The 55,940-nt window shown below is 70.7% G+C and carries 57 protein-coding genes and 1 tRNA gene (2 of these 58 only partly in view); 26 read left to right on the forward strand and 32 right to left on the reverse strand.

Annotation, left to right across the window (positions count from 1 at the left end; translation table 11 throughout):
• The 4 genes from PT931_RS00390 to PT931_RS00405 all read right to left on the reverse strand — a co-directional run.
• Window positions 1-1,557, reverse strand: partial view of an ABC transporter permease gene (locus PT931_RS00390; protein ID WP_456243709.1) — the 5' portion only. Its footprint begins 69 nt before the window's first position; the window shows 1,557 of its 1,626 coding nt (coding positions 1-1,557); it begins with the start codon at window positions 1,555-1,557; its stop codon lies off the left edge, out of view.
• Window positions 1,545-2,300, reverse strand: a complete 756-nt coding sequence (locus PT931_RS00395; protein WP_363729012.1) for an ABC transporter ATP-binding protein — start codon at window positions 2,298-2,300, stop codon at window positions 1,545-1,547. The genes PT931_RS00390 and PT931_RS00395 overlap by 13 nt, the downstream gene beginning before the upstream one ends.
• 110 nt (window positions 2,301-2,410) lie before the next feature.
• Window positions 2,411-3,418, reverse strand: coding sequence for an FHA domain-containing protein (locus PT931_RS00400; protein ID WP_456243710.1), 1,008 nt, complete (start codon window positions 3,416-3,418; stop codon window positions 2,411-2,413).
• 75 nt (window positions 3,419-3,493) lie between these two features.
• Window positions 3,494-4,417, reverse strand: coding sequence for a serine protein kinase RIO (locus tag PT931_RS00405; RefSeq protein ID WP_456243711.1), 924 nt, complete (start codon window positions 4,415-4,417; stop codon window positions 3,494-3,496).
• Between the two features lie 245 nt (window positions 4,418-4,662).
• Here PT931_RS00405 and PT931_RS00410 point away from each other — a divergent pair, with 245 nt between their 5' ends.
• The 5 genes from PT931_RS00410 (at window position 4,663) to PT931_RS00430 (ending at window position 9,066) form a co-directional block, all read left to right on the forward strand.
• Complete coding sequence (locus PT931_RS00410; protein WP_456243712.1) at window positions 4,663-5,823, forward strand: sensor histidine kinase; 1,161 nt, start codon at window positions 4,663-4,665, stop codon at window positions 5,821-5,823.
• Window positions 5,820-6,557, forward strand: coding sequence for a LytR/AlgR family response regulator transcription factor (locus PT931_RS00415; protein ID WP_456243713.1), 738 nt, complete (start codon window positions 5,820-5,822; stop codon window positions 6,555-6,557). Before PT931_RS00410 ends, PT931_RS00415 begins: the two co-directional genes overlap by 4 nt.
• Window positions 6,557-6,925, forward strand: coding sequence for a hypothetical protein (locus PT931_RS00420; protein WP_456243714.1), 369 nt, complete (start codon window positions 6,557-6,559; stop codon window positions 6,923-6,925). The genes PT931_RS00415 and PT931_RS00420 overlap by 1 nt, the downstream gene beginning before the upstream one ends.
• A 10-nt stretch (window positions 6,926-6,935) precedes the next feature.
• The gene (locus PT931_RS00425) at window positions 6,936-8,423 is read left to right on the forward strand and encodes a sodium/solute symporter (protein ID WP_456243715.1); all 1,488 of its coding nucleotides are present in this window, start codon (window positions 6,936-6,938) and stop codon (window positions 8,421-8,423) included.
• Window positions 8,424-8,619: 196 nt separating this feature from the next.
• On the forward strand, window positions 8,620-9,066 hold the full coding sequence (locus PT931_RS00430; RefSeq protein WP_456243716.1) for a DUF3761 domain-containing protein: 447 nt from the start codon (window positions 8,620-8,622) through the stop codon (window positions 9,064-9,066).
• A gap of 76 nt (window positions 9,067-9,142) precedes the next feature.
• Here PT931_RS00430 and PT931_RS00435 read toward each other — a convergent pair whose 3' ends face one another.
• Both PT931_RS00435 and PT931_RS00440 read right to left on the reverse strand, forming a co-directional pair.
• Window positions 9,143-10,612 (reverse strand): sugar transferase, encoded by a 1,470-nt coding sequence (locus PT931_RS00435; protein ID WP_456243717.1) that lies wholly within the window; start codon window positions 10,610-10,612, stop codon window positions 9,143-9,145.
• A 138-nt stretch (window positions 10,613-10,750) separates the two neighbouring features.
• Window positions 10,751-12,220, reverse strand: coding sequence for a DUF2142 domain-containing protein (locus PT931_RS00440; RefSeq protein WP_456243718.1), 1,470 nt, complete (start codon window positions 12,218-12,220; stop codon window positions 10,751-10,753).
• Window positions 12,221-12,290: 70 nt separating this feature from the next.
• Here PT931_RS00440 and PT931_RS00445 point away from each other — a divergent pair, with 70 nt between their 5' ends.
• The 3 genes from PT931_RS00445 to PT931_RS00455 are packed head-to-tail and all read left to right on the forward strand — an operon-like array spanning window position 12,291 to window position 14,838.
• Entirely contained in the window at window positions 12,291-13,142 is an 852-nt protein-coding gene (locus tag PT931_RS00445; RefSeq protein ID WP_456243719.1) for a DNA-formamidopyrimidine glycosylase family protein, read from the forward strand.
• A gap of 5 nt (window positions 13,143-13,147) precedes the next feature.
• Window positions 13,148-14,320 carry a glycosyltransferase family 4 protein gene (locus PT931_RS00450; RefSeq protein ID WP_456243720.1) on the forward strand — a complete coding sequence of 391 codons (1,173 nt, stop codon included), beginning with the start codon at window positions 13,148-13,150 and terminating at the stop codon, window positions 14,318-14,320.
• A gap of 44 nt (window positions 14,321-14,364) precedes the next feature.
• Complete coding sequence (locus PT931_RS00455; protein ID WP_456243721.1) at window positions 14,365-14,838, forward strand: ricin-type beta-trefoil lectin domain protein; 474 nt, start codon at window positions 14,365-14,367, stop codon at window positions 14,836-14,838.
• 145 nt (window positions 14,839-14,983) lie between these two features.
• On the opposite strand, the gene PT931_RS00460 is transcribed toward PT931_RS00455, so the two are convergent.
• Genes PT931_RS00460 through PT931_RS00475 form a run of 4 tightly spaced genes read right to left on the reverse strand, consistent with a single transcriptional unit; the run spans window position 14,984 to window position 19,323 of the window.
• On the reverse strand, window positions 14,984-16,444 hold the full coding sequence (locus tag PT931_RS00460; RefSeq protein WP_456243722.1) for an O-antigen ligase family protein: 1,461 nt from the start codon (window positions 16,442-16,444) through the stop codon (window positions 14,984-14,986).
• A gap of 4 nt (window positions 16,445-16,448) precedes the next feature.
• Complete coding sequence (locus tag PT931_RS00465) at window positions 16,449-17,786, reverse strand: oligosaccharide flippase family protein (RefSeq protein ID WP_456243723.1); 1,338 nt, start codon at window positions 17,784-17,786, stop codon at window positions 16,449-16,451.
• The gene (locus PT931_RS00470) at window positions 17,783-18,493 is read right to left on the reverse strand and encodes a CDP-alcohol phosphatidyltransferase family protein (protein ID WP_456243724.1); all 711 of its coding nucleotides are present in this window, start codon (window positions 18,491-18,493) and stop codon (window positions 17,783-17,785) included. The genes PT931_RS00465 and PT931_RS00470 overlap by 4 nt, the downstream gene beginning before the upstream one ends.
• Window positions 18,490-19,323 (reverse strand): phosphocholine cytidylyltransferase family protein, encoded by an 834-nt coding sequence (locus tag PT931_RS00475; RefSeq protein WP_456243725.1) that lies wholly within the window; start codon window positions 19,321-19,323, stop codon window positions 18,490-18,492. The genes PT931_RS00470 and PT931_RS00475 overlap by 4 nt, the downstream gene beginning before the upstream one ends.
• Between PT931_RS00475 and PT931_RS00480 the strand changes: the two genes are divergently transcribed.
• On the forward strand, window positions 19,270-19,656 hold the full coding sequence (locus PT931_RS00480) for a CBS domain-containing protein (protein WP_363729029.1): 387 nt from the start codon (window positions 19,270-19,272) through the stop codon (window positions 19,654-19,656). The two genes, PT931_RS00475 and PT931_RS00480, sit on opposite strands and share 54 nt — an antisense overlap.
• On the opposite strand, the gene PT931_RS00485 is transcribed toward PT931_RS00480, so the two are convergent.
• On the reverse strand, window positions 19,622-20,497 hold the full coding sequence (locus PT931_RS00485) for a serine hydrolase domain-containing protein (RefSeq protein ID WP_456243726.1): 876 nt from the start codon (window positions 20,495-20,497) through the stop codon (window positions 19,622-19,624). The two genes, PT931_RS00480 and PT931_RS00485, sit on opposite strands and share 35 nt — an antisense overlap.
• Window positions 20,498-20,521: 24 nt before the next feature.
• On the opposite strand from PT931_RS00485, the gene PT931_RS00490 reads away from it, so the two are divergent.
• Together PT931_RS00490 and corA are read left to right on the forward strand one after the other, a co-directional pair.
• Entirely contained in the window at window positions 20,522-21,613 is a 1,092-nt protein-coding gene (locus PT931_RS00490) for an aminotransferase-like domain-containing protein (RefSeq protein WP_456243727.1), read from the forward strand.
• Window positions 21,614-21,847: 234 nt separating this feature from the next.
• Window positions 21,848-22,954: a magnesium/cobalt transporter CorA gene (gene corA / locus PT931_RS00495; RefSeq protein WP_456243728.1), complete on the forward strand. Its 1,107-nt coding sequence runs from the start codon at window positions 21,848-21,850 to the stop codon at window positions 22,952-22,954.
• 178 nt (window positions 22,955-23,132) lie between these two features.
• On the opposite strand, the gene PT931_RS00500 is transcribed toward corA, so the two are convergent.
• The gene (locus PT931_RS00500; protein WP_456243729.1) at window positions 23,133-23,699 is read right to left on the reverse strand and encodes a hypothetical protein; all 567 of its coding nucleotides are present in this window, start codon (window positions 23,697-23,699) and stop codon (window positions 23,133-23,135) included.
• 146 nt (window positions 23,700-23,845) lie between these two features.
• On the opposite strand from PT931_RS00500, the gene PT931_RS00505 reads away from it, so the two are divergent.
• Window positions 23,846-24,355 carry a peptidylprolyl isomerase gene (locus tag PT931_RS00505; RefSeq protein WP_456243730.1) on the forward strand — a complete coding sequence of 170 codons (510 nt, stop codon included), beginning with the start codon at window positions 23,846-23,848 and terminating at the stop codon, window positions 24,353-24,355.
• 20 nt (window positions 24,356-24,375) lie between these two features.
• Window positions 24,376-25,299: a rhomboid family intramembrane serine protease gene (locus tag PT931_RS00510; protein WP_456243731.1), complete on the forward strand. Its 924-nt coding sequence runs from the start codon at window positions 24,376-24,378 to the stop codon at window positions 25,297-25,299.
• A 120-nt stretch (window positions 25,300-25,419) separates the two neighbouring features.
• Here the strand turns inward: PT931_RS00510 and PT931_RS00515 are convergent, their stop codons facing one another.
• On the reverse strand, window positions 25,420-25,890 hold the full coding sequence (locus PT931_RS00515) for a PH domain-containing protein (protein WP_456243732.1): 471 nt from the start codon (window positions 25,888-25,890) through the stop codon (window positions 25,420-25,422).
• A gap of 106 nt (window positions 25,891-25,996) precedes the next feature.
• Window positions 25,997-26,266 (reverse strand): cell division protein CrgA, encoded by a 270-nt coding sequence (locus PT931_RS00520; protein ID WP_363729035.1) that lies wholly within the window; start codon window positions 26,264-26,266, stop codon window positions 25,997-25,999.
• Between the two features lie 67 nt (window positions 26,267-26,333).
• Here PT931_RS00520 and PT931_RS00525 point away from each other — a divergent pair, with 67 nt between their 5' ends.
• The 4 genes from PT931_RS00525 (at window position 26,334) to PT931_RS00540 (ending at window position 28,998) form a co-directional block, all read left to right on the forward strand.
• Window positions 26,334-27,170: a DUF881 domain-containing protein gene (locus PT931_RS00525; RefSeq protein ID WP_363729036.1), complete on the forward strand. Its 837-nt coding sequence runs from the start codon at window positions 26,334-26,336 to the stop codon at window positions 27,168-27,170.
• A 212-nt stretch (window positions 27,171-27,382) separates the two neighbouring features.
• The gene (locus PT931_RS00530; RefSeq protein ID WP_456243733.1) at window positions 27,383-28,195 is read left to right on the forward strand and encodes a class E sortase; all 813 of its coding nucleotides are present in this window, start codon (window positions 27,383-27,385) and stop codon (window positions 28,193-28,195) included.
• Window positions 28,196-28,198: 3 nt separating this feature from the next.
• Complete coding sequence (locus tag PT931_RS00535) at window positions 28,199-28,357, forward strand: hypothetical protein (RefSeq protein ID WP_456243915.1); 159 nt, start codon at window positions 28,199-28,201, stop codon at window positions 28,355-28,357.
• The gene (locus PT931_RS00540; protein WP_456243734.1) at window positions 28,354-28,998 is read left to right on the forward strand and encodes an aminodeoxychorismate/anthranilate synthase component II; all 645 of its coding nucleotides are present in this window, start codon (window positions 28,354-28,356) and stop codon (window positions 28,996-28,998) included. Before PT931_RS00535 ends, PT931_RS00540 begins: the two co-directional genes overlap by 4 nt.
• Window positions 28,999-29,112: 114 nt before the next feature.
• Here PT931_RS00540 and pknB read toward each other — a convergent pair whose 3' ends face one another.
• The 7 genes from pknB to PT931_RS00575 all read right to left on the reverse strand — a co-directional run bounded on the left by pknB (window position 29,113) and on the right by PT931_RS00575 (window position 37,991).
• Window positions 29,113-30,810, reverse strand: coding sequence for a Stk1 family PASTA domain-containing Ser/Thr kinase (gene pknB, locus PT931_RS00545; RefSeq protein WP_456243735.1), 1,698 nt, complete (start codon window positions 30,808-30,810; stop codon window positions 29,113-29,115).
• Complete coding sequence (locus tag PT931_RS00550; RefSeq protein ID WP_456243736.1) at window positions 30,807-32,351, reverse strand: protein kinase domain-containing protein; 1,545 nt, start codon at window positions 32,349-32,351, stop codon at window positions 30,807-30,809. The genes pknB and PT931_RS00550 overlap by 4 nt, the downstream gene beginning before the upstream one ends.
• A 15-nt stretch (window positions 32,352-32,366) precedes the next feature.
• Window positions 32,367-33,809 carry a peptidoglycan D,D-transpeptidase FtsI family protein gene (locus tag PT931_RS00555; RefSeq protein ID WP_456243737.1) on the reverse strand — a complete coding sequence of 481 codons (1,443 nt, stop codon included), beginning with the start codon at window positions 33,807-33,809 and terminating at the stop codon, window positions 32,367-32,369.
• The gene (locus PT931_RS00560) at window positions 33,806-35,173 is read right to left on the reverse strand and encodes an FtsW/RodA/SpoVE family cell cycle protein (protein ID WP_456243738.1); all 1,368 of its coding nucleotides are present in this window, start codon (window positions 35,171-35,173) and stop codon (window positions 33,806-33,808) included. The genes PT931_RS00555 and PT931_RS00560 overlap by 4 nt, the downstream gene beginning before the upstream one ends.
• Before the next feature lie 90 nt (window positions 35,174-35,263).
• Window positions 35,264-36,682, reverse strand: coding sequence for a PP2C family protein-serine/threonine phosphatase (locus PT931_RS00565; RefSeq protein WP_456243739.1), 1,419 nt, complete (start codon window positions 36,680-36,682; stop codon window positions 35,264-35,266).
• Window positions 36,679-37,164, reverse strand: a complete 486-nt coding sequence (locus PT931_RS00570) for an FHA domain-containing protein FhaB/FipA (protein WP_363729044.1) — start codon at window positions 37,162-37,164, stop codon at window positions 36,679-36,681. The genes PT931_RS00565 and PT931_RS00570 overlap by 4 nt, the downstream gene beginning before the upstream one ends.
• Before the next feature lie 5 nt (window positions 37,165-37,169).
• Complete coding sequence (locus PT931_RS00575; RefSeq protein ID WP_363729306.1) at window positions 37,170-37,991, reverse strand: DUF3662 and FHA domain-containing protein; 822 nt, start codon at window positions 37,989-37,991, stop codon at window positions 37,170-37,172.
• A 173-nt stretch (window positions 37,992-38,164) separates the two neighbouring features.
• Between PT931_RS00575 and PT931_RS00580 the strand changes: the two genes are divergently transcribed.
• A tRNA-Leu gene (locus PT931_RS00580) sits at window positions 38,165-38,250 on the forward strand.
• A 164-nt stretch (window positions 38,251-38,414) separates the two neighbouring features.
• On the opposite strand, the gene PT931_RS00585 is transcribed toward PT931_RS00580, so the two are convergent.
• The 6 genes from PT931_RS00585 to PT931_RS00610 form a co-directional block, all read right to left on the reverse strand.
• The gene (locus tag PT931_RS00585) at window positions 38,415-39,845 is read right to left on the reverse strand and encodes a CBM96 family carbohydrate-binding protein (RefSeq protein WP_456243740.1); all 1,431 of its coding nucleotides are present in this window, start codon (window positions 39,843-39,845) and stop codon (window positions 38,415-38,417) included.
• A gap of 160 nt (window positions 39,846-40,005) precedes the next feature.
• Window positions 40,006-40,767 carry a MerR family transcriptional regulator gene (locus tag PT931_RS00590; protein WP_456243741.1) on the reverse strand — a complete coding sequence of 254 codons (762 nt, stop codon included), beginning with the start codon at window positions 40,765-40,767 and terminating at the stop codon, window positions 40,006-40,008.
• A gap of 58 nt (window positions 40,768-40,825) precedes the next feature.
• On the reverse strand, window positions 40,826-41,491 hold the full coding sequence (locus tag PT931_RS00595; protein ID WP_456243742.1) for a hypothetical protein: 666 nt from the start codon (window positions 41,489-41,491) through the stop codon (window positions 40,826-40,828).
• A 48-nt stretch (window positions 41,492-41,539) separates the two neighbouring features.
• Entirely contained in the window at window positions 41,540-42,124 is a 585-nt protein-coding gene (locus PT931_RS00600; protein ID WP_456243743.1) for a GNAT family N-acetyltransferase, read from the reverse strand.
• Window positions 42,125-42,224: 100 nt separating this feature from the next.
• The gene (locus PT931_RS00605) at window positions 42,225-42,485 is read right to left on the reverse strand and encodes a Txe/YoeB family addiction module toxin (RefSeq protein WP_456243744.1); all 261 of its coding nucleotides are present in this window, start codon (window positions 42,483-42,485) and stop codon (window positions 42,225-42,227) included.
• Window positions 42,482-42,739 carry a type II toxin-antitoxin system Phd/YefM family antitoxin gene (locus PT931_RS00610; protein WP_456243745.1) on the reverse strand — a complete coding sequence of 86 codons (258 nt, stop codon included), beginning with the start codon at window positions 42,737-42,739 and terminating at the stop codon, window positions 42,482-42,484. Before PT931_RS00610 ends, PT931_RS00605 begins: the two co-directional genes overlap by 4 nt.
• Before the next feature lie 326 nt (window positions 42,740-43,065).
• On the opposite strand from PT931_RS00610, the gene PT931_RS00615 reads away from it, so the two are divergent.
• Both PT931_RS00615 and PT931_RS00620 read left to right on the forward strand, forming a co-directional pair.
• Window positions 43,066-43,614, forward strand: coding sequence for an RNA polymerase sigma factor (locus tag PT931_RS00615; RefSeq protein ID WP_456243746.1), 549 nt, complete (start codon window positions 43,066-43,068; stop codon window positions 43,612-43,614).
• Window positions 43,607-43,885 carry a hypothetical protein gene (locus PT931_RS00620; RefSeq protein WP_456243747.1) on the forward strand — a complete coding sequence of 93 codons (279 nt, stop codon included), beginning with the start codon at window positions 43,607-43,609 and terminating at the stop codon, window positions 43,883-43,885. The genes PT931_RS00615 and PT931_RS00620 overlap by 8 nt, the downstream gene beginning before the upstream one ends.
• 52 nt (window positions 43,886-43,937) lie before the next feature.
• Here the strand turns inward: PT931_RS00620 and PT931_RS00625 are convergent, their stop codons facing one another.
• Window positions 43,938-44,924 carry a LacI family DNA-binding transcriptional regulator gene (locus PT931_RS00625; RefSeq protein ID WP_456243748.1) on the reverse strand — a complete coding sequence of 329 codons (987 nt, stop codon included), beginning with the start codon at window positions 44,922-44,924 and terminating at the stop codon, window positions 43,938-43,940.
• Window positions 44,925-45,008: 84 nt separating this feature from the next.
• Here PT931_RS00625 and PT931_RS00630 point away from each other — a divergent pair, with 84 nt between their 5' ends.
• From PT931_RS00630 to PT931_RS00650, 5 genes are all read left to right on the forward strand, one after another.
• Entirely contained in the window at window positions 45,009-47,060 is a 2,052-nt protein-coding gene (locus PT931_RS00630; RefSeq protein WP_456243749.1) for a glycoside hydrolase 5 family protein, read from the forward strand.
• 418 nt (window positions 47,061-47,478) lie between these two features.
• Entirely contained in the window at window positions 47,479-48,786 is a 1,308-nt protein-coding gene (locus PT931_RS00635) for an ABC transporter substrate-binding protein (protein ID WP_456243750.1), read from the forward strand.
• Window positions 48,786-49,709 carry a carbohydrate ABC transporter permease gene (locus PT931_RS00640; RefSeq protein ID WP_456243751.1) on the forward strand — a complete coding sequence of 308 codons (924 nt, stop codon included), beginning with the start codon at window positions 48,786-48,788 and terminating at the stop codon, window positions 49,707-49,709. Before PT931_RS00635 ends, PT931_RS00640 begins: the two co-directional genes overlap by 1 nt.
• A complete protein-coding gene (locus PT931_RS00645; protein WP_456243752.1) occupies window positions 49,706-50,536 on the forward strand; it encodes a carbohydrate ABC transporter permease in 831 nt (276 codons plus the stop codon). Before PT931_RS00640 ends, PT931_RS00645 begins: the two co-directional genes overlap by 4 nt.
• 12 nt (window positions 50,537-50,548) lie before the next feature.
• A complete protein-coding gene (locus PT931_RS00650; RefSeq protein WP_456243753.1) occupies window positions 50,549-52,951 on the forward strand; it encodes an endo-beta-N-acetylglucosaminidase in 2,403 nt (800 codons plus the stop codon).
• A gap of 53 nt (window positions 52,952-53,004) precedes the next feature.
• Here the strand turns inward: PT931_RS00650 and PT931_RS00655 are convergent, their stop codons facing one another.
• The 4 genes from PT931_RS00655 to PT931_RS00670 form a co-directional block, all read right to left on the reverse strand.
• A complete protein-coding gene (locus tag PT931_RS00655; protein ID WP_456243754.1) occupies window positions 53,005-53,313 on the reverse strand; it encodes a putative quinol monooxygenase in 309 nt (102 codons plus the stop codon).
• 174 nt (window positions 53,314-53,487) lie between these two features.
• Window positions 53,488-53,733, reverse strand: coding sequence for a MoaD/ThiS family protein (locus PT931_RS00660; protein WP_456243755.1), 246 nt, complete (start codon window positions 53,731-53,733; stop codon window positions 53,488-53,490).
• A gap of 2 nt (window positions 53,734-53,735) precedes the next feature.
• Window positions 53,736-54,710, reverse strand: coding sequence for a GTP 3',8-cyclase MoaA (gene moaA / locus PT931_RS00665; protein ID WP_363729060.1), 975 nt, complete (start codon window positions 54,708-54,710; stop codon window positions 53,736-53,738).
• A 9-nt stretch (window positions 54,711-54,719) separates the two neighbouring features.
• The gene (locus PT931_RS00670) at window positions 54,720-55,478 is read right to left on the reverse strand and encodes a PaaX family transcriptional regulator (RefSeq protein WP_456243756.1); all 759 of its coding nucleotides are present in this window, start codon (window positions 55,476-55,478) and stop codon (window positions 54,720-54,722) included.
• A 61-nt stretch (window positions 55,479-55,539) separates the two neighbouring features.
• On the opposite strand from PT931_RS00670, the gene PT931_RS00675 reads away from it, so the two are divergent.
• Window positions 55,540-55,940, forward strand: the 5' end (the start) of a protein-coding gene (locus PT931_RS00675; protein ID WP_456243757.1) for an AMP-binding protein. It continues 1,144 nt past the right edge of the window; the window shows 401 of its 1,545 coding nt (coding positions 1-401); the start codon lies at window positions 55,540-55,542; its stop codon lies off the right edge, out of view.

Here is a 55,940-nt window from a genome sequence, read left to right on the forward strand (position 1 = left end):
CGCGCCGAGCACCGCAGCACCGACCCCGTAGGCCACCCCGACGGGCAGCAGCAGCACGCTCCACAGCGAGTCGCCGAGCAGCCACGAGCCGACCGCCATCGGGGACGCCAGCACCAGGGTGACGAACATGGAACCGAGGCTGATCACGCCCTTCATGCACCCGCCGCCGCTGTTCATCGCGAACGGGTTGCTGGAGTCGGGCAGCGCGTACGGGGCGCGGACCGACAGCACCGACATGATGGCGATCGCGACCCCGAACGCGGCGTACCCCGAGCCGAGCGCGCCGACGATCTGCGCGGGCTTGCCGATCAGAATGCCGAGTACGGGCACCACCACGGTCAGGGCCGGCACCGCGAGCAGGGCCAGCGCCGTACTCCGGGCCCGCAGCTCCAGCCGGCCGGGCACCCCGATCATGAGGTGGAACGCGTACGCCGACCCGCCGAAGCCGAACTGGTTGCCGGCGGCCAGCGCCAGGAACACCCCGATCCAGACCACGGTCACGCCGAGGGCGAGCGTGGTCTGCCCGGCGCTCATGCCGATCGGCATCGCGAGGCTCGCGGCGAGCATGGACAGCAGGGTCGCGCGGCGGCGCGGGTCCCGCCACCAGCCGCGCATCTCGGCGGCCACGATCGCGCCGAACACGCCCTTCGGGGCGCGGCCGAGGATCCGCAGCGGCAGGCCGGTGTCCTTGCGTGCCTGGGCACCGCCGCTGGCCGCGCCGACCATGGCCGACTCCAGGGAGTTCGACCACCAGCGGGCGAGCAGGGCGAGGACGATTGCGGTGCCGGCGAGCTTGGCGAGGCCGAGGAGGGCGCTGCCGGTGGCGAGGTCGTACCAGGCGGTGAAGGGGGCGGCCAGCGGCGAGTACCCGATGACCCGCATGCCGTTCTTGACCGACTCCGCGTCGCCCTGGGCCATCGCGCTGGTGCTGAGCGAGATCATCGGGCCGATCAGGGTCAGGCTGAGCGTGATGCCGATCAGGGCCAGGTCCCGCGACCGGCGCGACCGGAGCGCCGCCGCGAACCCGCTGGTCACGGCGCGGCTGCCCACCACGCAGGTGGCGACGCCGAGCACGACTCCCACCGCGGCGGCGATCCCGGCGACCGGGCCGCCCTTGACGAAGCCCGCGACCACGAGGCCGGCGGTGGCGATCAGGGTCGCGAGGGCCGGCACGCCGAGGAAGGCCGAGGCCAGCAGGCCCGCCATCAGCCGGCGCTTCGGGATCGGCAGCAGCGCGAACCGGGCCGGGTCCAGGGTCTCGTCGACGCCGAACATCGCGACCGGCATCACGATCCACCCGATCACCAGGAACGTGCCGACCAGCGCGACGATCCCGTACCCGTACTCCTCGGGGAGGGCACCGACGCTGGCGAACAGCGCGAAGCCGCCCGCCGCGAGCAGGACGCCGAAGAACAGCGAGAAGACCAGCGCCACGACCCGGCCCGGCTTGCCCTGGAACCCGTTGCGGAGGATCCGCAGCTTGAGGCGCACGAACACGCCGATCCCGGGACCGTCCGGGGCGACGTCGACCGGTGCGGCCGTGGTCACTTGAGCCACGCCAGCTCCTCGCCCAGGGAGGTCCGGCCGCCGGCCTGCTCGACGAAGATCTCCTCCAGCGGGCGGTCGCCCCGGACCTCGTCCAGGGTGCCGACCACCTTGATCACGCCGTCGGCGAGGATCGCGACGTGGCTGCACAGCCGCTCGACGACCTCCATCACGTGCGAGGAGAAGATCACAGTGCCGCCGGAGCCGACGAAGCGGTGCAGGATGTCGCGGATCGTGGCGGCCGACACCGGGTCGACGGCCTCGAACGGCTCGTCGAGCACCAGGAGCCGGGGGCCGTGCAGCAGCGCGCAGGCCAGCCCGATCTTCTTCTTCATACCGGCCGAGTAGTCCACCACCAGGGTGCTGCCCGAGTCGGACAGGCCCAGCACGTCCAGCAGCTCGCCCGCGCGGGTCGCGATCTGCTCGGCGGGCATGCCCCGGAGCATCCCGGTGTACGTGAGCAGCTCCAGCCCCGTCAGCCGGTCGAACATCCGCACCGCGTCGGGGAGTACGCCGAGCAGCCGCTTCGCCCCGATCGGGTCCTGCCAGACGTCGTGCCCCAGCACGTACGCCGTCCCCGCGTCCGGCCGCAACAGCCCCACGGCCATCGACAGGGAAGTCGTCTTGCCGGCCCCGTTCGGACCGAGCAGGCCGAAGAAGGACCCCGTCGGGACGGCCAGGTCGACGCCCGCGACGGCGACCTTCTCCCCGAACCTCTTGACCAGACCACGCAGCTCAAAGGCGTTTTCGCTCACGTTGCCCAGCGTAGTGGGCGTTTCGGGGCGCCCATCCTCCTCGAGGAGGATCGGGGGTTACTCCCGGATGGGGAGGCGGGTGGCCCCCGGAGACGGGCCGGCAGTCGCCGTCACTCCCGGATCGGCAACCGGAGCGCGATGGTCGGCGCCTCGGCCATGATCCCCCCGGCCGCCGACACCGCCCGGCTCGGCCGCCGCCCGGCGTACGTCAGCTCCACGCCCTGGTACAGCTCGACGGTGTCCGCCTCGCCCACCAGTTCGCTCTGGTCGCGGCCGAGCTCGACCCGGGGCCCGTTCGCCCGGACGACGACCGTGCCGTTGGTGCTCTTGTCGGTGACGGTGAGGCTGGTCCCCGCCAGGGTCAGCTCCACGTGCGCCCGGCTGATCCACTGCAGGCTCTCGTCGTCCAGCCACGGGCCGAGCATGACGCCCTGCGCGGGGGACCGGCCCACGACGACCGGCCGGAGCGCGTCGACCGCGAACCGGGTCCGGGCCGTGCCGCCGACCCACACGGTGACCGCCTGGGACACCGCCCGGGGGCCCTCGTCGCCGAGCGGGACGCCGTGCCGGGGGCAGGTGGGCCGGCCGGTGGTCAGGGTCGGGATGCCGACGGGCTCGCCGTCCGGGCAGCGCCACCGGCGGGACAGCACGGCGGCCTGCGAGGGGCCGGGGGTGCCGGGCCGGTCGATCAGGGCCACCCCGCCGAGGCCGGGTACCGGGGCCATCGTCATCGCGACGGGCAACGGGTGCCTCGTGAGCACGGGCAGGCCGGTGATCGAGGCCAGCTCGACCAGGCGTCCGGCCGGGTCGGCGGCGATCACCTCGATCAGCCCGTCGTCGGCCCAGCGCCGGAGCACCATCTTCTCGTTGGAGGTCAGCTCCAGGCTCGACAGCAGGGCCTTGTCCGCGATCGCGTACACCGGGACGGCGGCGTCGTCGAGCTTCACCGCGAGGGCGTCCACGACGGCGCCGAGCCGGGGGAGGTACGTCGGCCGGCCGCCGTCGAGGTCGACCGCCCGCAGCACCTCGCCGACGTCCACCAGGGCGCCGACGAGGGCCGGGTCGGTGCTGAGCCGGCGCTCGATGGCGTCCAGCACCTTGCTGATCTCGAACCGCATGATTGCCCCTCCCCTACCCGAAACGCCGCACATCGATGCAGGTCACCGGGCTTAACGTCGCTCGAATGCTACCTGTTAGCGCCCGGCCTCCCGACGCAGCAGCTCGGGAAGCTCATCAGGTGTCACCGATCCGCCAGTCAGCCCCCGGGCCGCGAACCAGGTACCCACGTTGCGGGCGTCGCGGGCCAGGTACTCCCCACCCTGCGGGTTCACCACCACGTCCACGATCTGCGGCAGGTCGATGATGACGAGCCGCCCCTCGTGCACGAGGAGGTTGTAGGGCGACAGGTCGCCGTGCGCGAACCCCCGCTGGGCGAGGGTCACGAGCGCCTCGACGAGCTGCTCCCACACGCTGAGGAGCTCGGCGCCCTCGGGCCGGGCGTTGGCCAGCCGGGGCGCGGCCGCGCCGTCGGCGTCCCCGATGAACTCCATCAGGATCTCGGTGTCGCTGATCTGCACCGGGTAGGGCACGGGCAGGCCCCACTGGTAGCAGGTCCGCAGCGCGTTGAACTCGGACATCGCCCACTGGCCGGCGATGACCTTGCGCCCGAACTCGGACCGGTTGGCGACGGCGCGCTGCATCCGGGACTCGGCGACCTGCCGGCCCTCGGTGTACCCGGCGTCGCGGTGGAACATCTTGTGCTCGGCGGACCGGTACCGCTTGGCGGCCAGCAGGGTCGCGGTGTCCGTCCCGGGCACGGAACGCCGGATCAGGAAGACGTCGCCCTCCTTGCCGGTCTTCAGGATGCCCAGCTCGGTGTCGACCGCGCCCAGGTCGGTCACGACCCAGGAGGGGTGCGGCAGGGGGCCGCGCTCCAACGGGGCGGCGGAGTCCCAGGTGGACCAGCGGTCGCCCTCGGGCAGGCCGTCGGAGGCGTCGGAAAGGTCCCATTCGGTGTCTGCTTTATAGTGCTTCTCGTAGACGATGTCGTCGGCGTCGAAGCGGTTCTTGCCACGGGTGCGGTTGATGAAACCGCCGCTGCTGAAGGTGTCGCGCATGGTGGTGGTGAACTCCTCGGGAGGCGCCCCACCGGCGCGGAATCGGCGCTAGACGGCGGGGCTGGGAACGGTCAGGCAGGTGAGCACGGACCGCATGACGGCAATGTCCATGGGTCTCACCTCCTTCTGTTCCAGAAACTCAGCGTTCCGGGCACTCAACGGCGCAGCCGTTCGCGTCGGGGAGAAACTATCGGGCCGCTACACCGGCGCGCAACCCTTTTAATTGGTACCCGGTACAGCGCAGTATGTGCCAGGTGAGCACAGTTCTGGCCGTCACGGCCGCGGTGGTCGCGTTCGCCGCCGGGGTGATCGCGCTGCTCCGGCTGCGCGCCCGCCGGGGCATCGCCACCAGCGTGCAGCGCGCCACCTACGAGGTGCTCCGGACCGCCGGGCTGGCCGCCGAGCCGCTCCGCGCGGGGCTCACCGAGGCGGCGGCGACCAAGTCCGTCCGGCACCTGCGCCGGCTGATCGGGGCCAGCGGGCTCGCCCTGGCCTCCCCGACCGGGGTGCTCGCGTGGGACGGCACCGGCGAGCACCACCGCGACCAGATCCTCAGCTCCGGCAAGGCCGTACTGGACGCCTCCGACCTGGGCTGCGACCGGCTGGACTGCCTGATCCGCGGCGCCGTCCTCGTACCGTTGCAGACGGACTCCGGCCGGGTCGGCACCCTGATCGCGCTGTCCGACGAGCCGCCCGCGCCCGGCCTGGTCCAGGCGGCCGTGGAGACCGGCCGGTGGGCGGCCACCCAGCTCGCGCTCGCCGAACTGGACTCCTCCCGGGACCGGCTCGCCCGGGCCGAGCTGCGCGCGCTGCGGGCCCAGATCAGCCCGCACTTCATCTACAACGCGCTGTCGGCCATCGCGTCGTTCGTGCGGACCGACCCGAAGCGCGCCCGGGAACTGATCCTGGAGTTCGCGGAGTTCACCCGGTACAGCCTGCGTGCGCACGGGGAGTACACGACGTTGGCGGAGGAGCTGCGGTCCATCGACAGGTACCTGACGATCGAGCGGGCCCGGTTCGGGGAGAGACTCCAGGTCCGGTTGCAGGTGGCCCCCGAGGTACTCCCGGTGTCGCTGCCCTTCCTGTGCCTGCAACCGCTCGTCGAGAACGCCGTCCGGCACGGGCTGTCCCGCAAGCCCGGGGTCGGCACGATCAGCATCGTCGCCATCGACTCGGGCGCCGAGTGCCACATCACGGTCGAGGACGACGGGGTGGGCATGGAACCGCAGGCGCTGCTCGACGCGGAGGAGAGCGGGGACGGCCAGCACGTCGGGCTGTCGAACGTGGACGAGCGGCTGCGGGCGGTGTTCGGAGAGGAGTACGGACTGGTGGTGGAGACGGGCCCCGGGGCCGGTACCAAGATATTGGTCAGAATTCCGAAGTTCCACCCGGCGGTGCGGTCGTGAGGGCGCTGCGCATCCTGGCCGTGGACGACGAGCCGCCGGCCCTCGACGAGCTGGCCTACCTGCTGCGCTCCGACCCGCGGGTCGCCGAGGTCGTCACCGCCTCCGACGCCACCGAGGCGCTGCGGGTGCTGCGCGGGGCCGACATCGACGCCGCGTTCCTCGACATCCGGATGCCCGGCCTCGACGGCATGGAACTCGCCCGCGTGCTGCACCGGTTCGCCGCGCCGCCCGCCGTGGTGTTCGTGACCGCCTACGACGACCGGGCCGCCGACGCCTTCGACCTGGGCGTCCTCGACTACATCCGCAAGCCGGTCGAACCGGAGCGGCTCGCGGAGTCGCTGCGCCGGATCGTGTCCGCGCTCGGCATCAAGACCGCCGCCGGCCCCGAGACGGCCGTGATCCCCGTCGAGCTGGCCGGCACGATCAAGCTGCTGCCCCGGGCCGCCGTGCACTACGTGGAGGCCCAGGGCGACTACGCGCGGCTGCACACCGCCGACGGCTCGCACCTGGTCCGGGTGGCCCTGGCGACGCTGGCGGAGCGCTGGTCGGATGCCGGCTTCGCCAGAATCCACCGCTCCTATCTGGTACGCCTGAGCCAGATCTCCGAACTGCGCCTCACCAGCTCCGGCTACGTCGTCGTCATCGACGGCCGCACGCTGCCCGTGGCCCGCCGGCACACCCGCGAGCTCAAGGACCTCCTGCTGCGCGCCGCCAAGCAGGACGGCATCCGGTGATGACCCCCGCGCGCGGCAGGCGGACCCGGATCGTGCTCGGCGAGGTGGCCCGCGCCCGGCGGGTCAACCGCACCCGGCGCGAGCTGGCCGAACAGACCGAGATCGGCGACGCGCTGATCAAGGGGCTGGTGCGGGCGCAGCTGGCGTTGGCGTTGCGGCTGGCGCTGCTGGTCGGGCTCGGGCTCGGGACGCTGCCGCTGCTGTTCACGGTCGCGCCGGCGCTGGGCGGGGTGAAGGTGGTCGGGGTGTCGCTGCCGTGGGTGCTGCTCGGGGTGCTGCCGTACCCGTTCCTGGTGGCCGTGGGGTGGATCTACGTCCGGATGAGCGAGCGCAACGAGCGCGAGTTCACCGACCTGGTCGAGAAGTGAGCACCTCCCGGTGAGCAACCCGTGGGCGTTGCCGGCGATCGTCCTCGTCACCCTGGTCACGCTCGTGATCGGCGTGTACGGCCTCCGGTTCGCCCGCACCACCAGCGACTTCCTCGTGGCCTCCCGCTCGGTCAGCCCGACCTGGAACGCGGCGGCGATCGGCGGCGAGTACCTCAGCGCGGCCTCGTTCCTGGGCGTCGCCGGCCTGGTCCTCAGCTACGGACTCGACGTCCTCTGGTACCCGATCGGGTTCGCCGCCGGCTACCTGGCCCTGCTGCTGTTCGTCGCCGGCCCGCTGCGGAGATCCGGGGCCTTCACCCTGCCCGACTTCTGCGAACTGCGGCTCGGCTCCCGGCGACTGCGCCGACTGGTGACCGCGTTCGTGGTGTTCATCGGCTGGCTGTACCTGCTCCCGCAACTCCAGGGGGCCGGCCTCACCCTGCGCACCGTCACGGGCGCGCCCTACTGGGTCGGTGTGCTGCTGGTCAGCGCCGTCGTGACCGGCGGGGTGGCGCTCGGCGGGATGCGGTCGATCACCTTCGTGCAGGCCTTCCAGTACTGGCTGAAGCTCACCGCCCTGGCGCTGCCCGTCGCGTTCCTGCTCCTGCACTGGCGGGCCGACGGCGCCCCGCCGCTGGTCGAGCCCAAGTCCCCGGTCGGCGCGGACTGGCTGCTCCCCGGCGGCGGCGACCACTCCGGCCAGGGCCTGTTCGGCACGTACTCGCTGCTGATCGCCACGTTTCTCGGCACCATGGGCCTCCCGCACGTCCTCGTCCGGTTCTACACGAACCCGGACGGCCGGGCGGCGCGCCGTACCACCCTGGGAGTCCTGGCCCTGGTCGGTTTCTTCTACCTCTTCCCCACCATCTACGGCCTCCTCGGCCGGATCTACACCCCGGGCCTCGCCAAGCCGGACAGTGTCGTGCTCGTCCTGCCCGGGGCGGTCGTCGGCAACGGCGGGCTCGGCCAGTTCCTCGGCGCGCTGGTGGCGGCGGGCGCGTTCGCCGCGTTCCTGTCCACCTCCTCGGGCCTGCTGACCTCGGTGGCCGGCGTGCTGTCCACCGACGTCCTCGGCAAGGGCTCGGTCCGCGACTTCCGACTGTCCGCGCTGGCCGGCGGCCTGATCCCGTGCGGACTGGCCCTCGCGGTGGCCGACCTCGACGTGTCCCGGGTGGTGGGGCTGGCGTTCGCGGTCGCGGCGGCGACCTTCTGTCCGTTGCTGCTGCTGGGGATCTGGTGGCGGGGGCTCACGGATATCGGGGCCGCCGCCGGGATGCTGAGCGGGGGCGGGGCGGCGGCCGGGGCGGTGATCCTGACCGTGCTGGGGTACGCCGGGCACGGGTGGTGGGCGGTGCTGATCACGCAGCCGGCGGCGTGGACGGTGCCGTTGGCGTTCTTCGTGATGATCACGGTGTCGTTGGCGACCCGGCGGCGGATCCCGACCACCGTTGGCCGCACCCTCCTGCGCCTGCACGCCCCGGACGCGCTCCGCCTCTGACCACCCTAGGGCCGGCGCCGCGCCCGACCACTGTCCATTCTGGACTCCACCACCCTTACGGCGGACCTTCCGTGCCGATCATCCTCATCGGACCGTCGAACCGGCACATTCGAGTGCGATCCGTTGACGTTCCGTAGCGACGAGCAAAGAGTGATCAGGTCGTCACCACTCGTTGACTCAAGGAGTTGCTCGACCGATGCGCGCACGAAGTATCTGGAGTCTGGCCGCCCTCCCCACCCTGCTGCTGGCCGTACTCACCGCCTGTGGGCCGGCCGCGAACGCGCCGGAGCAGTCACCCGCACCCGCCATGACAACGCAGGAAGCGGCCCCCTACGTCGCGCCGACCACGGCGGCCCCCACCGTGGCCCCCACCACCGCGGCGGCCCAGCCGACCAAGGCCCCCGAGGCAGCCGTCGCGCCGCCCGCCGCCCCACCGGCCCCGCCCAAGCCGGTCACCTGCGGGGCGGGCTACTACCTCAACTCCGACGGCAAGTGCGTCCAGCGGCCGGTACAGGCCCCGCAGCCGCCGGCTGGTGCGAGCGCGGAGTGCAATGACGGCACCTACAGCTTCAGCGCGCACCGTCGGGGCACCTGCTCGGGTCACGGTGGCGTGAAGCGCTGGCTGAAGGACCTGCCGGCCTGAGGACGGACCGCCTCGTACCCGGAAATGGAAGTTGCCGTTGTCCCTGGTCGGACAACGGCAACTTTTGCGAGAAGAGCTAGTAGGCGCCCCGGCGGGCCAGCACCACGCCGATCGTCCGCCACAACGTCCGCAGGTCGAGCAGCAACGACCAGTTGTCGACGTAGTACAGGTCGAGGCGCACCGCGTCGTCCCACGACATGTCCGACCGCCCCGACACCTGCCACAGCCCGGTGAGCCCGGGCCGGACCAGCAGCCGCCGCCGGACGTCCCCGAGGAAGTCGCCGTCCTCGGCGGGCAGCGGGCGCGGCCCCACCAGGGACATCTCGCCGACCAGGATGTTGATCAGCTGGGGCAGTTCGTCCATGGACGTCTTGCGGAGCCAGCGGCCGACCGGGGTGACCCGGGGGTCGTCCTTGATCTTGAATAGCAGGCCGTCGGTCTCGTTCTGGTCGACGAGGGTGGCGAGCCGGTTCTCGGAGTCGACGTACATCGTGCGGAACTTCCACATGCCGAACATCCGCGACTGGTGGCCGAGGCGGCGCTGCCGGAAGAAGACGGGGCCGCCGGGCTCCTTGATCTTGATGCAGAGCGCGATGACGCCGAACAGCGGGGACAGGATCAGCAGGCCGAGGAACGCGGCGATCCGGTCCATCAGGTTCTTGGCGACCCAGCCGACCCCGGACAGGGTGGGCTCCTCGACGTGCAGGAGCGGCAGGCCCTCGACCGGGCGGATGTGCACCCGGGGGCCGGCGATGTCGGTGAGCTGTGGGGCGACGACCAGGTCGATGCCGGTGCCCTCCAGCTGCCAGGCGAGCCGGCGCAGGTCGGCGGAGTCGGAGCCGGCGGAGCCGCAGACGGCGATGGTGTCGGCGCCGAGTTCGCGGACGAGTTCGACGAGGTCGCGGTTCGCGTACACCGGGACGGGGGTCTCGACGCCGCGCGCCGCGCCGTAGCCCTCGGTCAGGTACAACCCGACCGGCGACAGGCCGGCCTCCGGGTTGCGGGTGACGACGGTGTGCACCTCGAGCGTCTCGGGCAGCGCCCCGACGAGGAGCATCCGCTGGACGCACCGGCCGCGCTTGCGCAGGGTGTAGAGCACCCGGCGGACCATCGCCCGGCTGATCAGGAGCAGCACCAGCGCGAGGATCAGGACCGCGCCGACGGACATCCGGGACGCGTCGGTCTTGGTGCTCATGACCGTGAAGGACACGACGGCGACGGCGGTCCAGAAGGCGCGCAGGACCCGCTTGCTCTCGTCGGAGCCCACCCCGAGGTACCGGCGGTCGTACGCGCCGTGGCCCCAGAGGACGAGCACCCAGCCGGCGGGGAGGATCAGGTACGCGACGAGGTAGAACCAGAGCGGCACGGGCTGGTCGCTGCGCTCGACGAAGCCGGCGACGGCCTTGGGGAACCAGGAGATGACGGCCAGGCTGGCGAGCGCGACGGAGAGAAAGTCGAGGACGACAAGGCAGGCCGAGTACCACCAGGCCCAGGTTGACGTTCGGTCACTGCGGAAGAAAGCCGAGCGAGGAACACCGTTGGTCACCGGCGCCGCCTCTGGCTCATGGCCTACCGCCTGTCTGTCGCCGGCTGTGCCGGCCGGCCGGCTCTTCTTCGGGGCCGGACGCTGGAGGCTGGTCGTCACCTCAACAGGCCCTCCGGCAGTGTGCTGCTCACGGCTCCCCTAGTGTGCCACGGCCCCCGCCTCGTCCTCTGACGACCGGCCGACATTATTCGGTGTGTCCGGGTCGTGTCGAGTCGGGGTCGGTTGCGTACTTGCGAAAAACCAGCCCATTACGCCGAGTAGCGCCACTCCCGCTAGCCCGGCTGACAAAGCGTACGCCGGTGAAGGCATCGACGTAACCTGGTCCCGATAACGGAGGGTCACTTCCGCAAGAGCGTAGACGTGTAGGACCCCTGTGACAACGACCACGACCCTGACAAACTTGCGCGGAAACTCGGGCGTGAAACCCTTCGCCACGAACGCGGCGAGGAGCACGAGGCCGACCCCGGCGGGCATCGCGTACCGGCCGTGGGAGTACCAGCCCAGCTTGGGGACGAACCACAGTTCCAGGGCGACGAGGCTTCCGTAGCTGGCCAGGGCCGTGCCGAGCACCGCGATCCGGTAGCGGCGGCCGGCGGCGAGCCAGGCGGGGACGGCGAGCGCGGCGACGAGCGCGTACCAGCCGAGGATGACCCAGCCGGGCATCGTGAGTTCGCCGTAGCTGAACTGGCCGACGACCTGGTTCAGGTAGAAGGGCGTCCGGATCCGGACGATCTCCTCCAAAGTCTTAGCGAAACTGAGATGTACGGCACGGTCGGGGATCGCCGGAATGTCGTTCACGGCGGAGGTGAGCATCCAGGCGAGCCCGAGGACCCCGGCGGCGACGATCGCGCCGAGCGCCCACCGGGTGTCGGCGCGGCGGAGGAGTTCCCGGATCCGGCCGCGCCGGGCGAACACGAGGGCCGCGAGCACCACGATGGCGAGCAGGACCGGTCCCATGTGCCGCAGGGTGAGCAGCAGCGCGCCGCTCACCGCGAAGGCGACCAGGTGCCGGCGTTCGTTCCCCGTGCTCCGCACGAGGGCGAGCAGTGCCACCCAGGCGAGGATGCCGGCGCTGATCTCCATCCCGTTCGGGTTGACGGAGCCGTTGAGATTCAGGGCCATGGGGGTACTGACGAGCAGCACCGCCCCGACCAGCAGCTTGTTCCGCAGCCCGTACGCGATGGCCACGGCCGCGGCGAGCAGCAGCGCGCACAGGGCGGCGGACAGCACCCGGGCCCCGATGATCCCGCCGAGGTCGGGGCTGACGGCCAGCGGAACGCCGACGGCCGCGTAGTAGAGCGGGCTGTACCGGGCGGCGGCGCTCGGCCAGCGCACGGTGCGGTCGCCCTCGGCCGTACCCGCGGCGGGGGCCGGGGTCTGGCAGCCCGCCGCGAGCTTGTCCTTGTCGAAGCAGGTGAGCTCGCCGGGCAGCAGGCTGGCCGGGCCGTCGAAGTAGTAGCCCTGGGCGTAGACCTGGCCGGTGACGACGCCGTACGCGCGCGGGATGTGCTGCACCTCGTCGTACGTGCCGTTGACCGGGACGCCGAGCGCCCAGCCCGCGCCGAGGAGGAGGTACCCGAGGAATGCCAGCAACCAGACCCGACGCATCCCGCCAGCTTAGAGTGAAGGCTCAGGAGGCCCCGAGCCGAGCGACGCCGGGGCCGCGGAGGTGGTCGGCGTGCCGGAGTTGCCGGAGGTGGCGGCGCTCGCCGCGTACCTGCGCGGGCGCGCCGTGGGGCTGACGGTCACCGGGGTGGACGTGGTGGCGCTGAGCGCGCTGAAGACGTACGACCCGCCGCTGTCGGCGCTGGTGGGGCGGCAGTTGACCGGCGCCGGGTACATCGGAAAGTACCTGGATGTCGATTTCGGGGGCCTGCACCTGGTCACCCACCTGTCGCGGGCCGGTTGGCTGCACTACCGCGAGCACATCACGCCGGGTCCGCTGCGGCCGGGCAAGGGGCCGATCGCGGTCCGGGTGCGGTTCGACGACGGGTCGGGCTTCGACCTGACCGAGGCGGGCACCCAGAAGCGGCTCGCGGTGCACGTCGTCACCAACCCGAGGCTGATCGAGCGGGTCGCGACCCTCGGGCCCTCCGCGCTGGAGGTGTCCCTGGAGGAGTTCAGCACCCAGATCACGAGAAACGCCCAGATCAAGGGGGTACTGACGGACCAGCGCGCCCTCTCCGGCATCGGCAACGCCTACTCCGACGAGATCCTGCACCTGGCGAAGCTGTCCCCGTTCGCGATGGGGTCGAAGCTGACGGCCGGCCAGGTCAGCGCCCTGTACGACGCGGTGCGCGCCACCCTGCACGAGGCGATCGCGCGCACCGAGGGGCAGCAGGCGGCCACCCTGAAGTCGGAGAAGCGGGCCGGGTTGCGGGTGCACGGCCGGACGGGGCTGCCCTGTCCGGTGTGCGGGGACACGATCCGCGAGGTGTCGTTCGCGACGTCGAATCTGCAGTACTGCCCGACATGCCAGACGAAGGGCAAGCCGCTCGCGGACCGCCGGCTGTCCAAGCTCGTACGCTAGGGCCCGTGAAGGTCGTCATCGCGCACAACCGGTACTCCTCCGCCCAGCCGTCCGGCGAGAACACGATCGTGGACACGGAGATCCGCCAGCTCACCGAGGCCGGCGTCGAGGTGCTCCCCTTTCAGCGCAGCTCCGACGAGATCGGTGACCTACCGAAGTCCGAGAAGCTGCTGCTGCCCGTGTCCCCGGTGTACGCGCCGCGCGCCCAGCGGGAGCTCGCCGAGCTGATCACCCGGGAGCGGCCGGACGTGGTGCACCTGCACAACCCGTACCCGTTGCTGTCGCCCTGGGTGGTGAAGACCGCGCACAAGTTGGGCGTGCCGGTGGTGCAGACGGTGCACAACTACCGGCAGAGCTGCGCGAACGGCCTGTACTTCCGCGACGGGAGGATCTGCAGGGACTGCCTGGGCAAGCCCTTCCCGTACCCGGCGGTGCAGCACTCCTGCTACCGGGGCTCGAAGGCGCAGAGCCTCATCATGGCGACGACGCTGGCGGCGCACCGGGGCACGTGGCGGTCGCTGGACCAGTTCATCGCGCTCACCCCGGCGATCGCGGAGCACCTGGAGACGCTGGGGATCCGCGAGGACCAGATCACGGTCAAACCCAACTCGATCCCGGACCACGGGTACTCCGCGGAGCCGGGCGAGGGGCTGCTGTTCGTGGGCCGGCTGTCGGAGGAGAAGGGGGTGCGGCTGCTGCTGGACTCGTGGTCCCGGGCCGTGTCGGCCGGCGGGGCGGCGGTCGGCCGGTTGCGCGTCATCGGCGACGGCCCCCTGCGCGAACTCGTCGAGAAGGCCGCCGCCGACCGCGCCGACATCGACTACCTGGGCCCGCAGAACGCCGACGGGGTACGCGCCGCGATGCGCTCCGCGAACGCCCTCGTGATCGCGTCCACCTGGCTCGAACCCCTGCCCACGGTGATCATCGAGGCGCTGTCCAACGGCACCCCTGTGCTGGGCACCAACCTGGGCGGCATCCCGTACCTGGTGGGCGACGCCGGCTGGCTGGTCGAGCCGACCGTGGACGCGATGTCGGCGGCGATCCCGCGCGCCGCGGCGGGTGGCCTTCGCCAGGAGGCGCGCGCCCGCTACCTGGAGAACTTCACCCCCGCGGTGGTGCTAGACCGCCTGATCGCGGTGTACGAAAAGGTCCGCCGGAGCGCCGCGTCAGGAATGTGACACCCCCAACGCATAACCTCTGTCCCTTTTGCTATCTTCTGCGCATGATCATTCGCCGTATTTTCACCATTGCTGCCACTGGTGCCCTTTTTGTCCTCATCCCGAGCGTGAGCCAGGCGGCCACGCCGGAGCAGTCCTTCACCATGCGCAGCCTCGACCAGAGCCAGTGCCTCGAGCAGCCCAAGGGCCAGCGGACCACGACGTTCGTGCAGTGCGACACCGGCAGCCGCCGTCAGCTCTGGCAGTTCCCGGCCCGCAGCGACGACGGCAAGAAGATCGCCATCGCCCGGGGCCAGAAGTGTCTGACCACGATGAGCGATGTCAGCGATGTCGTCCTGCGCAAGTGCGACGACAGCCGGACCAGCCAGATCTGGCAGGCCGCTGACGGCGACGGCTTCAGCACCTTCACCAACACGAAGACCGGCTCCTGCCTCAGCAACAACGGCGGCTCGCTGATCGCCGCCCCGTGCGGGGACAGCGACAGCACGCACTGGGAGCTCACCTCGGCCAGCAAGTAGTCCACTCCGACCCCGGCCCGTCGCCACCTGGCGGCGGGCCGGACGCTTGCCCGGACTCTTGCCCGGGCCCATGCCCGGCCCCATGCCCGACGCATGACCAGACGCGTGCCCGGCCGTTGTGGGCGGCCCGACGCCTGCCTGGCCGCTATCCGTTGACCGGTGCGCCTGCCAGCCGGTCGCCCGCCCGGCCCTCGTCGGCGGGCCGGTAGACCTGCCAGGCCTCGGCGGCCAGCAACAGGATCCACAGCGTGCCGCCCGTCCCGCCCAGGACCCAGTCCGAGGTCGCGATCGTGGGCAGCGCCGCCACGGCGGTGATCGTGAACCACGGCGCGGCGTCCCGGGACAGCGCCCGGCGGAGCAGCAGCACCAGCCCCAGCAGGAACGCCGCCACCCCGGCCACCCCGCCCCGGCGGAGCGCGCCGAAGAACGCGTTGTCGGTGGTCAGCTTCGGCGGCTTGGTGTTGGGGTCCTCCACAGAGTCCGCCCGGGTGACCGTGCCCCGCGCGTCGTCCCCGTTGCCGAACAGCTTCTCGGCGATCGTGTCGCCCTTGAAGTCCTCGATGACCTTCTTCCAGGTCTGCGTGCGCCCGGAGGTCAGGTCGGATCCCGCGCTGGAGTTCGGATAGCGGTTGTAGACCAGCCACTGCGGGCCACCCGAGCCGATCATCAGGGCCACGAGCAGCACGAAGGGCACCAGGGTGGCGACAACCGCCTTCCGTCCGGGCGAGGAGCCTGGCGCGCCCGGGTAGTCCACCTTCTTCCGGAACACCAGCCACGCGTGCACCAGGGCGGCGGCGACCGCGAAGCCCCAGGCCGTCCGCGAGGTCACGAGCAGCAACATCAGGAACGATGTTCCGAGTACGCCGGCGCGCTGCCACACCGCGAACGCGCGGTCCGGTGCGATCCGCAGCGCGACGAGTACGGAGACCAGCGCGATCGAGTTCGGGTGGTACAGGAAGAACGGCCCGCCCCAGAACCGCTGGGCCATGTTGTTGCCCCACGCCGTGCCCGGTACCGCGTGCACGTCGTCCAGCGCGTTGCCCGAGCCGACCAGGAGCAGGACGCCCAGGGCGAGCAGGAACGCCGCCGCGATCGCCGGGGTCGGGTCCACGCGGGTTCTGCGGATCACCGCGAGGACGGCCAGGGCGCCCAGGGTGAACAGGCCGCCGTAGACCACCCGCTGGACGCTCACCAGGGGGTGGTTCAGGAGGGCGCCGAGCGCGCCGAGGAGCCAGTACGCCAGGCCGAGCCAGGCCGCGCCCAGCTTCGGCAGCTTCGCCAGGTCCCGCAGCCACGGGAACGTCCACGTTGCGAACACCGCGCCCTCGACGACCAGGAGACCCCACACCACGCCCGGGCTCTCGCTGAACGACCAGCTCAGGATGCCGGCCCCGACGAAGAACCCGCCGAGCAGCAGGCCGCGCACGGTCAGGCCCGGCAGGCTGAGGGCCAGTCCGACCACCGCCCAGCCCAGGGCCGCGGCCAGGAAGGCGCGCAGCCCGTTGGCCGAGGACTCCTGGGTCGCCTCCACGAGGCCAGCGGCACCGGCGACGAGGAGGCCGAGGAGCGCGAACCGCTGGTAGCGCGGCGGGGTCAGCAGAGGCATCGGATCAGACTACGGGTCGACGCAGGGCCCACGCGTACACGGTGATCATGGCGAGCAGGCCCACCGCCGCGCCGATCGTGAGCCCCCAGGCGGTCCGGAGCAGTGAACCGTCGAGCGCGCCGAACAGCACACCGGTGAGGCTGGTGGCCGTGAACACCACGTACTGCCCGAACAGCAGTTTCGCTCTCTGCAGCCCGCGCAGGGCGGCCGTGAACGGGATCTGGAGCAGGTAGATGGCTGCCTGCAACGCGACGGGCAACGCGATCGGGGCGACATCCAGGTAGGCACTGCCCTTGTACCAGTGCAGCACCGGCTCGGCCAGCGGCACGACGACCGCGATGGCCGCCACGCCGATCCCCGCCCCGAGGAGCGCCACCTTCAGGGTCAGCCGGCGCAGCGCGGGCAGGTCGCCGGTGGCCGCGAGCCGGGAGAACCGGGGCACCATCAGGGCGTTCATGGCTGTGACCAGGTTCTGGATCGGCTGGAGCACGGTGAGCTGGGCGAGCCTCAACCCGGCGTAGTTGGCCTCGTTGAGGAACTTCGCCACGAGCGTCGCCACCAGCATCGTCTGGCTCTGCCCGACCAGGGCACTCGCGCTGAACCAGCCCGACAGGTGCCGGGTCTCGCGGAACCACGCGCCCAACCGGCCCCGGAACGGGTTCAGCCGGGTCCGGACGAGATACAGCGCCGCCCCGGCGGATGCCCCGATCCCCCAGGCGAACAGCAGCGCCCCGCCGCTCTTCCAGCCGGCGAGCAGCGCGACCGTCACGGCGGCGGCCTGGGTGAGCACCCAGGTCAGGTCGATCGTCAGCGCGTTGAGCTGTTCGCGGGCCGCGAGGAACGTGTGCCGCCCCGTGTCGTGCAGCAGCAGCAGCGGCAGGAACGGCACCGCCCAGATCAGGTCCCCGAACCAGTCGGCCGGCCCGAACAGCCACAGGCCGCCCAGCACCACCGCGCACACCGAACCGATGATCAGCGCGGAGGCGAGCGCGTCCTCCTCCCGCCGCCGCCGGTCGGCCCCGTCGAACCGGGACACGTGCGCGAGCACCGCCTCGCCGATGAAGGCCCGGCTGACGCCCATCGCGAAGTACAGCGTGGTGATCGCGATCAGCACCGAACCGGCGCGCGGCCGGTCGAGCACGACGGTGGCGAGCAGCGCGTTGCCGGCGCTGGCCAGCGCGATGACCACCTGGTCGGCGAGGCCGAGCAGGATCCGGCGCCGACCGGAGCCGGGCGGGATGGCGGGCAGCGGCTCGTCGGGCTGGTCGTCCACGGAGACGGCCTCGGCGGCGCCCTCAGCGGCTGCCACGTCGCCGGCGGCCGGTCGCTCCGAGGCCGTCATGAGCCCTGCGCCGCCATCTTCTCCGCCCACGACCGCTGGGCGGCCCGGGCCGTGAACACGATGCTGGCCAGCAGGAACAGCCCGTTGACGGCGGTGAAACCGAGCAGGACCCAGATCGTCCATCCGGGTACGAGCCAGATCGCCACGCCGAGCACGGTGACCACGAACGCGTAGTCCCGGATCAGCTTGACGAGCCGGACGGCCAGCGAGCGCGAGGTGACCATGCTGACCCCGGCGTCGCCCTGCTGCATGACGGAGGTGACCAGGTTGACCATCCAGGTACCCGCGAACAGCGCGTAGACCCACGCGGGCGCGTCCGGGGTGTACTCGGCCGCCACGGCGCTCACCGCCGCCACCAGGGCGATCTGGAGGGCCACGTCGCACAGCACGTCGATCCGCGCCCCGGCCGGGCTGCCGGTCTTCGTGGCCCGGGCGAGCTGCCCGTCCCCGCAGTCGATCCCGTACGCGAGGTGCCAGAGCAGGAGCGCGGCCAGGCCGATCCAGCCGTGGTAGTTCCCGGTCTGCGCGGCGGCGATCACCCAGACCGAGCCGGCGAGGCCCAGCACCAGGTTGAGGCCGCTCATCGCGGTCGGGGACAGCCCGAGCCGGCGGAACGCCATGGCGCTGACCGCGCCGATCCACTGACTGACGCTCTCGGTGGCCAGGCCGCCGCCCCGGTTCAGGGCGTAGTAGTCCCGCAGCTTCACAGGGTGTTCGCCCTCGCCAGGTCCTCGTCGAAGTCGACCTCGACGCAGCCGAACTTCGAAATGTCGACGGCGCGGAACCGCAGCCCCTCGGCGGCGATGGCGTTCTCGATGCCGCGCTCGAAGTACTCCTGCTCGTCGACCCGGGCCAGGTGCTCGACCAGGGCCGGCCGGTCCGCGGCGGACACGTAGTTGATCCCGACGGCCTCGCCGAGCCCGCCGACCACCTTCTTCGACAGCTCCTTGATGAAGCCGGCGTCGTCGAGGGTGTACTTGACCTCCTCCTCGGCGACGCTGGCCGTGTTCACCGCGACGAAGCTCTGCTCGGCGGCGAGGCACTCGGTGAACAGCTCCAGCAGGCCGGGCTGGAACACCACGTCGCCGTTGAGCCAGAGCACCCCGCCGGGCGGGCCGAGCCGCAGCGCCTTGAGCAGGCTCTTGGAGGTGTTGGTCTGGTCGTAGAACTCGTTGTAGACGAAGGCCGCGTCCTCGGCGGCCGCCTCCATGACCAGGTCTTTCTTGAACCCGACCACGATGGCGACGTGGGCTGAGGGCCCATAGGCCGCGCGGAGGTGGTCGAGTTGCTGCCGCAGGATGCTACGACCGTCAGCGAGCGGGGTAAGGGGCTTTGGGTGGGGACGACCGAGTCTGGTCCCCATGCCAGCGGCCAGGATCACGACGTTGCGCACCGCCGAAGGATAACCGGCGACGCGCCAATTTCTTTGGTCGTGGGCGCACTGTGCGTCAAGATATCCGTAAAGTGAGCACAGGAGGTAGTCATGCGTGTACGCGAAGCTATGAGTACCGAGATCCTCTCCGTCGGCCCCGCACACAAGCTCCGCCAGGTAGCCCAGCAGATGTCGGCCCGCCGGTTCGGCGCCGCCATCGTCGATGATGCCGACGCGTCCGGTTTCGGCATCATCACCGAACGCGACATTCTCAACGCGATCGCCTCGGGCCTAGACCCGGACGTGGCGGAGGCGGGTGAGCACTACACCCCGGACGCGATCTGCGCCGGCCCCGACATGGACCTCGCCGAGGCCGCCCGGACCATGATCAGGGGTGGTTTCCGGCACCTGATCGTCATCGAGAACGACCAGGTCGCGGGCATGATCTCGGTGCGGGACATCGTCAGGGCCCGGGTGGAGCATCCAGTAGACGCCTGACCTCCGCGCGGAGCGGGTCGACCGCGTTCCGGCCGCGTACGGGGTGCACCGCGTTGGTCAGCAGCGCGACCACGGACCGGCCCCGGACGAACAGACCCGTACCCGTGAAGCCCGTGTGTCCGAATCCACCGCCCGCGAGGCGCAGGTTGGGCAGGTCGACGAGCGCCGGGCAGAACCCGGTGCGGAGCGCCTCCCCGAACGCGGCGACCTCCCCGACCGGCGCGAACAGTCCGGCGTGCCCGCACGGCCCGCCGAGCGCGAACGCCGTCCCGTCGTGCACGTTCCCGCGCACCAGGCCGCGACCGGGTTTGAACTCGGTCGCGGCGGTGCGTGCGGGGTCCGGCGTGTAACTGGTCTCCCCGAGCCCGAGCGGCTCCGTGATCAACTCGCGGACCAGCCGGTCGAGGGGCGCGCCGGCCTCCTGTTCGGCGATCCGCCCGGCGTGCAGCAGCCCCACGTCGGAGTAGACGTCCGGGCCGCCCGCCCGCTGCGCCAGGACCCCGGGCCAGGTCCGCAGGTCCTCGGGCACCGATGCCGGCAGCCCGGCCGTGTGCGTGATCAACTGCCGCACCGTGTACCCGCCGGCCCGCGGCGAGTCCAGGTCCAGCCCGAGCCGCAGCACCACCGCCGTCGTGTACAGCTTCGTCACCGAGGCCAGGTCCCACAGCGTGTCCGGGGTGACCGCCGGGCGCTCGGCGGCGAGGGTGCCGTCCGGATCCGCGTACCGCACCAGCTCCCCGGCGAAGGCGCTGTCGACCACCGCGCCGTCCACCAGATGGACCGCCGCCGCCCCCGGAACGGTGTGGGGGACCGCACCGGTCAACACGCTGTAAAGATCCATAACCCGGAGCCTAAACTTCGGTGCATGACCGCCGAGCAGCTCATCTCCTTCGCCCGGGGCGCGCCGTCCCTGGACATCATCGACATCGAGGGCCTCAAGGCCGCCGCCGTGCGCGCGTTCGACGCGGACCCGGCCGGGGTGACCGCCTACGGCACGTCCGTGGGCTACCTGCCGCTCCGGCAGTGGATCGCCGACAAGCACGGCACGACCCCGGCCCACGTGCTGGTGACCAACGGGTCGCTGCAGGCCGACGCCTTCCTGTTCGAGCAGTTCGTCACGCCGGGCGACGTGATCATCGTCGAGAAGCCGACGTACGACCGCACGCTGCTGAACCTGAAGAACCGGGGCGCCGACGTCCGGGCCATCACCGTCGACGCGGACGGGATCGACACCGACGAGCTGCGCGCCCTGCTGGAGTCCGGGGTCCGGCCGAAGCTCGCGCACATCATTCCGAACTACCAGAACCCGGCGGGCGTCACGCTGTCGCTGGAGCGCCGGCACGCGCTGCTCGCCCTCGCGGCGGAGTACGGCTTCACGATCTTCGAGGACGACCCGTACGTCGACATCCGGTTCCGGGGCGAGGCGTTGCCGTCGATGCTGTCCCTGGACACCAACGACGTCGTGGTGCACGCCTCGTCGTTCACGAAGACGGTCTGCCCCGGCGTCCGGGTCGGCTACCTCGTCGGACCGACCACGCTGATCTCGGCGATCGCGGCCACGGCGACGAACCTCTACATCTCGCCGAGCATGCTCTCCCAGGCGACGGTGTACCAGTTCTGCGTGTCCGGCGACATCGAGAAGTCGATCGCGACCGTGTGCGCCGCGCTCGGCGAGCGCGCCCGGCTGCTCGGCGAGGCCCTGAACAAGCACATCCCGGACGCGACGTTCGTGGCCCCGGACGGCGGCTACTTCCTCTGGGTCGAGCTGCCGGCCACCGTCGACGTGGACAAGCTGCTGCCGGCCGCGACCGCGCTGGGCGTGGCCGTCGTCAAGGGCAGCGACTTCCTGCTCGAGGGCGGGAAGAGCTCGCTGCGGCTGGCGTTCTCCGCCGTCACCGACGACCAGATCGACGAGGGTGTCCGCCGGATCGCCGAGGCCATCCGCACCGTGTCGTAATTACGTCATATCCCGATGGCGCAATGTCGCCATCACGAGGGTGTTTCTTTTCGGCATCGGGGCGGGAAAGAATGCCTCCCAGCACCGCAAAAAAGCCCTCCCCAGGACAGTGCGGTGCGCAAGGGCACCATGCCCCCAAGGGCACCGAGCAGGTTCGGCCGCATCCCCCCGTAGCGGCCGAACCTGCTCGGTGTTGTTTCACGTGGAACCAGACCACGTGGGAAGCTTTCACGTATGGCAGAGCAGGAGCGGGGTTTGAGCCGGGCGCTGAGTGCGCCCGTGCGCGCGGTCAGCCAGATTCTCCGGCCGACGACTCCCTCGCCCGCCAGACAGACCCCGCACGCCACCGGCCTCGTCGACTTCGCGCTGTACGTCGGCGGGGTCCGCCAGGAAGGCGATTGGAGCTACAAGGAGGCGTACGCGGCGGCCCGCGAGCAGGGCAAGGCCTTCGTCTGGATCGGGCTGCACGAGCCGACCCCCGACGAGTTCGCCGACATCGCCGAGGCGTTCGACCTGCACGAGCTGGCCGTCGAGGACGCGGTGAAGTCGTTCCAGCGTCCGAAGCTCGAACAGTACGAGGACATGACGTTCGCGGTGGTGCGCACCGCCCGGTACATGCCGCACGACGAGCTCACCGAGACCAGCGAGGTCATCGAGACCGGCGCCGTGATGCTCTTCATCGGCGAACACTTCGTGATCACGGTGCGGCACGGCGCGGCCGTCCGTCTCAAGCCGGTCCGCGAGGAGCTGGAGAACCGGCGCGAACTGCTCGCCCAGGGGCCGTGGGCCGTGTTCCACGCCGTCGTCGACCGGGTGGTGGACGTCTACCTCGACGTGTCCGCCGCCGTGGAGACCGACCTCGACGAGTTGGAGGCCAGCGTCTTCAGCCGGGACCGCAAGTCCAACATCCAGGAGATCTACCAGCTCAAGCGCGAGCTGGTGGAGTTCAAGCGGGCGGTGTTCCCGTTGCAGCGGCCGTTGCAGGTCCTCGTCTCCGGGCAGATCTCCAGCCTGCCCAAGGAGCCCCGGCGCTACATCCGCGACGTCAACGACCACCTGCAACGCGTGGTCGAGCAGATCGCCGCGTACGACGACCTGATCAACTCCGTGCTCCAGGCCCGGCTGGCCCAGGTGACCGTCGACCAGAACAACGACATGCGCAAGATCGCGGCCTGGGCGGCCATCGCGGCCGTCCCGACCGCGATCGCCGGGATCTACGGCATGAACTTCGACGTCATGCCGGAACTCAAGTGGAAGTTCGGGTACGCGTTCATCTGGGCCGTGATCGTGGCGGCCTGCGCGGGGCTGTACCGGTTCTTCCGCCGGTCGGGCTGGCTCTAGCGGCACGCGCGGGCGCTCCCACCGGACACGCGGGGCGCTCAGTCGGATCTGCGGGCAACCTCGCCGCACGCGCGGGCACGCCGGCCGCACACCCGGGCACCCGGCCGCACCCCGCCCGGACACACGAGAGCGGCGCGCGAGTCACCGCGCGCCGCCGCCCCGTACCCGTCGGGTGGTTCTAGCTCTTCAGCTTCCGCGCGCCGGACTCGACCGAGTCGGCCACGTGGTTCAGCGTGTCCCGGGCCTTGTCCTTCAGGTCACCGGCGGCGTCGACCGCCTTGTCCTTGACGTCCCCGGCGGTGTCGCGCAGGTTGTCGGCGACGGTGCGCACCTTCTCGGCGACCGGGTTCTCGTCGTCGAACTCCAGCACGTGCACCGGCTCGTACTCGTCCCAGCGGGCGTTGCGGCGCGCCATCACCAGAGCGGCGGCGGCACCGGCGACGACGCCCACACCGAGCACCCCGACCAGCAGCGGCCACCGGGAGCGGCGCTTGCCGCCGAGTCGCGCGGTGGCGGACTCCAGGCCGTGCAGCGCGGCCTCGCGGGCCCGCTCGACCCGCGGACTGACCAGATCCCGCGCCTGGTCGACCCTCGGGGCCAGCTTCTCCGCCGCGCCCTCGGCGATCAGGGAGGCCACCCCCCGCAGGTGGTCACGGCACTCCCCGAGCTCGCTGGAGATCTGCTCTCCACGGCTCAGAGTCTTCCGTCCTAGTCCCAGCACCTGCCCCGCCTCCTTCGATGTCAATATGTCTTTATCCTGCCCTCTCCGCCTGGCCACTGCCAGCAAAACGGCGTACCTCGACGTACCCGCTTCGTCACGGTCGCAAACGGCGCCGCCGGCCCACATGACAGGATGGGAGGTGAATTGGCCCGACGATCTAGGAGATTCTCGTGTTCGCGACCCTGCACACGAACGCCGGCAACATCCGGCTCGAGCTCTTCCCGAACCACGCGCCGAAGACGGTCGCCAACTTCGTCGAGCTGGCCGAGGGCACCAAGGAATACACGGACCCGAAGACCGGCCAGCCGGGCAAGGGCCCGTACTACGACGGCACCATCTTCCACCGCGTCATCTCCGGCTTCATGATCCAGACCGGTGACCCGACGGGTACCGGCCGGGGCGGGCCGGGCTACAACTTCAAGGACGAGATCCACCCCGACCTGCAGTTCACCGAGTCGTACCAGCTCGCGATGGCCAACGCCGGCCCGGGCACCAACGGCTCGCAGTTCTTCATCACCGTCAGCGCGCCGAACTGGCTGAACGGCAAGCACACCATCTTCGGCAAGGTCGCCGACGACGACTCGAAGAAGGTCGTCGACGCGATCGCCACCGCTCCGACCGCGGCGGGCGACAAGCCGCTGAGCGAGCTGCGGATCGAGAGCGTCACGATCGAGCGCTAGAGCCGGATACAGTCTCTGGCATGACTGACGCGTCTCCCGTCCCCACCTGCTACCGGCACCCGGGGCGGGAGACGTACGTCAGGTGCACCCGCTGTGACCGCCCCATCTGCCCCGACTGCATGACCGAGGCCTCGGTGGGCTTCCAGTGCCCGTCGTGCGTCGCGGAGGGCCGGGCCAGCCAGCCGGCGGCGCGCACCTGGTTCGGCGGCAGCCAGGCCGGCCAGTTCGGCTACGTCACGATCTCCCTGATCGCCCTCAACGTGCTGGTGTTCGTCATCAGCCTGGTGATCAGCAAGGGCGGGGCGATGGGCGGCGGCAGCCTGTTCGGCGGCTCGACCGACCTGCACGGCTGGTTCGGCCTGTCGGGACCGGGCGTCCGCGTCGGCTCGACCCCGTGCGGCGACGGGCAGCTGTGCTACACGGGCATCGCGCCCGGCGTCTACGACGGCGCCTACTACCGCCTGATCACCTCGATGTTCCTGCACTACGGGCCCATCCATCTCCTGATGAACATGTGGGCCCTGTGGGTGCTGGGCCGCAACCTGGAGACGGCCTTCGGCCCGGTGCGGTTCGCGGCGCTCTACCTGCTCAGCGGCCTCGGCGGCTCCGTCGCGGTCCTGATGTTCAGCCCGAACGCCGTCACGGCCGGCGCGTCCGGCGCGATCTTCGGCCTGTTCGGCGCGCTGGTGGTCGTGCTCCGCAAACTCGGCCGCAGCCTCGCGCCGATCATCCCGGTGCTGGCCGTCAACGCCATCTTCACGTTCACGGTGTCCAGCATCTCGATCGCCGGGCACGTGGGCGGCTTCGTCGCCGGGGGCGTGATCGCCGCCGCGCTCGCCTACGCGCCACAGAAGAACAGGACCGCGATCCAGGTGGCCGCGCTGTCCGCGTACACCCTGATCATGGTTGTGATCGCGCTCGTGACGGCCACCGGCCGGACCTGACCTGGCGCCCGCGGCCCAGCTCGGCCGGGGGACGGCGGCCTGAGCCGTCGGAGGTCTCGGCGCCCGCGTGCGGCCCGGAGCGCCCAGGGGACGACCCACGCCGCGCGGCGGACGGTGCGACTAGCGGCCGGTCCTGATCCGGCGCAGATCCTCGACGACCTCGGCGACCGGGGCGCTCAGCTCGTTCTGGCTGAACAGGTAGATCTGCTCGCCCGTGTCGATCTCCATCAGCTCCGACCTCAGGCCGAGCCGGCTGCGCACGTCGAGCTTGATCCGCTCGATCTCGCCCCACGGCAGCTGCTTGCGGGAGATCCCGGACACGACGGTGACACCCGCGGCGTCGGCGGCGACCCGGACCTTCAGGATCGCGTCCCGGGCGGCCCAGGCCGCGACGAGGAGAGCCGCGAGCACGGACACGCCGAGCCTGGTCGGATCCGAGGTGTTCACCAGGGCCACCAGGAGGAACAGGGCGGCCAGAGCGGCCTTGCCGGCGAACAGGGCAGGGCGGACCCGCCATTCGCGCGTGGTGAGCTGCTGAGGGGCCTGCGCGCCGGGTGTGGCGGGCCGCAGCTCGGGCTGGGAGTCGGTCACCGAACCAGCGTGTCACACCCATGGCGTGCGACACAGTTATCCACAGGCTGTGGATAACCCCTGGGGAAAACTACACGGCTGTGATCCCCAGGGCGGGCCGTCGAACCTACCGCCAGCGTGAGAACACCAGCAGCGATCCGACCAGCGCCCCGAACCCGATACCGAGGTTCCAGTAGCGGAGGGAGGCCACAGGCCATTCCCCTGCGGTCAGGTAGAACACCACCAACCAGGCGATCCCGAGCACGATGAGCGCGACGGCGAGCGCCGGCACCCATGGTGGGCTCGGCCGGTTGGCCTTGGCCGCGGCGATGGTGGCCGGGTTCAGGTCTGCCGGGGCGGTGTAGACCTTCTTCTTGCGAATCTGTGACTTGGGCACGGTGCTCTCCTGATCCGGACGTCACCAGTTAGCGTAGTCAAGAAGACGCGCAGCACAAGGAGTGGGAGTGTCCAAGTCCACAGAACGTCCGCCCCAGAGCATCAGCCCCGCCCGGGCGCTGCCGTGGCGGCGGACGCTCCACCGGGTCCGGGTCGCCCTCCGGCGACGGCCCGGCAAGTGGCGTGGGCCCTGGTCATACCTGGTTCCGGTCATCATGTTGGGTGCCGGTGTGATGTTCGCCGCCAGCGCCACGACGGCCAACGGCACCGACCTTCGTAACGATCGGTCCGTCGAACTCGCCCAACTGTTGGATCAACGACGCAAATCGGTCGACGAGGCGGAGAAGGAGGCGAGCCGGCTCCGGCGCGAGGTCGACAGCGGCACCGAGGCGTTCTCCGGCTCCGACAGCCGGATCGCCGAGCAGCAGGCCCGCGCCAACGGGCTGCGCGAGGCCGCCGCGATGACCCCGATGCGCGGCCCCGGCCTCACGATCCGGCTGGACGACGCCCCCCGGCACCCCGACGGCATCCTGCCCAACGGCGCCCGCCCCGACGACGTGGTCGTGCACCAGGGCGACGTGCAGGCCGTGGTCAACGCGTTGTGGGCCGGCGGGGCCGAGGCGATGAGCATCATGGATGTCCGGGTGATCTCCACCAGCGCGGTACGCTGCGTCGGCAACACCCTCCTGTTGCACGGCCGGGTGTACTCCCCGCCGTTCAAGATCGTGGCGATCGGTGACCAGGCCCGGATGCTCGCCGCCCTGGACGCCGCACCCGGCGTGCAGGCGTTCCGCGAGGCGGCCAGGTCCTACGGTCTCGGCTACGACGCGAAGACCAGCGGGGAGCTGAACGTGCCGGCATTCACGGGTTCGACAGGGCTGACCCAGGCGAAGGTCATCCCGTGACCCAGGACCGCCCGGACGACGCGACGGCGATGCTCCCCGTGGTGCCGGCGGGTCCGGAGACGCCGCCGGGCCCAGGTGCCCCAAGCCCAGAAGAACCAGACACCCCGACGGGTACCGGTGACCCGCGGCCCCCCGCCGCCCCCGTCCGCTCCGTCGCCCCCGCCTGGCCGTCCCCCCCGCCCCGGACCGGCTCCCCGGACCGCCCGGAGGAGATGACCACGATGCTCCCGATCGTGGACACCGCCCCCGAGGGCACCAGGGTCCAGGCCCGGCACGCGGCCGGCGCGAACGTCGTCAAACTGCGGGCCGTCCGCACCGACGAGGGCTACCGCAGCGTGTACGCGGAACTGACCCGCCCCACCGCCAGCAGCATCTTCCGCGCCGGCATCCGCACCTTCGGCGAGCTGCTCATCACCTGCGGCCTGGTCGTCCTGTTCTTCGCCGCGTACGAGGTGTGGGGCAAGACCGCCGCGATCAACGACCGGCAGGACACCCTCAGCCAGGGCATCGACCAGGCCTGGGCCGCGCCGACCGTGCCCACCCCGTCGGCCGGCCCGACGTCCGCGCCGTACCCGGGCACCGCCCTGGCCCGGTTGTACGTGCAGAAGATGCGCAAGGACCCGTGGGTCGTGGTCGAGGGCGTGAAGCCGAAGGACATCGAGTACGCCCCCGGGCACTACCCCGAGTCCGCCGGCCCCGGCAAGGTCGGCAACTTCTCCGTCGCCGGCCACCGCAGCCCCGGCATCTGGTGGGACATGGAGAAGGTCCTGCCGGGGGACGTCATCGTGGTCGAGACCCGGGACAGCTGGTACGTCTACACGGTCTACCAGAACGTGATCGTCAAGCCGAACGCCGTCGAGGTCGTCGCCCCGGTGCCCGGCCAGATCGGCGCGACGCCGACGAAGGCGGTGCTGACCCTGACGACCTGCAACCCGAAACTGGACAACTACGAGCGGATGGTCGTGCACGCCGAGCTGAGCCGCACCCAGCCGAAGACAGCCGGCAAGCCGGCGGAGCTGGGGTAGCGCATGTACGGGTGGATCTGGCGGAAACTGCCCTTCGGGGTGCCCGGCAAGCTGATCGGGTCGCTGCTGCTCATCGGCGGGATAGCGGCACTACTGTGGTACGTGGTGTATCCCGCCATCGATCCCTTGCTCCCCTTCAACGACGGGCAGATAACAGAGTGAAGATCCTGGTCGTCGACAACTACGACTCGTTCGTCTACAACATCGTCCAGTACCTGGGCCAGTTGGGCGTCGAGTGCGTCGTGCGGCGGAACAACGAGATCACCCTCGACGAGGTCGGCGCGCTCGACATCGGCGGCGTGCTGCTCTCCCCCGGGCCGGGCACCCCCGACCGGGCCGGGATCTGCATCCCGCTGATCAAGGAGTACGGGGGGAAGCTCCCGATCTTCGGCGTCTGCCTCGGGCACCAGGCCATCGCGGAGGCCTTCGGCGGCATCGTCGAACGCGCCCCCGAGCTGCTGCACGGCAAGACGAGCCTCGTGCACCACGCCGACACCGGGGTCCTCGCGGGCCTGCCCGACCCGTTCACCGCGACCCGGTACCACTCGCTGGCCGTCCGCGAGGGCACCCTGCCCGCCGAGATCGAGGTGACCGGCCGGACCGACTCGGGGGTCATCATGGCCCTGCGGCACCGGGAACTCGCCATCGAGGGCGTGCAGTTCCACCCGGAGTCGGTGCTCACCCAGGGCGGGCACCGGATGCTGGCGAACTGGTTGGTGACCTGCGGTCACCCGCAGGCGCTGGCGCTGGTGCCGGAGTTGGCCGCCGAGGTCGAGGAACGCCGGCTCGCCGCGTTCGTCTAGACCGGCCCGGCCGCCCTGAGCGGGCCCACGTTTCCGGTGGCCCGGTCAAGCCCGGGGCCCGGTCGGCCCGCGCTTTCCGGGGCCCGGCTAGGCGAGCCCCGGAAACGGAAACCTTCAGGTCGGGGTGGCCGTCGGGGTCGCCGTGGGCGTGGCCGGCGGGGTGGTCGCCGCCGGCTGCAGGTACACGTTGATGTGGTCGCTCTTCTTCACGAGCGTCCCCGGCTTCGGGCTCGTACCCGTGACCGTCCCGGCCGTCTTGCCCGCCACCGGGTTGCCCGCCAGGAACTCGAAGTTCGTGAAGCCCTGGCTCTCCAGCTGCTGCCGGGCGCTCGACTCGGTCTGGCCGCTCAGGTCCGGCACCTGGACCTTGTTCCCGCGCGACACGGACACCGTGACCTCGCTGCCCGAGGCGACCATCGTGCCCGGCTTCGGGTCGGCGTCGATCACGATGTCCTTCTGCTTCTCGCTGTCCACGTCGACGAACTTCGCGACCAGCTTGCTGGTGGCCAGCTGCTTGGCCGCATCCTCCCGGCTCAGGTTGATCAGCTGGGGGACCTGCACCTGGTTCCGGCCGCTGCAGATCTGCACCCGGACCACGCCGCCGACCTTGTCGACCTTGTCCGGCGGGGCCGGCGCCTGGGCCACGACATTGCCGATCGTGCAGGTCTCGTCCTGCACGGGTGCGCCGAGTTCCATCCGCAGGCCCTGCTTCTCCAGCTCGGTCCGCGCGTCCGCTTCCTTCTTGCCGACCATGTTCGGCGCGACGATCGTCGTCTTGCGGTTCGCCAGCCACACCCCGGTACCCAGCGCGCCCGCGGCCACCATGCCCAGCACGATGAGCAGCACGATCATCCAGGTGGAGGCCTTGCGCTTGCCCGGGTCGGCCACGGTCGCCGGCACGCCCCGGCCGCCCACCGGCGCGAACACGGCCGTCCGCTCGTCCTCGGCCAGCACGGGGGTGGCGAGCACGGCCCGGCCGGACGCGGCCCGGAGCAGGTCCGCGCGCATCTCACCAGCCGATTGGTACCGGTTCGCCGCGTTCTTCGCCAACGCCTTGAGCACCACGGCGTCCACGTCCGGCGGCACGTCCGGGCACAGCGTGCTCGGCGGCTTCGGGGCCTCCCGGACATGCTGGTAGGCGACACTGACCGGGTTGTCGCCGGTGAACGGCGGGTGCCCGGTGATCAGCTCGTAGAGGACGCAGCCGGTGGCGTACACGTCCGAGCGGGCGTCCACGGTCTCGCCGCGCGCCTGCTCCGGCGACAGGTACTGCGCCGTGCCGATCACGGCACTCGTCTGCGTCATCGTCGAGGTGTGCCCCGACAGCGCGCGGGCGATGCCGAAGTCCATCACCTTGACCTGGCCGGCCAGGGTCAGCATCACGTTGCCGGGCTTGATGTCCCGGTGGATGATCTGGTGCCGGTGGCTGAACTCCAGCGCCGCGCAGATGTCGGCGGTGATCTCCAGCGCGCGGCGCGGCTGCAACCGGCCCTCGGCGGTCAGCAGCTCCTTGAGGGTGCGGCCGTTGACGAACTCCATCACGATGAACGGCAGGCTCTCGCCGGCCGCGCCGCGCTCGTCCCCGGTGTCGTACACGGCGACGATCGCCGGGTGGTTCAGGGACGCGGCGTTCTGGGCCTCCCGGCGGAACCGGGCCTGGAACGTCTCGTCCCGGGCCAGGTCCGTACGGAGCATCTTGATCGCCACGTCGCGACCCAGGCGCAGGTCACGGCCCCGGTGTACCTCAGCCATTCCGCCGTAACCGAGCAGCTCGCCGACCTGGTACCGGCCGCCGAGGAGGCGGGAGGTCATTGCGAGTCCCCGTTCGTTCGATTTGTGGGCTGCGCCGTCGGGGTCTTCGTCGACTTCGGGGTCGGGGTCGGGCTCGGGTTGCCGAACGTCGGGAAGCCGGTCGGGAAGGTGTTCCCGCCGCCCTTCGACACCTGCACGGGCACCGTGGAGCCCTTGGTGGCCTCGCAGGGCAGGTCGACGACCCGGCCCTCCTTGACCGTGTCGGAGTCGACCGGGTTCACGCTGGTCTTCAGGCCCAGCTCCCGCAGCTTCTTCTCGACCTGCTCGAGCGGCTTGCCCTTCAGCTCCTCGCACGGGATGGTGACCGTGGCGGGCGCCGCCGAGGTCTTCGGGCCGGCCGTCGGCTGCGGCGCGCTGGTCACCACGGTCCCGGGGTCGTTGCCCTTGTCGCCGTCGTTGCCGCTGTTGGCGACCGCGTAGGCGATGCCGGCCAGGATCAGCAGCAGGACCACACCGCCGGCGATCATGGCGATGATGAGGCCGTTGCCCTTCTTGGGCTGCTCCGGCGGGTAGTACGCCTGCTGGGGGCGCGGCGGGGCGGAGACCGGCACGGAGGCCGCGCCCTTCTGGTACCCGCCCTGGCGGAGTTCTCCCGTGTTGCCCGGCTGGATCACCGGCGGCACCACGGGCGGCATGACACTCGTGCGGGTCGTGGTCGGCGAGGCCGGGGCGTGGGTGTACCCCGTGCGGCCGGGCGGCGGGGGCATCGGACCACCCGCGCCGACGGTGCGCGCCGCGTGCGCCATCGCCGCCGCGCTCGGCCACCGGGTCGCGCCGTCCTTGGCCATCGCGACCTCGATGAACTGCCGGATCGGGGCCGGCACGTCGCCCGGGATCGGCGGCGGGGTCTCGCGGATGTGCATCATCGCGACCGCGAGCGGGTTCTCGCCCTCGAAGGGGCGGTGTCCGGAGACGGCCTGGAAGGCGACGATGCCGAGCGAGTAGACATCGGAGAGCGGGCCCGCGACCTGGCCGGACGCCTGCTCCGGCGACATGTACGCGGCGGTGCCCAGCGTCGAGCCGACCGCGGTCAGGTTGCTGCCGGCGCCGGAGCGGGAGATGCCGAAGTCGGTGAGGACCAGGGTGCCGTTCGGGCGGATCAGCAGGTTGCCCGGCTTCACGTCCCGGTGGATGATGCCCTTCTCGTGGGCGGCCTGCAACGCGTCGGCGCCCTGGGCGATCAGGTCCATGGCGCGCTGCGGGGTGAGCCGGCCGACCCGGGTGAGCACGACGTTGAGCGGCTCGCACTCCACGTACTCCATCACGAGGAACGACGCGCGGCCGCCGCCGGGCAGCTCGCTCTCCCCGAAGTCGTAGACCTTCACGACGCCGGGGTGGTTGATGGTCGCCATGGTGCGGGCCTCGTCGCGGAACCGCTCGACGAAGCCGGGCTCCTCGAGCAGCGCGGGCAGGAGAACCTTGACCGCGACGACCCGGCCCAGAACGCCGTCCTCGGCCTTCCAGACGTCACCCATGCCGCCGCTGGCGATCCGCTCCGTCAGCTGGTAGCGGCCGCCCAGCGTGCTGCCTGGCGTCAACATGTCCTTGATACTCCCTTATCTTCCTACGCCGAGCGCAGCGGCCAGCACATTGCCGGCGACCTTGGTGGCCTCGCCGCTTCCGCCCTCGCCGGCGTTCTCCAGAAAGACGGCCACGGCGATCTTCTGGTTGCCCTGCGTCGCGAATCCGATGAACCAGCCGTGTTCGGGGTTGCCCGCGCCGGCCTCCGCCGTGCCGGTCTTCCCGCCCACCCGGACGTTCCTGATCTTGGCCTTGGTGCCCGTGCCGTTCTCGACCACGCTGACCATCATGTCCGCGAGCCCGTTGGCGTTCGCCGGGGTCATCGGCCGGTTGAGCACGCTCGGGTCGGCCTTGTCCAGGACGCTGAGGTCCGGCGCCTGGGTCTGGGCGACGAGGTACGGCTTCATCTGCGTGCCGCCGTTCACCACCCCGGCCGCGATCATCGCACCCTGCAGCGGGGTCATCTTCACCGACTGCTGGCCGATCGCGGAACCGGCGAGCACGGCCGGGTCACCCATCTGGCCGGTCTCGCTCTTCACGGCCTTCAGCGGGGTCTCGTACTCCGACTCGAAGCCGAACGCCCGCGCCTGCTCCTTGAGCTTCTCGGCCCCGATCTGGTCGACCGCGAGCCGGGCGAAACCCGTGTTGCAGGACTGGGTCAGCGCCGACTTCATCGTGACCTGCTCCTGCGGGCAGATCGAAGGGTTGTCGTTGCGGATCACGTGCTCGGTCTGCGGCGGCTGGTAGCCGGGGCCGGCCGGGATGTTCGTGTCCGGGGTGAGGCCCTTGGCCAGCGCGGCGGCCGACACGACCACCTTGAACGTCGAGCCCGGCGGGTAGTTGTTCAGGAAGGCCCGGTTCAGCATGGGCTGCGCCGGATCCTTGTTGTAGTTCTGCCAGGCCTCGTTCGCGGCGACCGTGTTGTTGCCGCTCAACGGCGACGGGTCGAAGCTCGGGGTCGAGGCCACGGCGAGCAGCGCCCCGGTGGTCGCGTCGATCGCCACGACGGCACCCTTGCGGTTGCCCAGCCCGGAGAACGCCGCCTCCTGCGCCTTCTGGTTGATCGTCAGCTGCACGCTGCCGCCACCGGTGTTGTTGCCGGTGAGCATGCCGGTCAGCCGGTTGACGAACAGCTCGCTGGACTTGCCGGAGAGCAGGTCGTTGTTCGCGTACTCGACGCCGGCGCTGCCCAGGTAGACGGCCTTGTAGCCGGTCACGAACGCGTACGTCGGGCCGAACGGGTAGGTGCGCTGGTAGCGCAGGTCCCCGCCGGTGTCCACGCTCTTGGCGACGCTGACCCCGCCCGCGAGCAGGATCTGGCCGCGCTCCTTGTTGTACTCGTCCAGCTGCACCCGGCCGTTGTACGGGCTGTTGCGGTAGTCGTCGGCCTTGATGACCTGGATGTAGTTGAGGTTCACGAAGATCAGGCCGAACAGGACCAGAACGACGATCCCCACCCGGCTCAGTGGCGCGTTCACGGCTTGCTCCCGGGTCGGATGATCTCGGTGTGCGCGTCGTGCAGCATGGCGGGCTGCTTCGACGGCTGGCCGGTCTCCGGACGGCGGGCCGCGTCGGAGATCCGGATCAGCAGGGCGATCAGGATCCAGTTGGCCATCAGCGACGAGCCACCTGCGGACAGGAAGGGCGTGGTCTGCCCGGTCAGCGGAATCAGCTTCGTCACGCCACCCACAATGACGAACACCTGCAAGCCCAGCGTGAACGAGAGCCCGCCGGCGAGGAGCTTGCCGAACGAGTCGCGCACGCCGACCGCCGTACGCAGGCCGCGGATCACGATCGTCAGGTACAGGCAGAGCATGGCGGTCACGCCGAACAGCCCGATCTCCTCACCGAACCCGGCGGTGATGAAGTCGTTGTGCGACTCGGGGATGATGCCCGGCTGGCCCGCGCCCGGCCCCGTGCCGAACAGGCCGCCCGTACCGAAGCCGAGCAGCGACTGCACGAGCTGGTAGCCCTTGCCGCGCGCGTCGGAGAACGGGTCGAGCCAGATCTCCACCCGGAGCTGGAGCCGCGCGATGAACGTGTGCGCCAGGACCGCGCCGCCGATGAACGTGCCGAGGCCGATCACGATCCAGCTGACCCGTTCGGTGGCGATGTAGAGCATCACCACGAACATGCCGAAGTACATCAGGGCGGTGCCGAGGTCCTGCTCGAACACGAGCAGCAGCATGCTGAACAGCCAGACGGTGAGCACCGGCCCGAGGTCGCGGCCCCGGGGGAAGTCGATGCCGACGAACCGGCGGCTGGCCAGGGACAGCACCTCGCGCTTGCGGACCAGGTAGTAGGCGAAGAAGACCAGCAGGGCCACCTTCGCGAACTCGCCCGGTTGGAACGACACCGGCCCCAGCTTGATCCACAGCTTCGCGCCGTTGACCTCGGAGATGCTCGCCGGCAGCACGGCCGGAAGAGCCACGAGCACCAGACCCACGAGCCCCAGGGTGTACGCGTACCGCGAGATCGCCTTGTGGTCGCGCACCAGGATCAGCAGCGCCGTGAACAGCCCCACCGCGACGAGGGTCCAGACCACCTGGCGGACGCTCTGCCCCGAGAACACGGGAAAGTCGGGCCGCTGCCGGAGCTTCACCTCGCCCAGGTCGAGCCGGCGGATGAACACCACGCCGAGCCCGTTGAGCAGGGCCACACACGGCAGGATCGCGGGGTCCGCGTACGGCGCGACGAACCGGACCACCACGTGCGCCAGGAGGAGCACGGCGCTGATCATCGCCGGCAGTACCCAGAAGTCGCCGGTGATCTTCTGAACCGCACCCGCCTCGGCCGCCGCGCTGAACGCGAACACGATGCCGATCGCCGCCAACAGCAGCATCAGCTCCGCGTTGCGCCGGGTCGGAACACGCGAAGCGGTCCCCGCCGGAGAGGAGGGGACTGGTGCTGCGACGGGCGCGGTCAAGGCCGACTACTTTCGGGTTCGACAGGCCGTCGAGGGCTCGGGGGTGGGGGACGAGGCGCTCGGGCCCGCGCTGGGCGTGGCGCCCGGGGTCGGCGACGGCGTCGTCGTCGGGGTCGCGGAGGCCGAGGAACTCGGGGTGGGGCTCGGCACCAGGCTGCCCTGCGGGCTGGGCGACGGCGACGCGCTCGGACTCGGGCTGGCACACAGCGGGAGCAGGTTGTCGTTGTCGACCCGGTCGTCGGTCAGGGTCGCCAGCAGCGCCTGCGCCTTCGCGAGGTCGCCGACCTGGATGCCCTTGCGGACCTTCTCCTGGGCCACCGGGGTCAGGTCGGAGACCTGCCGGGGGCTCACGACGTCCACCTTGGACAGGTCGATGCCGGCCACCGAGCCGGGCACGCCCTTGAAGATGGCCACCTCGCCGTTGTCGGTGGCGCCCACGTAGTACTGCGTCTGGGTGTAGAACCACGCGCCGGCACCCGCACCGGCCAGCACCAGCAGGATCACGACGACGAGCAGCGAGTTGCGGACCGGGTGCCCCTTCGGGCGGTCCTCGTCCTCGATGCTGACGACCGGGCCCTCGGGCGCGGCGGGGCGCGGCGGCTGGAGAGCGGCCGCCCGGCCGGCCGAGCTGGTCAGGTCGACGGGCCGGTTGTTGTCCCGGTTCTGCGCGGCCGCGCCGTCCACGATCGGCGTGCCCTCGACGATGTCGCCGTCGGTGACGTCCGCGATGATCACGGTGATGTTGTCGGGGCCGCCGCCGCGCAGGGCGAGCTGGATCAGCCGCTCCACGCACTGGCCCGGATCCGCGAGGGTGCGCAGCGTCTCGCCGATGGTCTCGAAGCTGACCACGGCGGACAGGCCGTCGCTGCACAGCAGGAGACGGTCGCCGGAACGGGCCTCCAGGATCGAGTACTCCGGGTGGACGTCCAGCGTGCCCATCGCCTGGGTGATCAGCGACCGCTGCGGGTGGCTACTGGCCTCCTCGAGCGTGATCCGACCCTCGTCCACCAGCATCTGGACGTACGTGTCGTCCTTGGTGATCTGGGCGAACTCGCCGCCGCGCAGGAGATAGGCGCGCGAGTCGCCGACGTGGACCATGCCGAACCGACTGCCGGAGAACAGCATCCCCGTCAGGGTCGCACCCATCCCCTCGAACTGGGGATTGGCGTCCACGATGCCGCGCAGCCGCTGGTTGGCCAGGTCCACGGCGCGGCGTAGCGGCTCGACCACGTCGATACCGGGCACGTCCTCGTCGAGCGGCGCCAGGGTGCCGATCACGATGTTGCTCGCCACGTCACCAGCGGCCATGCCGCCCATGCCGTCGGAGACAGCCAGCAGGCGCGGTCCAGCGTAGACGGAGTCTTCGTTCCCGCTGCGAATCAGACCGCGGTCACTGCGAGCCGCGAAGCGCAATGTCAATGTCATGGCCGTAGCTCTAGTGACGTGCGGCCGATGCGAATCGGCACGCCCAGGGGGACGGGGGTCAGTCCGGAGACTTTAGCGCGATCGAGGTACGTGCCGTTAGTGGAACCGAGATCCTCCACGAACCACTGACCGCCGCGCGGCACGAGCCGGGCGTGCCGGGCGGACGCGAAGTCGTCGGTGATGACCAACGTCGAGTCCTCCGCCCGGCCGATCGTGATCGGTGACTCGGCGAGCGTGATCCTGGTGCCCGCCAGCGAACCCTCGGTCACCACCAGCAGGTGGGCCGCCCTGCCCTTCTTGCCCTTCGGCGGACGCGGAAGGCCGACCGCACCCGCGCCCACCCCCCGTGGGGCGGCCACGAGCCGGCCGGCGCGTGCCCCGATGAACAGATCGCGACGGACGACCCCGACCACGGCGAACACGAAGATCCACAGCAGGACGAGGAAGCCGAAACGTGCGACGGCGAGGACGAGGTCCGGCAAGGTGGCTAACCGTCCACGCGGAGCGTCAGTGAGGTCGTACCGATCTGGATGACGTCACCCGGGTTGAGGGCCACCGCCGACACCCGCTGGCTGTTGACCAGCGTGCCGTTCGTGGACCCCAGATCGGTGAGCACCACCTGGGCGCCGTCGAAGTCCAACCGGGCGTGCCGGCGGGAGATCCCGACGTCGGGCAGCCGGAGCTGCGCCTGCTCGCCCCGGCCGATGATCGTGGAACCGATCGCCACCGAGTACTGCCGGCCGTCGTTGGAGACCAGGCGCGGCGTGCGTGCCCCTCCACCGGCGGGCGGCGGGGGCTGATAGCCACCACCCTGGTCGAAGCCACCGGGCGCGGGGGGCGGCGGGTAGCCACCACCCTGGTCGTACCCGGGCTGGGGGGCGCTGTACGCCGGCTGCGGCGCGACCTCACCACCCGTGTAGACCTCGGCCGTGACCCGGAACATGCCCGTGTCCAGACCTTCGCCACGCTCGACCTCGACGATCACGTCGCCGTACACCGTCCAGCCCTGCTCGCCGATGAACTCGGCCTGCGACTGGGCCAGCTCCTGGGCCAGAGCGGCGGCATAGGGGGCGAGTCGCCCATGGTCGTACTGCGAGAGATCGATCACATACCTGTTCGGTACGAGAGTGCGGCCTCCCGCGAGTATGGCCTTGTGTGCCTCCGCCTCGCGTTGCATGGCGTTGAGGATCTCCACGGGGTGCACTACCCCCTTGAAGACCTTCGCGAAGGCCCCTTCCACCAGGCCTTCCAACCTCTTCTCGAAGCGTTGCAGAACGCTCACCGGCTCCTCCTTGGGTCCCGACGTGATGATGGTATCCGGACGGGGCTACCTGAGGACGGGTCGTCTCCCAGAGACATGCTAGAGTTCCCACCGCATGCAGGAGAAACCCCGGTATGGGGTAGGCTCCTCAGGTCGCTTCGGAGTTTGCCGCCGAAGTGTCGCACGTTTGGGGCTCACTAGTAAGATCCCCTACGAGCATCGGGGATGTGGCGGAATGGCAGACGCGCACGGTTCAGGTCCGTGTACTCGAAAGGGTGTGAGGGTTCAACTCCCTCCATCCCCACCAGCGGTTATGTGATCAGGCCCGGTCTTGCGACCGGGCCTGATCGCGTTTGTCGAGAGATACCCCTCACCAACTCCGACAAACGCCCGCCGGGACGGTCGTGGAAACGCGGGGGTGACGGATGACGGACACCACAATCCCGGTCTCGCAGACAATTTCGGCGAGTTCTACCCGCACCTCTGGTGCGTGATCACCAACTGCGCGGCCTGGCCGCTCTCCCGGGTCCCGAAGCCCGCCGTCTGGCTGTCCAGCCCCTCCAGCTCGTAGGCGTACGCGCCGGGGGCGAGCTTGCCCGACGGCAGGCTGTAGACGATCCAGCCGGTGCTGCCGCCGCTGCGGGACCTGGTCAGTTCCGCCCCGCGCGCCGGGCGCTTGTTCCAGGTCGCGGAGCTCTCCGACCAGTTCGTACCGAGCCTGTGCACCCGGACCGCCCCGGGCGCGTTCTTCGCCCACAGCCGCAGGTGCACGGCCGAGGCGCACCGGTCCGCCGGCAGGTCGTGCGCGTCGAACTTGACCAGAACCTGACGTTGGAAGCCCGGGGTGGAGGAGTTCGCGCACGGTTCGCCGCACGTGGACGCGTCGTCCTGGGTGCCGAAGCCGGTCGCGTCGGGGGCGCCGCGCCAGATGGTGGTGTCGTCGGTGGCGGCGAAGGTGGCGGTGACCGGGCGGTTGTCCGGCCCCGGGGTGGCCGGGCCGGGGCCCGCCGGGGAGGGGCCGGCGGTGGGCTCGCCACCTGCGACTCCGCCGGATCCGCCCGGGCCCCCGGTGCCACCTCCGCCGGTGCCTCCCGGACCGCCGGTGCCGCCGTCGCCGCCGTCTCCGGAGTCGTCCTCGGCCGGGCTGGGCGAACTCTGCGGGGACGCGGACGGCTCGTCGCCCGGCGTACCCGTCTCGTCGGGTGTGTTGTCGTCCTGGGACATGGCCTGGTTGCCGCCGCCGAAGTCCCGGACCGCCCGGACCACGGCGGCGGTTGTGACAGTTGCCACAAGAATGAGGACGAGGGCGGTCATCACCCGGATCGGGAAGCTGGTGCGGCGCCAGGCCACGGTCAGCACCCCGGCGGCGAGCTCCGGCGGGATGGCCGCGACGGCCGGCTGGGTGGCCGAGACAGCCATGGTCGCTTGGCTGGCCGTCACCGTCACGGCCGGTTGGGTGGCCGTGACCGCGCTGGCCGGCTCGGTGGCCGTCCGCGTCACGGCGGCAAGGCCGGCTGTCGGCCGCTCGGAGTCCTCGCCGGGACCGACCGAGGCCTGCTCGGCAGCATCGGCCGCACCATGCGGCACCGGGCCCACCCGGACAGCGGGCTCGGCCGGTTCGCCGGCCGCGAGCCTGCGCCGGGCCCCCGCCCACCGCTGGACCTGCTCCTCGTCCGCGCAGCACGCCCGCACGAACGCCGCAACCAGCTCCTCGCGCGGCAGGGTGCTGCGGCCCAACGCCGTGGTCAGGGTCGCCCTGGGCAGCACGTCCCCCCGCGCGGCGGCCCGTTTCTCCAACTCGCGGAACGACAGCCCGTGCCAGTCCTTGAGCCGGCGCAGCGCGTCGACGAACTCCTCCGGCGTACCCGGATTCTCCGGACACGGCCGACCGTCTTCCGACATCGAGGCTCCCTTCGCGTCCGGAGCCGACCGAGCGGTGGACCGGTCAGTCCGGGGCGCGTCGAAGGTTACGGATCGCCTGGTGTCGGGGCATCCAGCACGGAGTTGAACAAGCAGTACACCCCGGGTGGTACTCCGCCCGGGGCGTACAACTCACGCGGTACTACCGCTCCGCGCGCTCCGCGTTGGCCAGGATCGCCGCGCGCACGTAGACCGACAGGCCCGCGCCGTCCGCGTCGATGGTGGCCGTGAACCGCGGGTCGGCGACGTACATCTCGGCCAGTCCACGGTGGATCTCGTAGGTGCAGTCGTAGTACCACCGGGTGATGTGCTGGCGGTGCTCCTCCGCGAGGTCCATCGCCTGCGGGTCCCCGGCCGGGATCCCGCTGGTCATCGCCAGGGCCAGCCGCTGGTTGATGCTGGCCGCCTGGCCCTTGATGACCAGCCAGTCCTCCTTGGTGTACGACCTCGTCCGCCGCTCACTCTCCTTGTACGCGTCGGTGTCGCCCCACCGCTCCCGCACCTCGTCCTCGTACCGGGCCGGGTCGTGCTCCCCGAACACCTCGAACCGCTCCTCCGGGGTCATCTGGACACCCACCTGTCTCGCCTCCATCGCGAACTCGACCGCCGCCACCATGTCCTGTAGCCGGCCGATCCGGTGGAGCAGCAGCTCCCGCTGACGCCGCAGGTGCGCGGTCGCGTCGACGTCCGGATCGCCGAGGATGGCGGCGATCTCCTCCAGGGGGAACCCGAGCTCCCGGTAGAACAGCAGACTCTGCAGCCGTTCGAGATCCGCGTCGTCGTACCGCCGGTAGCCGGCCCGCGTGCGCCCGCTCGGCGACAGCAGCCCGATCTCGTCGTAGTGGTGCAGCGTCCGCACCGTCACGCCGGCGAACTTCGCCACCTGACCCACCGAGTACCCCATCGTTCCCCCTCTGTCGAGAACCAGCCTGCGGCCTCCCGTGGCGTGAGGGTCAAGCGCCTTATTTCAGGATCTCGCGGACCTCCTCGGCCCCGACCAGGAAGCCGTGCACGCCCTGGGCGCGCTGCCGGGTGTCCTCCGCGAGCACGTGGGTGGCCCACGCCTCCAGCGCGAGGATGCTCTTCAGGTCGCGCCGGTCCTGGGGCAGCATGTCCTCGTCCTCCTCGTCGATCAGGCCGTAGGACAGCACCGCCTCGGCGACCGTGCGGCGCGCGCCGTTCAGGTCGTTCCCGCTGTTGTACTGCCAGTGCTGCCCGCCGAGGCACGTCACCCCGTACCACTCGATCTCGCCGTTCTCGGTGTCCGCGGTGGGCACCACGGCCACCTCGTCACCCGTGTCCCGCCGCCAGTGCAGGGCCGGCTTGGCGTTGCCCTCGCCGACGCAGGTCAGGATGATCCGGGCCAGCACCTCGCTGCTCGCGACCTGCGCGGACTCCAGGTCGGGGCAGTCTTCGAGGAGTACGGCGAAGGGGACCGGCCCGTCGGCGTACACCCCGTAGGTGTACGGCTCCTTCGCGCTCTGCCAGGTCTCCGCGCACCACTCGGCCTGCGGCCCGCCGAACGCGGTGAACGTCGGCGGCTGCGCGCCCGGACCGAGCGCCGCGATCATCTCCTCCTTGCTGACAATCTTTCCGCCGTCGCCAAAGACCCACTCGTTCTGCTCCATTTGCGGAATTCTAGGCGCGACCGGGTCGAGGGGCGGCCGTGGTGCCGGCTACTCCTTCGGGCGCGGGTCGTCGGCCAGGCGCGCGTGCAGGTGCATGTCGTGCCAGCCGTCCGCGTGCAGCGCCCCGGCACGCTTGGTGCCCTCGGCCGGGAAGCCCGCGGCCACGGCCACCCCGCAGGACGCGGTGTTCAGCGTCGAGTGCTCGACCTCCAGCCGGTGCAGGCCGAGTTCTCCGAAGCACCACGCGGTGAGGGTGGCCAGCGCGCGGGTGGCGACCCGGCGGCCGCGCGCGGCGGGGAGTACCCAGTAGGAGATCTCCGCGAAGGCCTCCGCCAGGTGCAGGCGGCGGAGGCTGATCTGGCCGAGTACGCCGGAGTCGTCGGTCACCGCCCAGCCCGCCCCGCTCTCCAGCTCCCACCGGGCGGGCCAGGAGGTGATCCACGCCCTGGCCTCGGCGGCGGTCATGCTGCGGGCGTGCCAGCGTTGGATGCCGGGATCGGCGTAGGCCGCGCGGACGGCGGGGGCGTCGGCGGGGCGCCAGGGGCGCAGGGTGAGGCCGTCGCCGGTCAGGACCGGGTGAGGGAGGTTCGCGAGGGCGCCGGAGACGAGGACGGGATCGGTGAGGAGCGGCATGGAAACCATTGTCCGACCGGTACCGCATCCCGGCACCTCGCCTTCGAGGTGCCGCCGGACCTCACCGACTGGGAGGCGTGGCCCGCCGGGTGGCCGGGGCTCACTCGTAGTGGTATCGGCAGGAGATGATCGTGATCTCGCCTTGTTCGACCGCGTACACCAGGCGGTGCTCGTCGTCGATGCGCCGTGACCGCAGACCGGCCAGGTTGTTCCGAAGGATCTCCGGTTTGCCGATGCCCGGCCCGTCCGGATCCCGCTTGATGTCAGAGATCAGGGCGTTGATGCGCTTGAGGGTCTTGCGGTCCTGGGTCTGCCAGTGCAGGTAGTCGTCCCAGGCGTGGTCGGTCCAGGTGAGTTTCACTCTTCGACGCCCAGGTCACGCTCCCTGGCGTTGCCCGACCGCCACTGGTCGACGCTCTCCATCAGGCGCCGGGCGTTGGCGGGCGTGCGCAGCAGGTAGTTGGTCTCCATGATCGAATCCCAGTCCTCCTTGCTGACCAGCACGGCATTGCCGCGCTTGGAGACGATCTCGATGGGCGTGTGGTCATCGTTGACCCGCTCGATGAGCGGGAACAATGTCTTACGCGCCTCGCTCGCACTGATGGCAGCAGACATTCCCAACCTCCAACTCGTACCAAAAAAGGTACCATATTTGGTACCGGAAATGGTACCGAGAATGTTCGTGCGGTACCGGGTCCCGGCACCTCGCCTTCGAGGTGCCGCCGCGCGCCGGCCCGGAAACGCGGCGTAACCATCACCAGATCTTGATCTTGACTGGTACCGGCCCGGTGGCGAATCCTTTCCGGGTCCGGGCACCTCTTATGGGTACGCCGACAGCCCCGTCGGCCCCGACCTGGAGGTTGTCATGACTACCGCCCTCATCGCCTGCGGTGCGATCCTCGTGTGCGTGTGCACCGTCGTACTGATCCGGAAGCGGCGTCGTGGCTGAGACCCGCTGGCCCAGCGAGCACCTGGTCCTGGCCGCGCAGCGCGGGGACGTCGACTCGATCTCGGCGCTCGTGTCCGGGTCGTACCCCCACGTGATGCGCTTCGCCCATTCGCTGTGCGCGTCACCGCACGACGCGGAGGACGCCGCACAGGAGGCCCTGATCATCCTGTACCGCAAGATCGGCATGCTGCGGGCGACCGCCGCGCTCGGCTCGTGGATGTTCCGGATCGTGCGCAACGAGTGCCTGCGGCGGACGAGAACGGCGTTCCGGTTCCGCGAGCCCGCCGAGAGCGCCACGGAGCACCTGGAGGACGACATCCTCCGCCGCCTGGAGGCGGAACGCGTGGCCGCGGCGGTGGCCGCGCTGCCGGGCGAGCTCCGCCAGGTCCTGATCATGCGCGACATCCAGGGCCACCCGGGCCGGACGGTCGCGGACGCGCTCGGGCTGAGCACGGCCGCGATGAAGTCCCGCCTGCACCGGGCGCGGCTGCTGGTCCGGCGGAACCTGGAACCGGCCGGGGGCGGTGACATCGATGGATAGCAGCTTCGCGAGTACCTCGGTGCTGCGGCACCTCGCCCGGGGGACGGTGGGGTTCGGCGCCCTGGTCGGCGCGATCGCGCTCCTGCCGGTGGTGGGGCCGGTCAGCCTGCTGCTGGCCCCGGTCGGGCTGGTCGCGCTGCGCGGGTGCCCGACGTGTTGGACCATCGGGCTGGTCCAGACGATCTCGAAGGGCCGCCTGGAACGCCGGTGCGTGGACGGCCGCTGCGAGTTGCACGTGCCCGAGCGGGGGGTTCGCCCAGGTCGGCGGTGATCACCGCACGCTCGGCACGGGAAGAGTGCCGGGTGGGTGATCACCGCGTGGGCTACTCGGCCGAGCCCCGGACGATCAGGCGGGTCGGGATCCGGACCTCGCGGGCCGGGAGCCTCGGATCCGCCAGACGGGAGTCGAGGAGTTCCATCGCGGCGCGCCCGATGCCCTCCGCGTCCTGGGCGATGACGGTCAGGCCCGGGGTGATCAGGTCCGCGAGTTCCAGGTCGTCGAAGCCGATCAGGGCCGGGCGGTGCGGCATGCCCGGGAGCTGGCGGAGCACCTCGGCGGTGATCCGGTTGTTGGCGGTGAGCAGGGCGGTGACGGCCCCGGCCGGCACCTCGGCTCCCGCCCCCAGCAGCTCCCCCAGCGACCGGGCGATCCCCTCCGGCGTCGGCGCCGCGAGCCGGATCAGGGACTCGTCGGGGACGATCCCGTGCTCGACGAGCGCCGCCCGGAACGCGTCGACCCGCTCGCGGGCGGTGTAGACGACGGGGTCGTCGCCCAGGTACCCGATCACGCGGTGGCCGTGGCTGACCAGGTGGTCGACGGCCGCCCGGATCCCGCCGACGTTGTCGGACAGCACGGTGTCGGCGAGGATGCCGTGCGCCGGGCGGTCGATGGCGACGACGGGCAGGCCGGCCTCGACCTCGGGGTGCAGGTAGTCCTGGGAGTCGGCGATCGGGGCGAGGATCAGCGCGTCGGGGCGGCGGGCGCAGAAGGCCAGGGCCACCTCGCGTTCGCGCTTGGGGTCCTCGTGGGTCGACCCGATCATGACGACCTGGCCGTCGCGGTGCGCGGTCATCTCGACGGCGCGGCCGATGGCGGCGAAGAAGGGGTCGGCGATGTCCCTGACGACCATGGCGAGGGTGCCGGCCCGGCCGCTGCGGAGCTGGCGGGCGCTCTCGTTGCGGCGGTATCCGAGCTCGATGATCGCCTGCTCGACGCGGGCCAGGGTGCCCGGGCCGACCCCCGGTTCGCCGTTGACGACGCGGGAGACGGTCTTCAGGGCGACGCCGGCCTGCGCCGCCACGTCTTTCATGGTGGGGCGCCTGGGAGGAGTGACGGCTGTCATGAGTGCTAAGCGTAGTTGACAGCGCCAGAGACAACGTTGTCTGATCACAGAGTGCTGAAACGATCCTTACGCCGGCTGCCCGGCGACCGCGTGTGGCTCGGCGCGAACTACTGGTCCGCCGCCGGGGGCCCGTTCATGTGGCGCGACTTCGACGAAGTCACGGTGCGCCGCGAACTCGCCGTTCTGGCTGACCACGGCCTCGACACGGTGCGCAACTTCTGCTTCTGGCCCGACCTGATGCCCCGGCCGGACTTCGTGGACCCCGACGGGCTCGCGCTCCAGGTCCGGTTCGCGCGGATCGCCGCCGAGTACGACATCGGGGTCGTGCCGACCTTCCTCGTGGGCCACATGTCCGGCGAGAACTATGACGTACCGTGGCGTAACGGTCGTGATCTGTACACCGATGGCTGGATGCTCGGCCAGCAGGCGTACTACATCCACACCGTCACCAGGGCGCTCAAGGACGAGCCCAACATCGTCGGCTGGTTGATCTCCAACGAGATGCCGCAGTACGCCGACGAGTTCCGGGTCGGGCCGCCCGACCACGCCGACGTGCTCGCCTGGGCCCGGATCTGCACCCAGGCCGTCCGGGCGGCCGGCGCGACCCAGCCGGTCAGCCTCGGCGACGGCGCCTGGGGCCTGGAGGTGTCCGGCCGCGACAACGGCTACCGGCTCCAGGAGCTACGCGAGACCATCGACTTCGCCGGCCCGCACGTGTACCCGATGGGCGACGACGTCACCCGCCTCCTCCTCCGGCACGCGTGGGCCTGCGAGCTCTCCCAGACGGCCGGGCTGCCCGTGATCCTGGAGGAGTTCGGCGCGACGTCCACGTTCAGCGCGGACAAGCACGTCGCCGACGTGTACCGGGTCGTGCTCGCCACCTCCCTGCTCGCCGGCGCGTCCGGCTGGATCGCCTGGAACAACACCGACTTCGCGTTGCCGGATCAAAGGCCATACACCTTCCGGGGGTACGAGGTGGGCTTCGGCCTCACCACCCCCGACGGTGTCCCGAAGCCGGCGCTCGGCGAGCTGAAGCGGTTCCGGGAGCTGCTCGACGCGGTGGACTTCGCCGGGTGCACCCGGGTGCCGTCGGAGGTCGGGCTGCTGATCAGCTCGTACCTCGACGAGGACCTGCCGATGACGGTGCAGGAGGACTCCGTACCCGTCGGGGAGTGTGGTTTCCAGTCCTGGATCTCCGCGCGGGCCGCCGACCTGGCGCCGGCCGTGGTCCGGGAGCGGGAGCTGGGGGACCAGTCGGCGAAGCTGTGGCTCGTGCCGTGCGCCAAGGCGTTGCAGCTGCCCACGTGGGGTGCGTTGCGGGCCCGCGCCGAGGCCGGGGCGACCGTGTACGCGAGCTACTTCGCCGGGGTGGACATCCACCAGCGGGGGCCGTGGTGGCGGCCGGACGAGGTGTTCGGTGTGGAGTCGGAGCTGTTCTACGGGCAGATCGACCCGGTGGTGACGGTCCCGACCCCGGGCTCGGCGTCAGGCTCGGGCGCGGTTCCGGGTGCGGACGTCGCGGGCTCGGCCGGCGCTTCCGGGGCGGACCCGGTCCGGCCGCCCCTCGCCGGAGCCGCCGAGCCGGCCGAGGGCACGCCCGTGGTGCTGTGGACGTTCGAGCGGGACTTCGGGGACATCCCCGCCGGCAGCACGCTGGCGTTCCCGGTCGGCGGCTCCGAGCACACCCGGTCCCGGCTGCCGGTCAGCCCCGGTCGGGCCACCGTCATCGCCCGGGACTCCGACGGGCACCCGGCGCTGCTGGTCACCGAGGTCGGCGCCGGCCGGATGGTGCTGTCGACGATCCCGGTGGAGGCGTTCGCGGCGTACCGGCCCAACGCGAACCCCGACCCGACCTGGCGCCTGTACCGCGCGCTGGCCGCCGTCGCCGGGGTCACCGTGGAGGTGTCGGTGGACGATCCGCGGGTCCTGGTGGACACGATCGAACACTCGTCGGGCGCCCGGTACGCGTGGCTGGTGAATCCCGGCCGGGAGTCCGTTACGGCCCGGTTCCGGGGGACTGTGTCCAGCGTCACTCTCAGTGGGGAACCCATCGGGGGTGAAGTGACTCTTCCTTCATGTGGAGTCGGAGTGGTCAGGCTCTGAGTCCACGGAGGGGTCTTCACGGCGGCGGGGCCGTGGGGATTTTTCAGGGGGATATGTGGCCCGGTCCGGTGGTAGCGGTGTCTACCACGGGGCCGGGCCAGCACGTTTTCCACGCCGTCCCGGCAGGCGCCCCGGCGATCCCGGGGCCAGGCTCGCCGGGGGCTGGCGCCGGCGCGCCGGACACCTACCGAGCCTGGCCGCCGGCGAACCACCCGGCCACAGTTCCCCAGCCGCGCAAGCCGTGACATTCCGGCCGCATAGCCGCGGTGAATCGACACAAATTCGCTGACCAGCGAGCCCGCGCGAGCGCGTACCCATCGATGGTCCTTAGGGGTGACAACCTCGTCGCGCAGTCTTGACATCGTTGTCATTCGGGGAATACGGTTCCGCCCACGACCAGTCCAGAGTGGGGAGAGACATGTTCCGGGTTCAGATCCGCCTCGTCGCGGCCCTCGCCGCCGTGGCACTCGCCGCGACAGGGTGCGGCCTCGGCGGCAGCGGCGACAAGGGCACCACGGAGGGCGCGGTGACCGGCGAGGTCAAGGGCGAGGTCAGCTTCCTCACCCTGTCGCTCAAGCCGAAGTTCACCGACTACATCCAGGGAATGATCGACGACTTCCAGAAGAAGTACCCCGGGACGACGGTCAAGTGGATCGACCTGCCGCCGGACGGTTACCAGCAGAAGATCCTCGCCGACGCCGCCGCCGGCACCATGCCCGACGTCGTCAACATCGGCGCCGACAACGCGCTGCCGATGAGCAGGCAGGGGCTGCTGCTCAACAACGAGACGGCGCTGCCCGGCGCGAAGGACGACTACACCCCCGGATCCTGGAAGGCCTACGAGATCCCGGGCAAGGGCGGCAACTACGGCTTCCCGTGGTATCTGACCACCGGCGGCAACTTCATCAACCGGTCGCTCCTCCAGCAGGCCGGCGTCGACCCGAACCAGACGCCGAAGACGTTCGGCGAGTTCAAGGACTTCGGGATGAAGATCGCGAAGGCCAGCGACGGCAAGGTGTGGGCGCTGTCCGCCAAGCCCGGGCTCGTCGACCTCGCGCTGCACGGGGTGCAGGTGATGAACGCCGACGGCACGAAGTTCACCTTCAACACCCCCGAGGGCGTGCAGGCCCTCCAGGACTACGTGGACCTGTTCAAGGCCGGGGCCATGCCGCCGGACGCGCTCACCCGCGACGGCGCGAAGTCCAACACCGACTTCCTCGCCGGCAAGATCGCGCTGGTCCCCGGTTCGGCGAGCTTCCTGACCGAGATCAAGCAGAACGCGCCGACGCTGTACCCGAACGTGGCCATCGCGCCGCAGCTCACCAACACCGGGCACAGCAACATGTACATCCTGGGGCTGTCGGTGTCCGCGAAGTCCAAGAACAAGCGCGCCGCCCTGGAGCTCGCGCACTTCGTGACCAACCCCGAGAACCAGACCAAGTTCGCGAAGATCGTCACCATCTTCCCGAGCAGCCCGAAGTCGTACGACGACCCGTTCTTCTCCACCGCGCGCGCCGACAGGAACGCGGACGAGGAGAAGTACCGGATCGAGATGGGCAAGCAGATCAAGGACGCGGTGGCGTACACCCCGGCGCAGTTCTCCGACCGGATGAGCAAGGTGTTCGAGCGCGAGGTCGGGCTGGCGATGATGGGTACCAAGTCCGCCAAGGACGCCCTGGACACCGCCGTCGCCGACTGCAACCAGTTGCTGACCGCGGGTTCCTAGTGGCCGCACAGACCACCGTCGGACGTCGGGCCACCCGGCCCGGCGTCCGCCGCAACCTCTGGTTCACCCCGTGGGTGTTCCTCGCGGTCCCGCTCTTCACCACGGTCATGTTCTCGCTGTTCCCGTTCCTGAACACGATCGTGCTGTCCTTCACCAACGCCACCCCGCTCGGCGGCGGCCGGTTCGTCGGGACGGACAACTACAGGGAGATGGTCGGGGACGGCCAGTTCTGGATCGCGTTGCAGAACAGCACGTTGTTCATGGTCGTCGTCGTACCCCTCATGGTTATTCTGCCGCTCTTCCTCGCGATGCTCGTCGTGAAGCAGATCCCGGGCATCGCGGCGTTCCGGGCGGCGTTCTACACCCCGGTCGTGGCCTCCGGCGTCGTCGTCGGGCTGGTGTGGAGCTGGGCACTGGGCACCCAGGGCCTGGTCAACGGGGTGCTCGAGGGCCTGGAGTGGATCAACGCGCCGATCGGGTTCCTCACCGACAGCCAGCTGCTGCTGTTCTCCACCATGGCCGTGACCGTGTGGAAGGGTCTCGGCTACTACATGGTCATCTACCTGGCCGCCCTCGCGAACTCCCCCACCGAACTGCACGAGGCCGCCGCCCTGGACGGCGCGGGCGCACTCCGCCGGTTCCGGAGCATCACGATCCCCATGCTGCGCCCCACGATGGTGCTGATCGGCACCCTGTCGGCGATCTCGGCGTTCCGGGTGTTCACCGAGATCTACGTGATGTCCAACGGCTCCGGCGGCCCCGGGCAGCAGTCCATCACGATCGTGTTCCTGATCCAGATGGTCGGCCGCGGCCTGGACGGCAGCGTCGGGTACGCGAGCGCGTTGTCGCTGGTCCTGTTCGTGATCACCCTGGGCTTCGCCATCGCGCTGATGCGCGTCAACCGGGCGGAGGACCGGGCGTGAACAAGACGTCGAAGGGCGAGCTGGCGCTCCGGTACACCCTGCTGGTCCTGGTTTTCCTGCTCTCGATCGGGCCCTTCCTCTGGCAGCTGTCCACCTCGCTGAAGGCCCCCACCGAGGACATCTACACGTACCCGCCGCACTTCCTGCCCTCCGAGCCCACGCTGGAGAACTACGCGAAGGTCGGCGAGGTCATCCCCGTCTGGCGGTACGCGCTCAACTCGCTCATGGTCGGGATCGCCTCCGTCGTCAGCAACTGCCTGTTCGCGGGCATGGGCGGCTACGCGCTGGCCCGGTTCCGGTTCCGTGGCCGGCGGATCGCGACCCTGCTGTTCCTGTCCACCCTGCTGATCCCCGGCGAGGCGGTGCTCATCTCGGTGTTCCTCACCGTGCGCGGCATGGGACTGGCCGACACGCTCGCCGGGGTGTGGCTGCCCGGCTGTGCGGGCGCGATCAACGTGCTCCTGCTGCGCAACGCGTTCCTGGCGCTGCCCCGGGAGGTCGAGGAGGCCGGGGTGATGGACGGGGCCAACGCGTGGCAACGGTTCCGGCGGATCGCGCTGCCCAGCGTGAAGGGGACCCTCGCGGTGGTGGCGCTGCTCAGTTTCATGGCGGCCTGGGACGACTTCCTCTGGCCGCTGATCATCCTTTCGGACCCGGACAAGTACACACTGACGGTCGGGTTGCAGTACCTGTCGGGGACGTTCTCCAACGACCAAAGGCTCGTGGCCGCCGGGACGATGATCTCCGTCCTGCCGTTGCTGGCCCTGTTCTTCTCGCTCCAGAAGTACTTCTTCCGTGGCCTTGGGGAGGGCGCTCTCAAGGGATAGGAGTTCGTCGTCATGAAACTGTCGAGAATGCTGGTGGCCGTGGTGGTCGCCGCCGGGGTGGCCCTGGTGGGGGCCGCCCCGCCGGCGACGGCTGTCACTCCCGCCGCCGCTGCCGCCGTCCAGCCCTACGCCTCCTACTGGCACCCCAGCACCATCCTGAACTGGGACCCCGCCACCGACCCGGACGCGAGGTTCAACCGCTCGAAGGTCCCGCTGAAGCCGAGGACGCAGAACGCCGCGCTCAAGGCCAACGCCAACGCCCGCGCCGGGGAGGGCCGGATCGCCTCCCTCGCGGCGTTCGCGCCCACGTCCGGCAACCCGTCGGCCGGCGCCCTGGACGAGAACTACTACGCGTTCGGGTACTGGCAGTACGTCGACACCCTGGTCTTCTGGGGCGGCTCGGCCGGCGAGGGCCTGATCCTCGCCCCGAACCCGACCGTGATCGACGCCGCGCACCGCAACGGCGTCAAGGTGTACGGCACCGTGTTCTTCCCGCCGACCGCGTACGGCGGCCAGCTCCAGTGGGTGCGCGACTTCGTGGTCAAGTCCGGCTCGACCTACCCGGTGGCCGACAAGCTCAACCAGGTCGCCCAGTACTACGGCTTCGACGGCTGGTTCATCAACCAGGAGACCGGCGGGGGCGACGCCGCGCTGGCCACGTCGATCCGGTCCTTCATGAAGTACGGCCGGACCTTTCCGACCCAGTTCATGTGGTACGACTCGATGGTCGAATCGGGCTCCATCTCCTGGCAGGACGCCCTCAACTCGTCCAACGACTCCTTCCTCCAGGAGGGCTCGACCCGGGTCTCCGACTCGATGTTCCTCAACTTCAACTGGGGCTCGTCCCTGCCGACCTCCGGCTCCTACGCCGGCACGCTCGGCCGCAGCAGGTACGACCTCTACGCCGGCATCGACACCGAGGCCAACGGCTACAACAGCTCGGTCGGCTGGGGCAACCTCTTCCCGGCCGGGGCCGCGCACACCACCTCCCTGGGCATCTACCGTCCGGAGTGGACCTGGAAGTCCTCCACCGGCCGGGCGGACTTCATGACCCGCGACGCCCGGTACTGGATCGGGGCCAACAACGACCCGTCCAACACCACGACCACGTCCGCATGGAAGGGCCTCGCCAACTATGTGGCCGAGTCCACACCTGTCACCTCGCTGCCGTTCACGACCAGCTTCAACACCGGGCAGGGCACCAGCTACGCCGTCGACGGGACCCGGCTCGCGACCGGCGGCTGGAACAATCTCGCGCTCCAGGACGTGCTGCCGACCTACCGGTGGCTCGTGTCCTCGACCGGGGCGAAGCTGACCCCGGCGCTGGACTTCGCGGACGCGTACAACGGAGGCTCCTCGCTCCTGATCTCCGGGACCCTGAACGCCACCAACACGATCCGGCTCTACCAGGCACAACTCCCGGTGTCGGCGGCCACGAAACTGGCGCTCACCGTGAAGACCCCTGCGGCCGGGGCGACGAACCTGTCCGCCGCCGTGGCGTTCACCGACGCGCCGACCTCGTTCGTCACCCTGCCGCTCGGCTCGACCACGGGCACCGGCTGGGAGACCAGGGAGCTGGACCTGTCCGGCTACGCCGGGAAGACCATCGCGCAGCTCGGCCTGTCGGTGGGCGGCTCCGTCACCAACTACTCGATCCGGGTCGGCCAGCTCTCGGTGTACGACTCGGCCAGCACCCCCTCCGCCCCGGTCTCGCTGTCGGTGACCGGGACGACCGACGTGTCCTCGACCAGCAAGGCCCTGCGCCTGGCCTGGACCGGCACGGCACCCCGCTACAACGTCTACCGCCGCAACCCGGACAGCACCCGCACGTACCTGGGCGGCACCGGCAACGACGTGTACTACGTGCCCCGCCTCGACCGGGTCGGCACCGAGAGCTCCACGACGATCGAGGTGGAGGCGGTGTCGGCGACCCTCGGCCGGTCGGTCGCCGCGACCACCACCGTGTCGTGGACCGGGACCCCCACCTCGTCGAACCTGGCGCTGAACCGGCCCGCCACCGCCTCCAGCTCCTGCAACGCCAACGAGGGGGCCGCGAAGGCGGTCAACGGAACCGTCAACGGGGGCAACACCGACAAGTGGTGTGCGCTGGCGTCCGGGACGAAGTGGTTGGAGGTGGATCTGGGGTCCTCGCGGGCGTTGACGCAGTTCGTGGTGAAGCACGCGGGGGCCGGCGGGGAGTCGACGTCGTGGAACACGAAGGCGTTCACGATCCAGACCCGTTCGTCCACGAGTGATCCGTGGTCCACGGCGGTGACGGTGTCGGCGAACACGGCCAGTACCTCGACGCATCCGGTGACGGTGAGCGCGCGGTATGTCCGGTTGAACGTGACCACGCCTACCCAGAACACCGATCCGGCGGCCCGGATCTACGAGTTCGAGGCCTGGGGCACGTAACCGTTCGGCGGCTCCGAGGGGGCGTCGAGCCCTCCTCGGAGCCGTGGCCGACCCTAGACCAGGCCCTTCGCTGACGCCGGGGTCAGGAACTCGACCCGGGGCTCGCCGACCAGCAGTGGGTTCTTTCTCGCGTGGAACTCCCGGACGTGCGGGGCGTCCTCGTGGGACTGGAACGCCTCGCGGTCGCGGTACATCTCGTAGAAGACACGGGCCAGGGGTTCGCCGTCCACGCGGTGGGTGGCGTACACCAGGGTTCCCGGCTCCTTCGCCGTGATCTGGGCGACCGCCCCGGCGGTCAGCTCGTCGAACTCCGCCGCTGCCGCCTCATCGCGGCAGTCGAACCGCACCACCAACGCGAACATATGGGTACCTCCTCAGGCGCGTCCGACCAGTGTGCCGGCTGGGACGGGTGGGGTCGCGCGTGGTGCCGGCTGGACGAACGCGTGGCGCCCGCTGGGTGGAAAGGAGGGCTCGCGGGCTGCCGGCTGGAGAGAGGCGGGCACGCGCGTGGCGTACCCGGACAATGGTCTTGGGGGTCAGCCGCCCGCGAACGGGGGCAGCACGTCGACCGTGGCGTCGGCCGGCAGCGGGGCGGCACGGTCGCGGCAGGACACCTCGTTGACCAGGTACGACGCCGAGGTCAGCACCTTCGTCAACGGCTCACCGTGCCGCTGGCCCAGCAGCTCCAACAACTCGCCCAGGCTGTCGGCCACGGCAGGTTCGGCCGTCGTTCCCGAGGCCGCGCGGGCCCCCGCGAAGTAGCGCACAGTCACACTCGGCACCCTCAGCCCCCGATCGCCGACATCGGCCGGTCCGGCTGCAGGAACGTCGGATCGTCGATCCCGTGCCCCGGCAGCTTCCCCCACATCGCCTTGCGCCACAGCTCCGCGATGTCCTCGTCGGCCGCGCCGGCCCGCAGCGGCCCGCGCAGGTCCGTCTCGCCCCGGGCGAACAGGCAGTTGCGGACCTGGCCGTCGGCGGTGAGCCGGGTCCGGTCGCAGTCGCCGCAGAACGGGCGGGTGACGCTCGCGATGACGCCGACCTTCGCCGGGCCGCCGTCGACCAGCCAGGTCTCGGCCGGGTTGGAGCCGCGGACGGTGGCCAGGTCGGGGGTGAGCGTGAACCGGGTCGCGAGGGACGCCAGGATCTCGTCCCCGGTGATCATGTTCTCGCGGTGCCAGCCGTGCTGGGCGTCGAGCGGCATCTGTTCGATGAAGCGCAGCTCGTAGCCGTGTTCCAGGGCGAACGCCAGCAGGTCAGGGGCCTCGTGGGCGTTCTGGTCGCGGAGCAGGACCGTATTGATCTTCACGGGGCGCAGGCCGGCGGCGGCCGCTGCGGCGATCCCGTCGAGGGTGTCGGCGAGCCGGTCGCGGAAGGCGAGCTTCTTGAACGTCTCGCGGTCGAGGGTGTCGAGGGAGACGTTCACCCGGTTCAGCCCCGCCTCGACGAGCGGGGCCGCCAGCCGGGTCAGGCCGATCGCGTTCGTGGTCAGCGACGTGTGCACCGGGGTGTTGCGGACGATCTCGACCAGGCCGGGGCGGAGCAGGGGCTCGCCGCCGGTGTAGCGCACCTCGGTGATTCCCAGCAGGGAGGACGCGATGCCCACCAGTCGGATGATCTCGGCGTCGGTCAGGATGTCGGCGGACGGGAGCCACGGCAGGCCCTCGGGGGGCATGCAGTAGGTGCACCGGAGGCTGCAGCGGTCCGTGAGGGAGACGCGCAGGTCCGTGGCGACCCGACCGTACTGGTCCTGGAGCATGCCCTAAAGCTAGCTCACCAGCCGCGTCGCCTGCTCATGCGCGGGGCGGGCCAGTTTGGCCTCCAGGTCGTGCAGCAGCTCGGCGGCCGCCGTGCCGGGCCAGTCGGCGGGGAGGAGTTCGACCGGAAGTCCGGGATCGAGGTACGGCAGGCGGCGCCAGGCGGTGAGCGCGCGGACCCAGTCGGCCAGGGGGTTGTCGCCGCCGACCGTGCCGTAGACGCCCAGGAAGTCCTCGTAGAGGGCGCGGAGTTCCGGGAGGTCCCACCAGGTCTGGATGTCCGGTTCCATCGGGGTACTGCCCACGAAGAGCGTTACATACTGTGACAGATCCATCCGGTCGAGCATCTCGCGGACGGTCGCGTACCGGTGGGCCGGCGCGACCCACACCCCCGGCGCGGCGGTGCCGAACCCGAGCCGGGTGAGCTGGGAGCGCAGGGTGTGCCGGCGCTGCCGCTCGGTCTCGGGCACGGAGAAGATCACCAGCACCCAGCCGTCGTCGAGCTTCGCCGGGCGCGGGTGGAAGATCCGCTCGTCGCCCTCGCGGAGGAGCTGGCCGGCCTCGGGGGTCAGCGCGTACCCGGCGGCGCCGGCGACCTTGCGGGGCTCCAGCAGGCCGCGCCGCTTGAGCCGGGAGATCGCCGAGCGGACGGCGGGTTCGTCCACCCCGAGTTCGGCGAGGATCCGGATCAGGGCGGCAATCGAGAGCCAACCGCCGGTTTCCCGGGCGTACAGGCCATAGACGGTCACGATCAAGGCGCGGGGGCTCACGGACCCACGATATATGTCGTGTGGCCTTGACTCCCGTCACAAGAACGGAATACTTCGAGATATGGATCTGTCGCCGACCGCCCACGTCGACACGTTCGCGCGCGACCACCTACCGCCGGTGGAACAGTGGCCCGAACTTCTCCTCCTCGACTACCCCGACCGGCTCAACTGCGCCGTCGAGCTGCTCGACATGGCACCCGACCTCGGTCGACCGTGCCTGATCACCCCCTCGGAGACCTGGACCTACGCGGAACTGCTCGCCCGCGCCAACCAGGTCGCCAACGTGCTGGTCGACGACCTCGGCCTGGTGCCCGGCAACCGGGTGTTGCTCCGCGCGCCGAACAACGCCTGGCTGGTGGCCTGCTGGTTCGCCGTCATCAAGGCCGGTGGCGTCGCGGTCACCACCATGGCGCTGCTCCGCGACCACGAGCTGGAGGTGATCGAGGAGATCGCCGCGGTGAA

The organism is Longispora urticae, from assembly GCF_053902585.1.

What these genes read in the sequence shown, in the direction of transcription:
- PT931_RS00400 (WP_456243710.1), bottom strand. Translation starts at nt 3,418, where the DNA reads ATGCGGTTCGAGATCAGCAAGGTGCTGGACGCCATCGAGCGCCGGCTC.
- PT931_RS00405 (WP_456243711.1), bottom strand. Translation starts at nt 4,417, where the DNA reads ATGCGCGACACCTTCAGCAGCGGCGGTTTCATCAACCGCACCCGTGGC.
- PT931_RS00410 (WP_456243712.1), top strand. Translation starts at nt 4,663, where the DNA reads ATGTGCCAGGTGAGCACAGTTCTGGCCGTCACGGCCGCGGTGGTCGCG.
- PT931_RS00420 (WP_456243714.1), top strand. Translation starts at nt 6,557, where the DNA reads ATGACCCCCGCGCGCGGCAGGCGGACCCGGATCGTGCTCGGCGAGGTG.
- PT931_RS00430 (WP_456243716.1), top strand. Translation starts at nt 8,620, where the DNA reads ATGCGCGCACGAAGTATCTGGAGTCTGGCCGCCCTCCCCACCCTGCTG.
- PT931_RS00440 (WP_456243718.1), bottom strand. Translation starts at nt 12,220, where the DNA reads ATGCGTCGGGTCTGGTTGCTGGCATTCCTCGGGTACCTCCTCCTCGGC.
- PT931_RS00455 (WP_456243721.1), top strand. Translation starts at nt 14,365, where the DNA reads ATGATCATTCGCCGTATTTTCACCATTGCTGCCACTGGTGCCCTTTTT.
- PT931_RS00460 (WP_456243722.1), bottom strand. Translation starts at nt 16,444, where the DNA reads ATGCCTCTGCTGACCCCGCCGCGCTACCAGCGGTTCGCGCTCCTCGGC.
- PT931_RS00465 (WP_456243723.1), bottom strand. Translation starts at nt 17,786, where the DNA reads ATGACGGCCTCGGAGCGACCGGCCGCCGGCGACGTGGCAGCCGCTGAG.
- PT931_RS00480 (WP_363729029.1), top strand. Translation starts at nt 19,270, where the DNA reads ATGCGTGTACGCGAAGCTATGAGTACCGAGATCCTCTCCGTCGGCCCC.
- PT931_RS00485 (WP_456243726.1), bottom strand. Translation starts at nt 20,497, where the DNA reads ATGGATCTTTACAGCGTGTTGACCGGTGCGGTCCCCCACACCGTTCCG.
- PT931_RS00490 (WP_456243727.1), top strand. Translation starts at nt 20,522, where the DNA reads ATGACCGCCGAGCAGCTCATCTCCTTCGCCCGGGGCGCGCCGTCCCTG.
- corA (WP_456243728.1), top strand. Translation starts at nt 21,848, where the DNA reads ATGGCAGAGCAGGAGCGGGGTTTGAGCCGGGCGCTGAGTGCGCCCGTG.
- PT931_RS00510 (WP_456243731.1), top strand. Translation starts at nt 24,376, where the DNA reads ATGACTGACGCGTCTCCCGTCCCCACCTGCTACCGGCACCCGGGGCGG.
- PT931_RS00530 (WP_456243733.1), top strand. Translation starts at nt 27,383, where the DNA reads ATGACCACGATGCTCCCGATCGTGGACACCGCCCCCGAGGGCACCAGG.
- PT931_RS00535 (WP_456243915.1), top strand. Translation starts at nt 28,199, where the DNA reads ATGTACGGGTGGATCTGGCGGAAACTGCCCTTCGGGGTGCCCGGCAAG.
- pknB (WP_456243735.1), bottom strand. Translation starts at nt 30,810, where the DNA reads ATGACCTCCCGCCTCCTCGGCGGCCGGTACCAGGTCGGCGAGCTGCTC.
- PT931_RS00550 (WP_456243736.1), bottom strand. Translation starts at nt 32,351, where the DNA reads ATGTTGACGCCAGGCAGCACGCTGGGCGGCCGCTACCAGCTGACGGAG.
- PT931_RS00560 (WP_456243738.1), bottom strand. Translation starts at nt 35,173, where the DNA reads ATGCTGCTGTTGGCGGCGATCGGCATCGTGTTCGCGTTCAGCGCGGCG.
- PT931_RS00565 (WP_456243739.1), bottom strand. Translation starts at nt 36,682, where the DNA reads ATGACATTGACATTGCGCTTCGCGGCTCGCAGTGACCGCGGTCTGATT.
- PT931_RS00585 (WP_456243740.1), bottom strand. Translation starts at nt 39,845, where the DNA reads ATGTCGGAAGACGGTCGGCCGTGTCCGGAGAATCCGGGTACGCCGGAG.
- PT931_RS00590 (WP_456243741.1), bottom strand. Translation starts at nt 40,767, where the DNA reads ATGGGGTACTCGGTGGGTCAGGTGGCGAAGTTCGCCGGCGTGACGGTG.
- PT931_RS00595 (WP_456243742.1), bottom strand. Translation starts at nt 41,491, where the DNA reads ATGGAGCAGAACGAGTGGGTCTTTGGCGACGGCGGAAAGATTGTCAGC.
- PT931_RS00600 (WP_456243743.1), bottom strand. Translation starts at nt 42,124, where the DNA reads ATGCCGCTCCTCACCGATCCCGTCCTCGTCTCCGGCGCCCTCGCGAAC.
- PT931_RS00610 (WP_456243745.1), bottom strand. Translation starts at nt 42,739, where the DNA reads ATGTCTGCTGCCATCAGTGCGAGCGAGGCGCGTAAGACATTGTTCCCG.
- PT931_RS00620 (WP_456243747.1), top strand. Translation starts at nt 43,607, where the DNA reads ATGGATAGCAGCTTCGCGAGTACCTCGGTGCTGCGGCACCTCGCCCGG.
- PT931_RS00625 (WP_456243748.1), bottom strand. Translation starts at nt 44,924, where the DNA reads ATGAAAGACGTGGCGGCGCAGGCCGGCGTCGCCCTGAAGACCGTCTCC.
- PT931_RS00635 (WP_456243750.1), top strand. Translation starts at nt 47,479, where the DNA reads ATGTTCCGGGTTCAGATCCGCCTCGTCGCGGCCCTCGCCGCCGTGGCA.
- PT931_RS00650 (WP_456243753.1), top strand. Translation starts at nt 50,549, where the DNA reads ATGAAACTGTCGAGAATGCTGGTGGCCGTGGTGGTCGCCGCCGGGGTG.
- PT931_RS00655 (WP_456243754.1), bottom strand. Translation starts at nt 53,313, where the DNA reads ATGTTCGCGTTGGTGGTGCGGTTCGACTGCCGCGATGAGGCGGCAGCG.
- moaA (WP_363729060.1), bottom strand. Translation starts at nt 54,710, where the DNA reads ATGCTCCAGGACCAGTACGGTCGGGTCGCCACGGACCTGCGCGTCTCC.